The sequence below is a fragment of the Ferrovibrio sp. genome, assembly GCF_017994015.1.
Lineage (GTDB): Bacteria > Pseudomonadota > Alphaproteobacteria > Ferrovibrionales > Ferrovibrionaceae > Ferrovibrio.
Map to the genome: position 1 here is coordinate 110,852 of NZ_JAGOLP010000001.1, position 55,673 is coordinate 166,524.

The 55,673-nt window shown below is 63.6% G+C and carries 57 protein-coding genes, 2 tRNA genes and 1 riboswitch (2 of these 60 running past the window's edge); of the genes, 32 read left to right on the forward strand and 27 right to left on the reverse strand.

The features are described 5' to 3' along the window. Positions 1-1,194, forward strand: partial view of a PAS domain-containing sensor histidine kinase gene (locus KBB36_RS00580; RefSeq protein WP_290975444.1) — the 3' portion only. The gene continues 726 nt to the left of window position 1, outside the view; only the last 1,194 of its 1,920 coding nucleotides appear in the window; the start codon falls outside the window, past its left edge; it ends in the stop codon at positions 1,192-1,194. Positions 1,195-1,245: 51 nt separating this feature from the next. Here KBB36_RS00580 and rho read toward each other — a convergent pair whose 3' ends face one another. Continuing rightward, on the reverse strand, positions 1,246-2,595 hold the full coding sequence (rho, locus tag KBB36_RS00585) for a transcription termination factor Rho (protein WP_290975446.1): 1,350 nt from the start codon (positions 2,593-2,595) through the stop codon (positions 1,246-1,248). Between the two features lie 267 nt (positions 2,596-2,862). Beyond that, positions 2,863-3,462, reverse strand: coding sequence for a HupE/UreJ family protein (locus tag KBB36_RS00590; RefSeq protein WP_290975448.1), 600 nt, complete (start codon positions 3,460-3,462; stop codon positions 2,863-2,865). Positions 3,463-3,590: 128 nt separating this feature from the next. Between KBB36_RS00590 and KBB36_RS00595 the strand changes: the two genes are divergently transcribed. From KBB36_RS00595 to KBB36_RS00605, 3 genes are all read left to right on the forward strand, one after another. Continuing rightward, positions 3,591-4,028 carry a DUF2946 family protein gene (locus tag KBB36_RS00595; RefSeq protein WP_290975450.1) on the forward strand — a complete coding sequence of 146 codons (438 nt, stop codon included), beginning with the start codon at positions 3,591-3,593 and terminating at the stop codon, positions 4,026-4,028. A gap of 62 nt (positions 4,029-4,090) precedes the next feature. Next, positions 4,091-5,050 (forward strand): DUF1775 domain-containing protein, encoded by a 960-nt coding sequence (locus KBB36_RS00600; RefSeq protein WP_290975452.1) that lies wholly within the window; start codon positions 4,091-4,093, stop codon positions 5,048-5,050. 39 nt (positions 5,051-5,089) lie between these two features. Continuing rightward, positions 5,090-7,207, forward strand: coding sequence for a TonB-dependent receptor (locus tag KBB36_RS00605; RefSeq protein ID WP_290975454.1), 2,118 nt, complete (start codon positions 5,090-5,092; stop codon positions 7,205-7,207). Between the two features lie 7 nt (positions 7,208-7,214). On the opposite strand, the gene KBB36_RS00610 is transcribed toward KBB36_RS00605, so the two are convergent. After that, complete coding sequence (locus tag KBB36_RS00610; RefSeq protein ID WP_290975456.1) at positions 7,215-9,218, reverse strand: TonB-dependent receptor; 2,004 nt, start codon at positions 9,216-9,218, stop codon at positions 7,215-7,217. 75 nt (positions 9,219-9,293) lie between these two features. After that, a riboswitch (cobalamin riboswitch) is annotated at positions 9,294-9,508 on the reverse strand. Between the two features lie 83 nt (positions 9,509-9,591). On the opposite strand from KBB36_RS00610, the gene KBB36_RS00615 reads away from it, so the two are divergent. Further along, a complete protein-coding gene (locus tag KBB36_RS00615) occupies positions 9,592-11,349 on the forward strand; it encodes an ABC transporter ATP-binding protein/permease (protein ID WP_290975458.1) in 1,758 nt (585 codons plus the stop codon). Then, on the forward strand, positions 11,346-11,753 hold the full coding sequence (locus tag KBB36_RS00620; RefSeq protein ID WP_290975460.1) for a VOC family protein: 408 nt from the start codon (positions 11,346-11,348) through the stop codon (positions 11,751-11,753). The genes KBB36_RS00615 and KBB36_RS00620 overlap by 4 nt, the downstream gene beginning before the upstream one ends. Positions 11,754-11,763: 10 nt before the next feature. Here KBB36_RS00620 and htpX read toward each other — a convergent pair whose 3' ends face one another. Further along, positions 11,764-12,774, reverse strand: a complete 1,011-nt coding sequence (htpX, locus tag KBB36_RS00625; protein ID WP_290975462.1) for a zinc metalloprotease HtpX — start codon at positions 12,772-12,774, stop codon at positions 11,764-11,766. A gap of 94 nt (positions 12,775-12,868) precedes the next feature. Between htpX and KBB36_RS00630 the strand changes: the two genes are divergently transcribed. Together KBB36_RS00630 and KBB36_RS00635 are read left to right on the forward strand one after the other, a co-directional pair. Then, positions 12,869-13,057, forward strand: a complete 189-nt coding sequence (locus KBB36_RS00630) for a succinate dehydrogenase assembly factor 4 (protein WP_290975464.1) — start codon at positions 12,869-12,871, stop codon at positions 13,055-13,057. A gap of 112 nt (positions 13,058-13,169) precedes the next feature. Next, positions 13,170-14,384, forward strand: a complete 1,215-nt coding sequence (locus KBB36_RS00635) for an argininosuccinate synthase (RefSeq protein WP_290975466.1) — start codon at positions 13,170-13,172, stop codon at positions 14,382-14,384. A gap of 8 nt (positions 14,385-14,392) precedes the next feature. On the opposite strand, the gene queG is transcribed toward KBB36_RS00635, so the two are convergent. From queG to phhA, 4 genes are all read right to left on the reverse strand, one after another. Further along, positions 14,393-15,505, reverse strand: coding sequence for a tRNA epoxyqueuosine(34) reductase QueG (gene queG, locus KBB36_RS00640; RefSeq protein ID WP_290975468.1), 1,113 nt, complete (start codon positions 15,503-15,505; stop codon positions 14,393-14,395). 17 nt (positions 15,506-15,522) lie between these two features. Then, positions 15,523-15,870: a RidA family protein gene (locus KBB36_RS00645; protein WP_290975470.1), complete on the reverse strand. Its 348-nt coding sequence runs from the start codon at positions 15,868-15,870 to the stop codon at positions 15,523-15,525. A 30-nt stretch (positions 15,871-15,900) separates the two neighbouring features. Further along, positions 15,901-16,569 (reverse strand): glutathione S-transferase family protein, encoded by a 669-nt coding sequence (locus KBB36_RS00650; protein WP_290975472.1) that lies wholly within the window; start codon positions 16,567-16,569, stop codon positions 15,901-15,903. A 70-nt stretch (positions 16,570-16,639) separates the two neighbouring features. Beyond that, positions 16,640-17,398 carry a phenylalanine 4-monooxygenase gene (gene phhA, locus KBB36_RS00655; protein ID WP_290975474.1) on the reverse strand — a complete coding sequence of 253 codons (759 nt, stop codon included), beginning with the start codon at positions 17,396-17,398 and terminating at the stop codon, positions 16,640-16,642. Between the two features lie 126 nt (positions 17,399-17,524). Here phhA and KBB36_RS00660 point away from each other — a divergent pair, with 126 nt between their 5' ends. Then, complete coding sequence (locus KBB36_RS00660; protein WP_290975476.1) at positions 17,525-17,992, forward strand: Lrp/AsnC family transcriptional regulator; 468 nt, start codon at positions 17,525-17,527, stop codon at positions 17,990-17,992. A gap of 3 nt (positions 17,993-17,995) precedes the next feature. Here the strand turns inward: KBB36_RS00660 and KBB36_RS00665 are convergent, their stop codons facing one another. Beyond that, complete coding sequence (locus KBB36_RS00665; RefSeq protein ID WP_290975478.1) at positions 17,996-18,901, reverse strand: N-formylglutamate amidohydrolase; 906 nt, start codon at positions 18,899-18,901, stop codon at positions 17,996-17,998. Positions 18,902-19,078: 177 nt separating this feature from the next. Between KBB36_RS00665 and KBB36_RS00670 the strand changes: the two genes are divergently transcribed. The 6 genes from KBB36_RS00670 (at position 19,079) to KBB36_RS00695 (ending at position 26,433) form a co-directional block, all read left to right on the forward strand. Further along, positions 19,079-19,153 (forward strand) — tRNA-Val (locus KBB36_RS00670). Between the two features lie 130 nt (positions 19,154-19,283). Next, on the forward strand, positions 19,284-20,030 hold the full coding sequence (locus KBB36_RS00675; RefSeq protein ID WP_290975480.1) for a class I SAM-dependent methyltransferase: 747 nt from the start codon (positions 19,284-19,286) through the stop codon (positions 20,028-20,030). A gap of 11 nt (positions 20,031-20,041) precedes the next feature. Beyond that, positions 20,042-20,788: a class I SAM-dependent methyltransferase gene (locus KBB36_RS00680; protein WP_290975482.1), complete on the forward strand. Its 747-nt coding sequence runs from the start codon at positions 20,042-20,044 to the stop codon at positions 20,786-20,788. Between the two features lie 15 nt (positions 20,789-20,803). After that, the gene (locus tag KBB36_RS00685) at positions 20,804-21,922 is read left to right on the forward strand and encodes a hypothetical protein (RefSeq protein WP_290975484.1); all 1,119 of its coding nucleotides are present in this window, start codon (positions 20,804-20,806) and stop codon (positions 21,920-21,922) included. A gap of 131 nt (positions 21,923-22,053) precedes the next feature. Further along, positions 22,054-24,387, forward strand: a complete 2,334-nt coding sequence (locus KBB36_RS00690) for a methyl-accepting chemotaxis protein (RefSeq protein ID WP_290975486.1) — start codon at positions 22,054-22,056, stop codon at positions 24,385-24,387. Between the two features lie 36 nt (positions 24,388-24,423). Next, positions 24,424-26,433, forward strand: coding sequence for a tetratricopeptide repeat protein (locus tag KBB36_RS00695; protein WP_290975488.1), 2,010 nt, complete (start codon positions 24,424-24,426; stop codon positions 26,431-26,433). A gap of 7 nt (positions 26,434-26,440) precedes the next feature. Here the strand turns inward: KBB36_RS00695 and KBB36_RS00700 are convergent, their stop codons facing one another. Beyond that, the gene (locus tag KBB36_RS00700; RefSeq protein WP_290975490.1) at positions 26,441-27,073 is read right to left on the reverse strand and encodes an FMN-binding negative transcriptional regulator; all 633 of its coding nucleotides are present in this window, start codon (positions 27,071-27,073) and stop codon (positions 26,441-26,443) included. 115 nt (positions 27,074-27,188) lie between these two features. Continuing rightward, the gene (locus KBB36_RS00705; protein WP_290975492.1) at positions 27,189-27,734 is read right to left on the reverse strand and encodes a hypothetical protein; all 546 of its coding nucleotides are present in this window, start codon (positions 27,732-27,734) and stop codon (positions 27,189-27,191) included. A 120-nt stretch (positions 27,735-27,854) separates the two neighbouring features. Between KBB36_RS00705 and KBB36_RS00710 the strand changes: the two genes are divergently transcribed. Continuing rightward, positions 27,855-28,367 (forward strand): OsmC family protein, encoded by a 513-nt coding sequence (locus tag KBB36_RS00710; RefSeq protein WP_290975494.1) that lies wholly within the window; start codon positions 27,855-27,857, stop codon positions 28,365-28,367. Here KBB36_RS00710 and KBB36_RS00715 read toward each other — a convergent pair. The 5 genes from KBB36_RS00715 to hemC all read right to left on the reverse strand — a co-directional run bounded on the left by KBB36_RS00715 (position 28,346) and on the right by hemC (position 32,595). Beyond that, positions 28,346-28,420 (reverse strand) — tRNA-Thr (locus KBB36_RS00715). The genes KBB36_RS00710 and KBB36_RS00715 overlap by 22 nt on opposite strands. Before the next feature lie 92 nt (positions 28,421-28,512). Next, the gene (locus KBB36_RS00720; protein ID WP_290975496.1) at positions 28,513-29,838 is read right to left on the reverse strand and encodes a heme biosynthesis HemY N-terminal domain-containing protein; all 1,326 of its coding nucleotides are present in this window, start codon (positions 29,836-29,838) and stop codon (positions 28,513-28,515) included. After that, a complete protein-coding gene (locus tag KBB36_RS00725) occupies positions 29,835-30,917 on the reverse strand; it encodes a hypothetical protein (protein WP_290975498.1) in 1,083 nt (360 codons plus the stop codon). Before KBB36_RS00725 ends, KBB36_RS00720 begins: the two co-directional genes overlap by 4 nt. Then, positions 30,914-31,654 carry a uroporphyrinogen-III synthase gene (locus tag KBB36_RS00730; RefSeq protein WP_290975500.1) on the reverse strand — a complete coding sequence of 247 codons (741 nt, stop codon included), beginning with the start codon at positions 31,652-31,654 and terminating at the stop codon, positions 30,914-30,916. Before KBB36_RS00730 ends, KBB36_RS00725 begins: the two co-directional genes overlap by 4 nt. Next, entirely contained in the window at positions 31,654-32,595 is a 942-nt protein-coding gene (gene hemC, locus KBB36_RS00735; protein WP_290975502.1) for a hydroxymethylbilane synthase, read from the reverse strand. The genes KBB36_RS00730 and hemC overlap by 1 nt, the downstream gene beginning before the upstream one ends. Positions 32,596-32,612: 17 nt before the next feature. On the opposite strand from hemC, the gene tsaD reads away from it, so the two are divergent. The 4 genes from tsaD (at position 32,613) to KBB36_RS00755 (ending at position 35,591) form a co-directional block, all read left to right on the forward strand. Further along, complete coding sequence (gene tsaD / locus KBB36_RS00740) at positions 32,613-33,683, forward strand: tRNA (adenosine(37)-N6)-threonylcarbamoyltransferase complex transferase subunit TsaD (protein ID WP_290975504.1); 1,071 nt, start codon at positions 32,613-32,615, stop codon at positions 33,681-33,683. A gap of 11 nt (positions 33,684-33,694) precedes the next feature. Continuing rightward, a complete protein-coding gene (locus KBB36_RS00745) occupies positions 33,695-34,678 on the forward strand; it encodes an NAD(P)H-dependent glycerol-3-phosphate dehydrogenase (RefSeq protein WP_290975981.1) in 984 nt (327 codons plus the stop codon). A gap of 3 nt (positions 34,679-34,681) precedes the next feature. Continuing rightward, on the forward strand, positions 34,682-35,095 hold the full coding sequence (locus KBB36_RS00750; RefSeq protein ID WP_290975506.1) for an EVE domain-containing protein: 414 nt from the start codon (positions 34,682-34,684) through the stop codon (positions 35,093-35,095). A gap of 133 nt (positions 35,096-35,228) precedes the next feature. Beyond that, entirely contained in the window at positions 35,229-35,591 is a 363-nt protein-coding gene (locus tag KBB36_RS00755; protein WP_290975508.1) for a Rieske (2Fe-2S) protein, read from the forward strand. 12 nt (positions 35,592-35,603) lie between these two features. Here the strand turns inward: KBB36_RS00755 and KBB36_RS00760 are convergent, their stop codons facing one another. From KBB36_RS00760 to KBB36_RS00805, 10 genes are all read right to left on the reverse strand, one after another. Then, entirely contained in the window at positions 35,604-36,389 is a 786-nt protein-coding gene (locus KBB36_RS00760; RefSeq protein WP_290975510.1) for a heme ABC transporter ATP-binding protein, read from the reverse strand. Then, positions 36,386-37,441 carry an iron ABC transporter permease gene (locus tag KBB36_RS00765; protein WP_290975512.1) on the reverse strand — a complete coding sequence of 352 codons (1,056 nt, stop codon included), beginning with the start codon at positions 37,439-37,441 and terminating at the stop codon, positions 36,386-36,388. The genes KBB36_RS00760 and KBB36_RS00765 overlap by 4 nt, the downstream gene beginning before the upstream one ends. Beyond that, positions 37,438-38,322 carry an ABC transporter substrate-binding protein gene (locus KBB36_RS00770; protein ID WP_290975514.1) on the reverse strand — a complete coding sequence of 295 codons (885 nt, stop codon included), beginning with the start codon at positions 38,320-38,322 and terminating at the stop codon, positions 37,438-37,440. The genes KBB36_RS00765 and KBB36_RS00770 overlap by 4 nt, the downstream gene beginning before the upstream one ends. Next, complete coding sequence (locus KBB36_RS00775; RefSeq protein WP_290975516.1) at positions 38,322-39,386, reverse strand: ChuX/HutX family heme-like substrate-binding protein; 1,065 nt, start codon at positions 39,384-39,386, stop codon at positions 38,322-38,324. Before KBB36_RS00775 ends, KBB36_RS00770 begins: the two co-directional genes overlap by 1 nt. Positions 39,387-39,414: 28 nt before the next feature. Next, positions 39,415-40,386 (reverse strand): energy transducer TonB, encoded by a 972-nt coding sequence (locus KBB36_RS00780; RefSeq protein ID WP_290975518.1) that lies wholly within the window; start codon positions 40,384-40,386, stop codon positions 39,415-39,417. Positions 40,387-40,438: 52 nt separating this feature from the next. Further along, positions 40,439-42,640 carry a TonB-dependent hemoglobin/transferrin/lactoferrin family receptor gene (locus tag KBB36_RS00785; protein ID WP_290975520.1) on the reverse strand — a complete coding sequence of 734 codons (2,202 nt, stop codon included), beginning with the start codon at positions 42,638-42,640 and terminating at the stop codon, positions 40,439-40,441. A 130-nt stretch (positions 42,641-42,770) separates the two neighbouring features. Then, a complete protein-coding gene (locus KBB36_RS00790) occupies positions 42,771-42,929 on the reverse strand; it encodes a hemin uptake protein HemP (RefSeq protein WP_366933159.1) in 159 nt (52 codons plus the stop codon). Between the two features lie 183 nt (positions 42,930-43,112). After that, positions 43,113-43,664: a DUF1003 domain-containing protein gene (locus KBB36_RS00795; RefSeq protein WP_290975524.1), complete on the reverse strand. Its 552-nt coding sequence runs from the start codon at positions 43,662-43,664 to the stop codon at positions 43,113-43,115. A 26-nt stretch (positions 43,665-43,690) separates the two neighbouring features. Continuing rightward, positions 43,691-45,472, reverse strand: a complete 1,782-nt coding sequence (locus tag KBB36_RS00800) for an adenylate/guanylate cyclase domain-containing protein (RefSeq protein ID WP_290975526.1) — start codon at positions 45,470-45,472, stop codon at positions 43,691-43,693. Between the two features lie 99 nt (positions 45,473-45,571). Beyond that, a complete protein-coding gene (locus tag KBB36_RS00805; RefSeq protein ID WP_290975528.1) occupies positions 45,572-45,889 on the reverse strand; it encodes a DUF1476 domain-containing protein in 318 nt (105 codons plus the stop codon). Positions 45,890-46,080: 191 nt separating this feature from the next. Here KBB36_RS00805 and purC point away from each other — a divergent pair, with 191 nt between their 5' ends. From purC to KBB36_RS00865, 12 genes are all read left to right on the forward strand, one after another. Further along, positions 46,081-46,845, forward strand: a complete 765-nt coding sequence (gene purC, locus KBB36_RS00810) for a phosphoribosylaminoimidazolesuccinocarboxamide synthase (RefSeq protein ID WP_290975530.1) — start codon at positions 46,081-46,083, stop codon at positions 46,843-46,845. 76 nt (positions 46,846-46,921) lie between these two features. Next, positions 46,922-47,176 carry a phosphoribosylformylglycinamidine synthase subunit PurS gene (gene purS / locus KBB36_RS00815; protein WP_290975531.1) on the forward strand — a complete coding sequence of 85 codons (255 nt, stop codon included), beginning with the start codon at positions 46,922-46,924 and terminating at the stop codon, positions 47,174-47,176. Between the two features lie 4 nt (positions 47,177-47,180). Further along, positions 47,181-47,885 carry a phosphoribosylformylglycinamidine synthase subunit PurQ gene (purQ, locus tag KBB36_RS00820; RefSeq protein ID WP_290975533.1) on the forward strand — a complete coding sequence of 235 codons (705 nt, stop codon included), beginning with the start codon at positions 47,181-47,183 and terminating at the stop codon, positions 47,883-47,885. 23 nt (positions 47,886-47,908) lie between these two features. After that, on the forward strand, positions 47,909-50,068 hold the full coding sequence (purL, locus tag KBB36_RS00825) for a phosphoribosylformylglycinamidine synthase subunit PurL (protein ID WP_290975984.1): 2,160 nt from the start codon (positions 47,909-47,911) through the stop codon (positions 50,066-50,068). Between the two features lie 10 nt (positions 50,069-50,078). Then, positions 50,079-50,309: a BolA family protein gene (locus tag KBB36_RS00830; protein ID WP_290975535.1), complete on the forward strand. Its 231-nt coding sequence runs from the start codon at positions 50,079-50,081 to the stop codon at positions 50,307-50,309. Between the two features lie 33 nt (positions 50,310-50,342). After that, the gene (grxD, locus tag KBB36_RS00835; protein ID WP_290975537.1) at positions 50,343-50,681 is read left to right on the forward strand and encodes a Grx4 family monothiol glutaredoxin; all 339 of its coding nucleotides are present in this window, start codon (positions 50,343-50,345) and stop codon (positions 50,679-50,681) included. Beyond that, on the forward strand, positions 50,681-51,088 hold the full coding sequence (locus KBB36_RS00840; RefSeq protein ID WP_290975539.1) for a VOC family protein: 408 nt from the start codon (positions 50,681-50,683) through the stop codon (positions 51,086-51,088). The genes grxD and KBB36_RS00840 overlap by 1 nt, the downstream gene beginning before the upstream one ends. A 109-nt stretch (positions 51,089-51,197) precedes the next feature. Further along, positions 51,198-52,994, forward strand: coding sequence for a HAMP domain-containing sensor histidine kinase (locus KBB36_RS00845; RefSeq protein ID WP_290975541.1), 1,797 nt, complete (start codon positions 51,198-51,200; stop codon positions 52,992-52,994). A gap of 36 nt (positions 52,995-53,030) precedes the next feature. Next, complete coding sequence (locus KBB36_RS00850) at positions 53,031-53,441, forward strand: ketosteroid isomerase-related protein (RefSeq protein ID WP_290975543.1); 411 nt, start codon at positions 53,031-53,033, stop codon at positions 53,439-53,441. 4 nt (positions 53,442-53,445) lie between these two features. Further along, positions 53,446-54,042, forward strand: a complete 597-nt coding sequence (locus KBB36_RS00855; RefSeq protein WP_290975545.1) for a GNAT family N-acetyltransferase — start codon at positions 53,446-53,448, stop codon at positions 54,040-54,042. A 12-nt stretch (positions 54,043-54,054) separates the two neighbouring features. Then, a complete protein-coding gene (locus tag KBB36_RS00860; protein ID WP_290975547.1) occupies positions 54,055-54,978 on the forward strand; it encodes a carbon-nitrogen hydrolase family protein in 924 nt (307 codons plus the stop codon). Between the two features lie 48 nt (positions 54,979-55,026). Next, entirely contained in the window at positions 55,027-55,578 is a 552-nt protein-coding gene (locus KBB36_RS00865) for a protoglobin domain-containing protein (RefSeq protein WP_290975549.1), read from the forward strand. Positions 55,579-55,632: 54 nt separating this feature from the next. Here KBB36_RS00865 and rpsD read toward each other — a convergent pair whose 3' ends face one another. Beyond that, positions 55,633-55,673 carry the 3' portion of a 30S ribosomal protein S4 gene (rpsD, locus tag KBB36_RS00870; RefSeq protein WP_290975551.1) on the reverse strand. 574 nt of this gene lie beyond the right edge of the window, so 41 of the gene's 615 nt are visible here — the last part of the coding sequence; its start codon lies off the right edge, out of view; its stop codon occupies positions 55,633-55,635.

Here is a 55,673-nt window from a genome sequence, read left to right on the forward strand (position 1 = left end):
GTGATCGATGCGATCCCGTGCATGATCGTGGTGAAGGATGCCGATCTGCGCTACCTGTTCGCCAATGCCTATGCCCGCCGCCTGTTCCTGCCTGAAGGCCATGCCGCCACCAGCCTGGTGGGCATGCGTTATGCCGATATTGCGCCATCCGATCTGGCGCTGCTGACCGAGCAGGAAGACCGCGCCGTGCTGGCCGGGCAGGTGATGCCGTTCACCGAGGTGCAGCGGCGCTATCGCAGCGATGGCGCCGATCGCTGGTGGATGGCCAAAGTGGCCCTGCGCAGCAACCCGGATGGCGCGCCGGATCATCTGCTGACCGTGGCGCTGGATATCAGCGCCTTGAAACAGGCTGAGGAAACGGCCCGCCAGGCGCAGCGCGAAGTGGAATACCAGGCCACGCAATTGCAGGAACTGGCCGAACAATACCGCCTGGAATGTGAGCGCGCGGTGGAAGCCAGCCGGGCCAAATCCGATTTCCTGGCTTCGATGAGCCACGAATTGCGCACACCGCTGAATGCCGTGATCGGCTTTGCCGAGATCATGACCAGCCAGCTTTTTGGCCCCTTGGTGCCGAAATACCAGGAATGCAGCGAGGATATCCTGGCCAGTGGCCGGCACCTGCTGAGCCTGATCAACGACATCCTGGACATGGCACGTATTGAAGCCGGCCGCTATGAGCTGGATATCCGCGCCGCCGATGCGATTTCGGTGCTGGAAGCCAGCCTGCGGCTGGTGAAATTGCGGGCGCAGCATCGCGGCGTGAATCTGGAATACGACATCGCCGAGGATCTGGGTGATGTGGTGGTGGATGCCCAGGCGCTGAAACAGATTGCCATCAACCTGCTGACCAATGCGGTGAAATTCACCCATAGCGGTGGTGATGTGCGGCTGGCGGCGCTGCGGGAGGGCGAAGGCCTGAAACTATCGGTGAGCGATACCGGCATCGGCATCAAGACCGAGCATCAGAAGAAGATTTTTGAACCCTTCTGGCAAGCCGAAGGCCCGCTGGCACGGCGCCATGAAGGCAGTGGCCTTGGCCTGGCCATCACGCGGCAATTGGTGGAGCTGCACCATGGCCGCATCGAAGTGCGCTCGATCCCCGAACGCGGCACCAATGTCACTGTCTGGCTCTACCCGGCCCCCCGGGCCGCAGACCTGTCGGCAGCGGCCTTGCTCCCGCCGATACAGGACTGACAAAAAAGGGGGCGCCACCGGCACCCCCTTTTGAGATTTCTGAAGCTGAAATCAGGTATTCATCGAATCGAAGAAGTCGGCATTGGTCTTGGAATGCTTGAGCTTGTCGAGCAGGAATTCCATCGCGTCCTGACCACCCATCGGCATCAGGATGCGGCGCAGCACCCACATCTTGGCCAGAATGCCCTTGTCGACCAGCAGTTCTTCCTTGCGGGTGCCGGACTTGGTGATGTCGATGGCCGGGAAGGTGCGCTTGTCAGACAGCTTGCGATCCAGGATGATTTCCGAATTGCCGGTGCCCTTGAACTCTTCGAAGATCACTTCGTCCATGCGCGAGCCGGTATCGATCAGCGCGGTGGCGATGATGGTGAGCGAGCCGCCCTCCTCGATATTACGCGCAGCACCGAAGAACCGCTTCGGACGCTGCAAGGCATTGGCATCCACACCGCCGGTCAGCACCTTGCCGGACGACGGCACCACGGTGTTATAGGCGCGCGCCAGGCGGGTGATGCTATCCAGCAGGATCACCACATCGCGCTTGTGCTCCACCAGGCGCTTGGCCTTTTCCAGCACCATTTCGGTAACCTGCACATGGCGCGAGGCCGGCTCGTCGAAGGTGGAGGAAATCACCTCGCCCTTCACCGTGCGCTGCATGTCGGTGACTTCCTCGGGCCGCTCGTCGATCAGGAGCACGATGAGGTAGACTTCCGGGTGATTGGCGCTGATGGCATGCGCGATATTCTGCAACAGCATGGTCTTGCCGGTGCGCGGCGGCGCCACGATCAGGGCGCGCTGGCCTTTGCCCTGCGGCGAGATCAGGTCGATAACGCGCGAGGAAATATCCTTCTTCGGTGCCGACGTGATCAGCTTCTCGCGCTTGCTCGATTCACCACGGGTCTTGATCGTCGGCGTCTTGGCCACCGCCGGCGCCGGCTCGGCTTCCTCGCTCGGCGGCAATTCCATCTTCAGCCGCTCATTCGGGTAGAGCGGCGTCAGATTGTCGAAATGCACCTTGTGGCGGGTGTTTTCCGGATCTTCGTAATTGATCGTGTTGACCTTGAGCAGCGCAAAATAGCGCTCGCCATCCTTCGGCGCCCGGATGGTGCCTTCGATGGTGTCGCCGGTGCGCAGGCCGAAGCGGCGAATCTGATTCGGGCTGACATAAATGTCATCCGGGCCGGCGAGGTAATTAGCCTGAGCCGAACGCAGGAAGCCAAAGCCATCCTGCAACACTTCCAGCACACCTTCGCCGGTGATTTCCAGGTCGCGATCGGCGAGCTGCTTGAGGATGGCGAACATCATGTCCTGCTTGCGCAGGGTGGAAGCGTTCTCGATCTCCAGCTCCTCGGCGAAAGCGAGCAGATCGGTGGGCGATTTGGTCTTGAGTTCTTGCAGATTCATGGCGGATTCGCGGAGCCTTGGATTTTTTGACCAGGAAAAGACATTTTGGTCGGGAGATTTGGGCGCCGCGGGAATGCAGGGAAACACGGCTGCCGGGTGGAAGAATGACCTGTAGGCTGCGGCAGGGACCGGCGCTAGGGCAGAAAGCACAAAGGCAGGAAACGCGGCGCATGGCCTGGACCGACCCGCAGAAACGGGGCCGATGCGGGGGAAATAGCAATGGTGGCCGCGCTTGTCAAGCGCGGCGCACTAAAGTGATACGCGAATTCAACCAGCGAGGTTGAGCGCCAGGAAGGCAATACCGGTCAGGCCGGCAACGGCACCGGCCAGGCGGCGCGCCAGCAGCGGCTGGGCCGGATCAAACTTGCGCCAGACCAAAGCGGCGCCGGCACAGAGCGCAAACTGGATCAGCGCCAGGCCAACCAGATAGCTCAGCAGCGGCGTGGTTTCGGCGCCGACAATGCTTTCGCCAAAGGCATAACCATGGAACAGGCCGGCCACCGCCAGCAAGGCGGCAAAGCCGGCATCGCCCAGTGGCACCGCCCGCAGCAGCAGCAGGCCGAGCGCCAGCACCGACAGCGCCACTGCGATCTCGCCGCCCGGCAGGTCAATGCCCTGGATATGCAGCAGCGTGCCAGCCAGCGAAGCCAGGATGAAAGCCAGCGGCAGCAGCAGGAAACGCTGACGGGGCGCGGCGAGCAGGCCGGCAGCAAGCAGGAAGACGAGGTGATCGAGGCCGATGATCGGATGGCCCAGGCCGGAGAGGAAGCCGGCAGCCAAGCTGTTGGGCAATTGCCCATCCATGGCGTGATGCGCGAAAGCAGGCATAGCAAAAAACAGCGTGGGCAAGGCCAGCAAGGCGCGCATGGATTTTCTCCGTCTATATGGTGCGGCAAGGCTAGCCGCTCCCGGCAGCCGCGTCAAACGCTAGCGCTGTATACACTGCGACTTCCTGTCGCTTGTGCCGCTGCGCTGAAAGTTGTTACTTCTGCGCCATGCTGCCGCTATCCAGCCGTGCCATCCAGACCCCGCACCATCGCCTGATGGCGTGGCTGGGCCTGCTGGCCTTGCTGTTCCATAGCCTGCTGCCGCTAACCTATCACAGCCTGCAACAGCGCAATGCGGCCAATGCCGGTTTTGACAGTATTGTAATCTGTACCGCCTATGGCATGCGCACGATCCAGATCGGCGCCGACGGCCAGCCGCTGGCGGCGGATGAAACCCCGGATCAGGACGGCAAGGGCCAGCCGGCGGCGCGTTATTGCCCGATCTGTCTCGGCGCGCAGCAGGGCTTTGCCATCCTGCCGGCAATGCCGCTGCTGGCGATGCCGGTGATGCTGGAAATCCTGCGTCATTCGGTCTGGTCGGCCGCACCGCCGCCGGAATTAACCCAACAACGGCCGCATGCGCGCGGCCCACCCGCCAGCCTCTGAACCTGCTTTCGCTGCGCCGCCTGTCTACCGGCGCATCTGCTTCGTTTCAGAGGATTCTCACCATGACATTCAAGTTCCATGGCGGCGCCAGCGCCGCTTTCCTGTCTGCCCTGCTGCTGAGCCACACGGCCGCCGCCCATGTGGTGGCCGATCCGGCCGAGGGCGCTGCCGGCAGCTATTTCCGCACGGCTCTGCGGGTTGGCCATGGCTGTGGCACTTCGCCCACCACGGCGCTGAAGGTTTTGCTGCCCGATGGCCTCACCACGGTACGGCCACAGGCCAAGCCGGGCTGGCAGATCGAGATCGAAAATACCAAACTGGCGCAGCCGGTGGATGCCGGCCATGGCCGCAAGACCGATACCGTGACCAGCGCCATCACCTGGCGTGGCGGTAACCTGCCAAACGAGCAGTTTGATGAATTCGGCCTCAGCCTGAAACTGCCGGAACAGGCCGGCAAGCCGCTCTGGCTGAAAGTGATCCAGACTTGCGCCAGCGGCGAGTTGCGCTGGGAGCAGATCCCGGCCGCCGACCAGGATGCCCATGCGCTGGAGCGCCCGGCGGCATTGATCCGGGTTGCCGGCGGCAAGGCCGACAGCAAGGCCGCGGCCAGCATCGGCATGATGCGGATTGAACAGCCCTTCGCCCGCGCCACCCCGGCCAAGATTGGCGGCGCCTTCATGACCCTGGTGAATACCGGTGCCGGCAGCGACAAACTGCTGAAAGCCGCCTCGCCGGTGGCCGAAAGCGTGGAGCTGCATACGCATATCAAGGAAGGCGATGTGATGCGCATGCGCGCCGTGCCCGGCATCGAGATTGCCGGCAATGGCCGCACCGCGCTGGAGCCGGGCAGCTATCATGTGATGCTGATCGGGCTGAAACAGCCGCTGAAAGAAGGCAGCAGCTTCCCGCTGACGCTGACTTTTGAACAGGCCGGCAGCGTGACGCTGGAGGTGCCGGTGGTGAAAGCCGGCGGCAGTCCGGAAGCTGGCAGCCATGCCGGCCACGGCGGCCATAAACACTAAATAAAACCAAAAAAATCTTTTTCCAGGGGAATTCACGCCTTGAATCCGTCCTCTATCCGCGCGCGCGTCGAAAAGACGTTGCCGCGCCTCGCCCTTGCCTTGTTTGCTTCCGCCAGCCTGCTGGCCCTGTTCAGCGGCGCGGCACGCAGCCAGACCACGCTGCCCGCCGTGACCGTGCAGGGCCAGGCCGAATCTGACAGCCTGACCACACCGAATGAAACCGAGGCCCGCCGCAGCCTGGAGAAAATTCCCGGCGCGGTGGGTTTTGTCAGCGAAGCGGAAATCCGCGACGGCCGCAGCGCCACGGTGAAAGACCTGCTAGATTATGTGCCCGGCGTGTTTGCACAGCCGAAATACGGCCAGGAAGATGCCCGCCTCTCGGTGCGTGGCTCCGGCCTGTCGCGCAACTTCCATCTGCGCGGCATGCGCCTGCTGCTGGATGGCGTGCCGATCAATCAGGCCGATGGCGCCGGCGATTTTCAGGAAATCGACCCGCTGGCTTTGCGTTATATCGAAGTCTACAAGGGCGCCAATGCGCTGCAATTTGGCGCTGCCGGCCTGGGCGGTGCGGTCAATTATGTTTCCCCCACCGGGCGTAGCAATCCGGGTTTCCTGACCCGCCTGGAAGTCGGCTCGTTTGAAACCCTGCGCACGCAGCTTGCCGCCGGCCAGGCCGAGGGCGCTTTTGACTATTATGTCTCCGGCAGCTACGGCCATGCTGAAGGCTACCGCGATCATACCGATCAGGATTATGCGCGCCTGAACGGCAATGTCGGCTATCGCTTTGGCGATGGCGCCGAGACGCGCTTTTACCTGAGCGCCAACAGCATCAACCAGAAAATCACCGGCAGCCTGACCCGCAACGCTGTTTTCGCCACACCGGAATCGACGGTGGAAGGCAATTTCGGCCACAACCGCAACAACACCAAGCGCGACATCAATTCCCTGCGTGTTGCCAACAAGACCACCTGGCTGACCGATAACGGCGATTTCACCCTGGGGGTTTATTACGCCAACAAGGAATTGTTCCATCCGGTGATCTTCAGCCCGTTCTTCGGCATCGTGATCGAGAATGAGGAAAACAATTACGGCGCTTATGCGCGTTACACCCAGAGCGGGCTGCTCTTTGGCAACCGCAACGACCTGGTGCTGGGGGCGCATTATTTTGGTGGCGTGAACCGCGCCCGCACCTTCAACAATGTGGGTGGCTCACGCGGCGCGCTGGCAAGCGATGCCGACCAGATTTCCGCCAATGCGGAAATCTATGCCGAGAATGCGCATTATGTGGCGCCCACACTGGCTCTGGTGACCGGCGCGCAGGGTAGTTTTTCGGAACGAAATCTGGAGGATAAATTCCTCTCCGATGGCGACAATTCCGGCAGCCGCAATTTCTATGCGGTGAACCCCAAGCTGGGCCTGCGCTGGGATGTGACGCCGGGCATTCAGGTTTTCAGCAATCTCAGCCTGGCCAAGGAAGCCCCGCCCTTCTCGGAGCTTGATCCGGCCAGTTCCGGCGCGGGCCTGTTTCCGCTCAAGGCGCAGAAATCCACCACGCTGGAAATCGGCACGCGCGGCAAAAACGGCGATTGGGGCTGGGATGCGGCGCTCTATCGTTCCTGGCTGCGCGATGAAATCCAGCAGGTGCTGATCGGCACCAGCGACGAGGCGCGCAACCTGGACAAGACAATCCATCAAGGCCTGGAACTGGGCGGCGACTGGGTGGCTTTGCGTAATGCCGTGGCGCAGGGCGACAATGTGACCACGCGGCTGGCCTACACCTTCAGCGACTTCCATTTCGACAATGACGCCACTTTCCGCGACAATAAAATCCCCGGTGCGCTACGGCATTATCTACGGGCGGAACTGCGTTATGCCAGTGGCGCCGGCTGGTATGTGGCGCCGAATCTGGAATGGGTGCCGGAGGCCTATCATGTTGACAATGCCAACACCACCAAAACGGCGGCTTACGCATTGCTGGGCATGAAGGCCGGTTATGATTACGGCAACGGCCTGAAATTTTTCCTCGATGGCCGCAACCTGCTCGACAAGACCTACATCTCCAATGTCAGCGTCATCTCAACCGCCGCCAACGGATCGCTGCTCTACAATCCGGGCGACGGCCGCGCCGTCTATGCCGGCGTGGAATGGCGTTTCTGATTAGAGACTAAAAATCCAGCCCGAGCCGTGCCATCGCGGTGCGGCCGGGCTGGGGATAGTAATTATAGCTGCCATAGGTGGTGGCGCTGGCGACACTGTAATCATAATAGGTCCGATCCAGCAGATTCTGCACCGCCAGCGACCAGCGCAGGCGATTATCAAACGCGCCGCTCAAGCGCAGATCCAGCAGCACATGGCCAGGAATTTGCGGCTGGAAATTGCGCTCGTCATTCTCCATGCGGCGCGCACTGAAAAAACGCGCATCCATATCCAGCAGCACCAGCTTGGGCAGGATATCCCACGAGAAACCGATATTGCTGGTCCATGTCGATACCAGCGGCACCCGCTTGCCGGCATTGGCGCCCTTGCGGAATTCGGCATCAATATAGCCCGCACCAGCGCGCAGCTTCAGTTCCGGCAGTAGCTGATAATCGCCACTGGCCTCAATGCCACGCCGCTCGGTCGGGTCGAGATTGCGATTGGTGAAATTCACCGCATTGAACGCCAGTTCGTTTTCCAGCCGCATGACATAGGCGCTGAGGCGATAGCCGGCGGCACCAGCCTTGCCCTGGAAGCCCAGTTCCACGTCCTGCGAGGTCTGGGTTTGCAGCCGGAAATTGGTTGGGCTGCCCATGCCGATACGTTCATCCAGGGTTGGGAAGCGGAAGCTGCGCCCGGTGCGGCCAAACACTTCAAAGGCCGGCGCGAACCGATGTTCGAAGCCAAGATGATAGGCATAGTCGGTGGCTTCGTCATCAAACGGTGCGCCTTGCGAGCCGAAACCGCCGCCCGGCGCGGTGGCATCATAACGATCCCGCGCCGAAACCTCGGTGCGCTGCAAACGCAGGCCAGCGGAAAGGTCGGTGGCGGCGGTCACCGCCAGCGTGGATTGGCCATACAGCGCCAGGCTCTGCTGCTCGGCATCGTAGCGATGGATCGGCCGGTTGCCGGCGCGTTCCTGACGATCGGATTCGTAATCCGCATTATAGAGATCAAGGCCGAGGATCGAATTGAGGCCAAGCTCAAACGGGCGGTTTTGCAGCGTCAGGCGTGGCGTGAAGGAATAGGTGGTGAGTTCGGTATCAACATAGGATGGGAAACCGGACTGATCAAAATAGGCATCCTGCGATTTGCGCCGTACGCCGGCATCCAGCACCAGATCGGCATGGTTGCCGATCAGCCAAGTGCCGCCGATGGTCAGATTCTGGCCCTGCTTGTTGGCATAATCATAGGGATTGGTGGCACCCCGGGGATGCTGGCCGGCCAGCCGCGAGCGGCGCTCGCCGGGCAGGCCAAGCTGCTGGTCGTCGAGCGAAAAATTCATATAGAGATCGCCGAAATCCAGCCGGCGGCGAATTTCGCCATTGGCATTGCGCTGCAACAGCTTGTTATTCTGGCGGTAGCCGTCGCTATTGGCAAAGCTGCCATAGGCGCTGAGTTCAAAGCCATCGATGCTCTGCCGCGCCGAAGCGGCGGCTTCGCGCTGGCCCAATGAACCGATGCCGGCATCCAGGCTGTAGCCCGGCCGCGCCGCGCCCGAGGTGACGATATTGATCACGCCGCCCATGGCGCCATCGCCATACAGCACGGCGCCGCTATTGCCGCGCATCAGTTCGATCCGCTCGATGCCGGCCTTGGGCAAGGCGGCAAAATCGATGCCGGCCAGATCAAGATCATTGAGCCGGCGGCCATTCACCAGCACCAGCGTGTTGGCCGAAGCCGTGGCGCCGAAGCCGCGCATATCGACTGTGGTGCCGGCGCCGCCAACCCCGCCATAGAGGCTGCGCAACTGGATGCCGGATTGGCGGCCAAGCACGTCCTGGATCGTCTCGCCCGGGCTGCGCTGGATTTCTTCATAGCCGATCACACTGGTGGCAACGCCGGTGATGCCGTCGCCAAGCCGGCTGGCGGTGACCAGCACCGGCGGCAATTCAGCATATTGCTGCGCCAGCGCCATATTTGGCGCCAGGAGGGACAGAGTGAAACAAAGTGAATAACGGTAGGTCGGCATCGCGGGCTCCTTGAGCCTGAGGGTGACAGATCTGCCACCGCTGCGTATGCCGCTCCGTATGGTGCTCCCGCCCATCGGTTGGGTGACTGTGCCGGCAGGTCTCCTGGCTCGCGAATCACCGTCCCTTGCGCCAGCCTTCCCGGTTGCCCAGTGACTTTAATTGCGCGGACTCATCGCTCACAGTTGCGGGATCAGCCCCGGATTGACCATCCAACAGATGGCCTACCGTGTTCCCTCTTGCCTCCACGCTGACCAAAGATCAGCGCAGAACCGACAGCGCCGCGATCATACGCGGGAATGTGATCGGGTCAATCCACTGACGCCGATACGAAAACCCGCCATAATCCGGCAGGTTTTCCGTTCAGAGGCAGGCATGGACAAGCTCAAGGCGTTCTTCCGCGATTTCTGGCATATCGCCAAGCCCTACTGGACCCAATCGGATGAAAAGCTGGTGGCCTATGGCCTGCTGGCAGCGGTGGTGGCGCTGAATCTGGCCTCGGTCGGCCTCAATGTCTGGTTCAATTTCTGGTACAATAATTTCTATAATTCGATCCAGGAAAAGGATTTTGAGGCCTTCAAAAACCTGCTGCTGCAATTCAGCCTGGTGGCGGCAGCCTTCATCTTTGTGGCGGTGTATCAGCTTTATCTTGGCCAGATGCTGCAATTGCGCTGGCGCCGCTGGCTCACCGAAAAATGGCTCGGGGAATGGCTGCATGGGCAGCGCTTCTACCATATGCAGCTCTTTGGCCTTGGCACCGACAATCCGGATCAGCGCCTGGCCGAAGACCTCAAATTGTTCACCGGCTACTCACTGAATATCAGCCTCGGCCTGTTGAGCGCCGTGGTGACGCTGTTTTCCTTCCTGCATATCCTTTGGGAATTGTCGGGCGATCTGGCCTTTGCACTCGGCGGCCTGGATATCCGCATCCCGGGCTACATGGTGTGGGTGGCATTGGTCTATGCCATCCTGGGCACCTGGCTCACCAACCGGATCGGCCGGCCGCTGGTGGGGCTGAATTTCCACCAGCAAAGGTTTGAGGCTGATTTCCGCTTCCATCTGATCCGGCTGCGCGAAAATGCCGAAGGCGTGGCGATGCAGCGTGGCGCCCTGGTGGAACAGCATGATCTGCTGGGCCGTTTCAGCCATGTGGTGGGCAATTATCTCAAGATCATGGCCAAGCAGAAACAACTGACCTGGTTCACCGCCGGCTATGGTCAGGTGGCGGTGGTGTTTCCGTTCATTGTTGGCGCGCCGCGCTATTTCCAGGGCAGCTTGGCGCTGGGCGGCCTGATGCAAACAGTATCGGCCTTTGGCCAGGTGCAGAGCGCGCTGAGCTATCTGATCAGCGCCTATGTCGATATCGCCGAATGGCGTGCCGTGGTCAGCCGCCTGACCGGCTTCCAGGCCGGCATCACCGAAGCCGCCAGGTTGGCCGCCAGCAGCGGCATCCAGATCAAGGATGACGCAGCAGGCATCAGCGTGCCGGCCCTGACCCTGGCGCGGCCCGATCTTGCCGGCCAGGCAGGTACGGCACTGGCGCGGATCGAGGATTTCCATCTCAAGCCTGCCGAGCATGTGCTGCTGCAAGGCGGCTCGGGCAATGGCAAGAGCACGCTATTGCGCGCCCTGGCCGGGCTGTGGCCGTTCGGCACGGGCGTGATACACCGCCCGGCCGCCGAACAATGCCTGTTCCTGCCGCAGCGGCCCTATCTGCCGGTGGGTACGCTGCGCGCCGCCCTGGCCTATCCCGTGCCGGCAGAAAAATTTGACGATGCCGCCTTGCGTGCTGCGCTGGCAGCACTCGACCTCAATGCGCTGGGCGACCGGCTGGACCAGGAAGCCAATTGGGCGCAATTACTTTCCGGCGGCGAGCAGCAACGTGTGCAACTGGCCCGCGCTCTGCTGCACAAACCGGCCTGGCTGTTCCTGGATGAAGCCACCGCCGCACTGGATCCGGCCAGCGAAGCCCGCGCCCTGGCAGCATTGGCGGCTGCCCTGCCACAGACCGGCATTTTCAGCATCGGGCATCATGCCGGGCTGGAGCAGCATCAGCGCGTGCTGCGCCTGGAGCATGACGCCGCCAACCAACCGGCCAGGCTGTTGGCCGCAGAGCTACGGAGCCCAGCATGACCACACCGCCATCAATCTTTCCGTTTCTGCGTTACCGCGATGCCACCGCCGCCATGGCCTGGCTGCAATTGGCCTTCGGCTTTCGCGTGGCGCTGCAAGTGCCGGGCGCCAATGGCGGCATTGCCCATGCAGAATTGCAACTGGGCCATGGCATGGTGATGCTGGGCGACCAGTCGAATGACGCGCTGGGCCTGGCCTTGCCGCAAGCCGGCCCGGGCAACCAGGGCATCTATATCGTGGTGCCGGATGTGGATGCGCTGTATGCCCGCGCCAAGGCGGCAGGGGCGCAGATTGTGATCGACCTGCATGACACGGATTATGGGTCGCGGGATTTTTCCTGCCGCGACCCGGAAGGCCAGCTCTGGAGCATCGGCAGCTACCAGCCGCCGATGCTGCCGGATTAACGGCCCCGCCTTAACGGCCCCAGGGACTGTTGCGCCGCCGGCCGCTGCTGCTCGGCACGGAACCGCCGCCGCTGGCACCCGATTTGCCGCTGGAGCGGCTGGCGCCCCAGCCCGATGCAGGCCGGGGCGCGGCAGCCGGTTGTGCACGGGCCGGTGCCGGCTGGGCAAAACCGCCGCGATAGGCCAGTTCACGCAAGGCCGCCACGCGGTTTTCGGTGCTCGGATGGGTCGAGAACAGATTGTCCATACGCTGGCCGTTCAGCGGATTGACGATGAACAGATGCGCCGTGGCCGGGTTGCCCTCGGCCTGGTGGTTGGTGATGCGCTCGGCGCCATGGGTGATACGCTCCAGCGCCGTGGCCAGGCCTTCCGGATTGCCGGAGATTTCCGCGCCCATGCGGTCGGCGGCATATTCGCGGCTGCGGCTGATCGCCATCTGCACCAGGCTGGCCGCCAGCGGCGCCAGGATCATCAGTGCGATGCTGCCGATGATGCCGAGGCCGCCGCGATTTTCGCCATCACGGTTGCCGCCGAAGAACATGGCGAAATTGGCCAGCATGCCGATGGCGCCGGCCAAAGTGGCGGTGATGGTCATGATCAGCGTGTCGCGGTTTTTCACATGCGCCAGTTCATGCGCCATCACGCCGGCAATTTCCTCGCGGCTCAGCATGTTGAGCAGGCCGGTGGTGGCGGCCACGGCGGCGTTTTCCGGGTTGCGGCCGGTGGCAAAGGCATTGGGCTGATCGTTGTCGATGATATAGACGCGCGGCATCGGCAACTGGGCGCGCTGCGCCAGTTCGGCCACCAGGGCATAGAAATTCGGCGCTTCGTTGGGACCAACCTCGCGCGCGCCATACATCGACAGCACCATCTTGTCGCTGTTCCAATAGGCAAACAGGTTCATGGCACAGGCAATGGCAAAGGCAATCAGCATGCCGGCCTGGCCGCCGATCAGAAAACCGACACCAACGAACAGGCCGGTCATCGCCGCCAGCAGGATCGCCGTTTTGGTGTAGTTCATGGTTGCTCAAATCCTCTCAAATGCCGACTGCTTGGCAGCACGGCTTGCAGCGATATATGTAGGGATCAGGATTGCCGCCGCAAGGGACAGCAGAATGACCACGGAACAGCCCAGCACCAGCCCGAAAAACCTGGCGCCAGACAAGCCAGGCGACAAGCCAAAAATGCCGGAAAAGCCGGCCATCATCCAGCAACAGCCGCCCGGCGAGGTGGATGGCCCGAAAGGCCTGGAACCGACCCGCTATGGCGACTGGGAGCGCAAGGGCATCACCAGCGATTTTTAGGGTCAAGCCGCCCTCGAATGGCTTGCCAGGCCAGGGCGCCCCCCTTGCACCGGCAGGCGCGATGCCTATACTCGCGCCCGATTTTCAGCCTTTTCCCTGGGAGTTTGGCGCGATGGCTTCGAAGAGCGGCGTGAAGAAGGTGGTGCTGGCCTATTCCGGCGGCCTGGATACTTCAGTGATCCTGAAATGGTTGCAGGAAACATATGGTTGCGAGGTGGTGACCTTCACCGCCGATCTGGGCCAGGGCGAGGAACTGGAGCCGGCACGCAAGAAAGCCGAGATGTTCGGCGTGAAGCAGATCTATATCGAGGATCTGCGCGAGACTTTCGTGAAGGATTATGTCTTCCCGATGTTTCGCGCCAACGCGCTGTATGAAGGCCTCTACCTGCTTGGCACATCCATCGCCCGGCCGCTGATCGCCAAGCGCCAGATCGAGATTGCCCGCGAAGTGGGTGCCGATGCGGTGTGCCACGGCGCCACCGGCAAGGGCAACGACCAGGTGCGCTTTGAACTGAGCTATTACGCCCTGCAACCCGGTATCAAGGTGATCGCGCCATGGCGCGAATGGCAGCTCACCTCGCGCACTGCGCTGATCGATTTTGCCGAGAAGCACCAGATTCCGATTGCCAAGGACAAGCGCGGCGAGGCGCCGTTCTCGGTCGATGCCAACCTGCTGCATATCTCGGCGGAAGGCAAAGTGCTGGAAGACCCCTGGGTGGAAGCGCCGGATTTTGTCTATTCGCGCAGTGTCGATCCGGAAAAGGCGCCGGATACGCCGGAATATGTTGAGATCGACTTCCTCAAGGGCGACCCCATCGCCGTGAACGGCCAGGCGCTCAGCCCGGCGGCCCTGCTGACCAAGCTCAATGAGCTGGGCGGCAAGCATGGCATCGGCCGGCTCGACCTGCTGGAAAACCGCTTTGTCGGCATGAAAAGCCGCGGCATCTACGAAACCCCGGGCGGCACGATTCTCTATCAGGCACATCGCGGCATCGAGCAGGCGACGCTGGATCGAGGCGCCATGCATCTCAAGGACGAGATCATGCCGCGCTATGCCGAGCTGATTTATAACGGCTTCTGGTTTGCGCCCGAGCGCGAAATGCTGCAAGCGCTGATCGACAAGAGCCAGGAGAATGTCGAAGGCACTGTGCGGCTCAAGCTCTACAAGGGCAGCGTCAACGTGGTCGGCCGCAAATCGCCGAAGTCGCTCTACTCGCTGGCCCATGTCACCTTCGAGGAAGACTCGGTCTATGACCAGAAGGACGCCGCCGGCTTCATCAAGCTGAACGCACTCCGCCTGCGCCTGCTCAACCGCCAGAAGGGCTGAGTTTCAGCTCAATTCAATTCCGCTAGCACCGCCGCGTCGGGTTCCCCGGCGCGGCGTTTTGCTGCGAAGGCGGCAAATTCCGCCGCCGGCATAAGCTGCTTCAGCGCCCAGGCGGCATGGGCACGCACCGGCATGGCGGCATCCTCGGCCAGATCGAGCAAAACCGGGATGGCGGCCGGATCGGCGCTGTTGCCCAAAGCCAGGCAGAGATTGCGGATGAAGCGGTCACGCCCGATGCGCTTGATCGCCGTGGTGGCGAAAAAATCCCGGAAGCCGGCATCATCGAGCCGCGCCAGATCAAGCAGGCGCGGCGCCTTGAGCTCGACACGCGCCTGGATTTCCAGATCACGCGCCTGGGCGGCGAATTTGTTCCACGGGCAGGCGGCCAGGCAATCATCGCAGCCATAGAGCCGGTTGCCCATGGCGGCGCGGAATTCCAGCGGGATGACGCCATCATATTCGATGGTGAGATACGAGATGCAGCGCCGCGCATCCAGTTGATAAGGTGCCGGGAAGGCTTGGGTCGGGCAGATATCCAGGCAGGCCTGGCAGGAGCCGCAATGATCAATCTCGGGCGCATCCGGCGGCAAATCCGCTGCGGTGAGAATGGCGCCGAGGAACAGCCAGGAGCCGAACTGGCGCGATACCAGATTGGTGTGTTTGCCCTGCCAGCCGAGACCGGCGACCTGCGCCAGCGGCTTTTCCATCAACGGCGCGGTATCAACAAACACTTTCAGCGCCTGGCCGGTTTCACGTTGCAGCCAGCCAGCCAGCGCCTTCAGTTTCTTCTTCACCACCAGATGATAATCGCGGCCCTGGGCATAAACCGAGATGGCGGCCTGCCGGCGCTGTTGCAAGGTGGCGAGCGGATCGTGGTCCGGGCCGTAATTCAGCCCGAGTGCGATCAGGCTGCGCGCTTCCGGCCACAATATCGCCGGATGGCGCCGGCGCGGCGCCCGCTCGCCTTCGGCCAGCCAGCTCATTTCGCCATGGCGGCCCAGTTCAACAAATTGATCAAGCCGCTGCCCGGCTTCCGGGCCGATATCGGCAATGGCGGCAATGCCGACCGCATCGAAGCCCTCGGCTTCGGCACGGGCGCGGATGCGGTCGGCGATGCTCACATTCCCAGGGTCCGACTCTAGATGGCCGCGATAACGGCGATCTCGACCTTGTAGACCGGCGCCGCAAGCTTGGCTTCCACGGTGGCGCGGGCCGGCGTGTGGCCCTGCGGCACCCAGGCATCCCAGGCGGCATTCATGGCGGCGAAATCGGCAATATCCGGCAGGTAGATGGTGGCCGAAAGAATCTTGGTCTTGTCGCTGCCGGCAGCGGCCAGCAGTTTGTCGATCTGCTCCAGGATCACCTTGGTCTGCGCCGTGGTGTCGCCGCTGGTATCGCCCGCCACCTGGCCGGCGAGATAGACCGTGTTGCCATGCACCACGGCCTGCGACATGCGCGGGCCAACTTCGATGCGACGGATGCTCATGGGCTGTTCCTTTTTCTTGTGCTTTACGGGTCAGAAATCGAGATCGGCATAATGCCGTGGCGGCGGCAGGCCGGGAATATGATCGGCCAGCAGCGGCCGGAAGCTGGGCCGCGACTTCACCCGCACATACCAATCCTTGGCCCCGGCATGGTCGTCCCACGGCACATCGCCAAGATAATCCAGGCAGCTCAGATGCGCCGCCGCGGTGATGTCGGCCAGGCTGAAATCATCGCCGGCGAGCCAGTTGCGGCGCTCGGCCAGGTAGCCGATGTAATTCAGGTGGTGTTTCAGATTCTGATGCGCCAGGCGGATATTGGTGCTGTCGGGCTGGCCACCGCCCATGAATCGTCGCAGCACTTTCTCAAAAATCAGCGCATCCGACACTTCACGGCTGAATTTGAGATCGAACCAGCTGACCAGACGGCGCGTTTCGGCGCGGCCGGGCGGATCGAAGCCGATCAGCATCTTGTTGGGATAGACTTCGTCCAGATATTCGCAGATCGCCAGGCTTTCCACCAGCGGGCGGCCATCATGCTCCACCAGCACCGGCACCAGGCCGGCCGGGTTAAGGGCGAGGAATTCGTCACGCCGCTCCCAGGCCTTTTCCAGGACCAGTTCGCAATCCAGTCCCTTTTCCTTCAACAGGATGCGGACCTTGCGGCAATAGGGCGAGAGCCAGAAATGATACAGCTTGCGCATGGCGGCGCAGGGTAGCAAATGCCGCCGCGATGCAAAAGATTCGCGGGCCTATGAAAATTACACCCGCCGCCTAAAGCCTGTCCTCCGGGTCGTATTCCGGCAGCCCGGCCAGTTCGGCATAGAGCGCGGTGAAATCCGGCGCGGTGGCCGCAAAAAGCTGCTCGAAGCTGGAAATGACAAAATAGGTGCTCTGGAAGCGGTCGATATGATAGCGCGTGCGCAGGATGCGCTTGAGATCAAATGGCCGCCGCATTGGCAACGGTGCATCCAGACTATGCAGCACTTCGCCCTTGGATGACAGGATGCCGGCGCCATGGATACGCGGCCCGTCACCCTGGTCGATCAGGCCGAATTCCACCGTATACCAGTAGAGCCGGGCAATCATGTCGAGCGCGCCAAGCCGCTCGGCCTTCAGCCCGCCTTCGCCATAAGCCTGCATGTAATTGGCGAAAACCGGATGGCTGAGCAACGGCACATGGCCGAACAGGTCATGAAACAGGTCGGGTTCCTGCAAATAATCCAGCTTGGCCCAGGGCCTGAGCCACCAGGTGACCGGAAAACGCCGCGCCGCCAGGTAGCGGAAGAAGCTGCCGTCATCCAAGAAACCATCCACTGGCGCCAGGCGCCAGCCGGTGATCGCCTCAAGCTGGTCTGACACCTGCTCCAGATCCGGCACCCGGTCGGGCGAAAAATCCAGCCGTTTCAGACCGGCGAGGAATTCCGGGCAGGCACGCCTCTGCACCAGGCGGCTCTGGCGCTCAAACAGATGGCGCCACACGGCGCGGTTTTCGTCATCCTGCTGTGTCTTGCGATCCAGTATTGCCAGCATGGTGTTCTCCCGTCTTGCCCGGACAGGATACGGCGGCAGGAGTGCTATTTCCGTGCGTAAAGGCTGATTTTGACTGAAAATATGCAATTATATTGCAATTTCACACATAATTCGCATCATACTGGCATGATAGAGCTTGATCCCGCCGATTTGCGCCTGCTGGCAGCGCTGCAACGCCAGGGCCGCGCCAGCAACATCCTGCTGGCCGAGGCGGTGGCGGCCAGCCCGAGCCAGGTCGGCCGCCGGCTGGCGCGGCTGGAGGAAGCCGGCGTGATCGAAGGCTATGCCGCCCTGCTCAGGCCCGAAGCAGTTGGCCTCAGCGTGATGGCGATTACCCTGGTATCCCTGGAGCGCCATGCCGAGGAGATTGTGCAGGGTTTCCAGACGCTGGTGCACCAGGCACCGGAAATCCTTGATTGTTATTCAATCACCGGCGAAGCGGATTTTATGCTGCGCATTGTGGCCGCCGATCTGGGGCAATTTGCTGATTTTATCAGCCGGCGGCTGCTGCGCGTGCCGGGCATGCGCAGTGTGCGGTCCAGCATTGTGCTGCAACGGATCAAACACACCACCGCCCTGCCCCTGCCGGGCTGAGTTTCAGCTATTGAGGAAATCCGGCACAGCCGAACCGGCCAGCAATTCGATCAGCCCGGTCATGGCGGCCCGCACGCGCTCAAAACCCGGGCCATGCTGGATCAATGTTTCATCCATGTAGAGATCGCGGTTGATCTCGATCTGCAAGGTGTGGAAGCCGGCCTCGCGCCGGGTGTAATGCTGCGTGATATAGCCGCCGGCATAGGGCTTGTTGCGCGCTACCTGAAAGCCACGCTCGGCCAGATAGGTTTCCACGCGCTGCACCAGCCGTTCCGGGCAGGATACGCCATGAAAATCGCCCAGCACCATATCGGCACGGCGCTGGCCATGATCCGGCATGTTGGCGCCGCCCACGCTGGGCATGGAATGGCAATCCAGCAGCAGCGCCACCCCGGCCGCCTCATGTGCGGCATCCAGCAACTGGCGCAAAGCGGCATGATAGGGCCGCCACAGGGTTTCGATACGCCGCTCTGCCTCGGCGAATGGCAGCTTGTGGCGGTAAATCTCCTGGCCGCCCGATACCACCTTGGCGATGGTGCCTAGGCCGGCGCTGATCTTGCTCGACTTGGTGGTGACATGATCCGGCAGCGCCTCGGCAAACATCGCCGGGTCCAGCTCGTAAGCCTCGCGGTTGGGATCGCAATAGGCGCGCGGGAACAGGGCTTCCAGCAGCGGCGCCCCCAGGCCCGGAGCGGCCGCCACCAATTCATGCACAAAGGCATCCTCGGAACGCCGCAGGGTGAGCGGATCAAGCTGGCTGGCGGCACGGAATTCCGCCGGATATTCAGCGCCGCTATGGGGCGAGGAAACCACCAGGCCACCGCGCGGGCCGGTCGGCAGGGTCAGCCGGATCGGCGGATCAACCGGGGCGGTGTAGGCAGAATTGGGCAACGCGGCGGCAGCAGACATGCAACAGGCTTTCAGGCTCGAAGGCAGGGCCGGCAGAACAGGGGCCGGGACAGAAGGACCGGTTGATTATGGTCCAGGCTTGAGACGCTTGCCAACCGCCGCCGCAGCCGATAAAAGCAGCGCAGCTTTCCGCCAAATGGCTTTTTCGGCCAAAGGCGACAGGCAGCAGCGTGGCACGGGCGGTTAGCTCAGCGGTAGAGCACTACCTTGACATGGTAGGGGTCACAAGTTCGATCCTTGTACCGCCCACCACGCGGCGCTGCCCCAGCGAAGATTTTCCCAATGGCAATATTTGGCGGCCTGGATTCTATCTACCCGGGTGGATAGCAATCTGCACGCGAAGTACTTGCCAGTTGCTGCGCGGCGCGTAAGAGTAGCCGCAATGGACTTTCCGAATTATCTCAGCGGCGTGTTCTTCGCCATCAAGGATGAGCAGGTGTTTGGCCAGGGTATGCGCCAGGCACTGCAACAGGTGCGCCATGGCGGCATCTTTGCCGGTGACAACCTTGTCACCATGTCCAAGAATCTCGGCTTCCTGCAAGATGAGAAATTCATGGCGGCGGTGCGCAAGCATGCCACGTCTGACACCGAGCGCGGCCTGGTCTGGCGCCAGGCGGTGGTGGCCTGGGCAGCGCGCGAGGGCCTGCGGCGCGAGGGCGATTTTGTTGAATGCGCCTGCTACAAGGGCACCACGGCGCGCATCATCTGCGATTACGTTGATTTCGGCAAACTGGACAAACGCTATTACCTCTATGACCTGTTCGAGCATGATCCGGCGATGCCGCATCACGCCATGACCGAGCATAGCAAGGAGCTGTTTGGCAAAACCCAGGCAAGGTTTGCCGATCTGCCCAATGTGACCGTGACCCAGGGCGCGGTACCGGCGGTGCTGCACGACGTGGCGCCTGAGAAAATCGCCTTCCTGCATATCGACCTGAACAATGCCGCTGCCGAAATCGGCGCGCTGGATTTGCTGTTTGACCGCATGAGCCCCGGCGCCATTCTGCTGCTGGATGATTATGGCTGGATTTTTTATCACGAGCAGAAAAAAGCCGAAGACCCGTGGTTTGCCAAACGCGGTTATCAGGTGCTGGAATTGCCCACCGGCCAGGGCCTGGTGATCAAGTAGCGGCATAGCGGATGGATTTCCGGAATTATCGCGGCACGGTGTTTTTCGCCATCAAGGACAAGGACAACTTTGCGCGCGGCATGAACCACATGCTGGCCGAAGTGGTGGCCGGCGGCATCTTCACCGGCGACAACATGATCAGCCTGTCGAAGAATATGGGCTTCCTCGACGATGTTGAATTCATGGCTGCCGTGTCACGCAATGTCAGCAGCAATGTTGAGCGCAGCACAATCTGGCGCCAGGCGGTGGTGGCCTGGGCGGCGCGCGAAGGCTTAAGGCGCGAAGGCGATTTTGTTGAATGCGCCTGTTACAAAGGCACCACGGCGCGGATTGTTTGCGACTACCTGGATTTTGGCAAACTGGATAAGCATTATTACCTCTATGACCTGTTCGAGCATGATCCGGCAATGCCGCATCACGCCATGACCGAGCATAGCAAGGAACTCTATGCCACCACCCAGGCGCGCTTTACCGATCTGCCGAATGTGACCGTGACCCAGGGCGCGGTGCCAGCGGTGCTCCACAGCGTGGCGCCGGAAAAAATCGCCTTCATGCATATCGACCTGAACAATGCCGATGCCGAAATCGGCGCGCTGGATTTGCTGTTTGACCGCATGAGTCCCGGCGCCATTCTTGTGCTCGACGATTTTGGCTGGGTCTACTACCATGCTCAACATAAGGCGGAGACGACCTGGTTTGCCAAACGCGGCTACCGGGTGCTGGAACTGCCCACCGGCCAAGGCCTGGTAATCAAATAGTGGAGTGACCCAGGCATGGCGATTGCAGATCGTTCGCTGTTGGCCTTGTTGCGCTGCGGTTCGGCGCGGGTGTTTGACCTGCAAGGCCGCAGCCGTGATCTGGCCAAGCGCCCCGGCCTGCCGGCACCGAAACCCTTCTTCAACAATCGCAACGCCAACCGGCTGCTGATCCTGAAATACGCCCCGCCAGCGCATGAGCGGGTGGCCTTGCGCAGCGAACGTGCGGTGCAGACCAAGCTGTATCTGCCGTTCAACGACCAGAATATCGAAGAAGGCGGCAAGACCATCCTGCTCTCCGATACCCGGCTGGAGCAGGCGCTGGAAGAACAACTGGCGCTATCGCCGCGCCATGATGCCGCCGCCTTCCGCCATGATCGCCCGATCCTCGATACCCTGGATGGCCTGCCTTCGCTGGATCCGTTCCTGATGCGCGACCGCATGGATATCGACGGGCATAATATCGACAGCGCCTATTTCGCCTTCGCCGAGGGTGAACTGGAACGGATCAAAGGCTTTGTGCGCGACAAGATGAACAAGGTGGCCACCTTCGCCATGCAGGACAAGGTGAATACCGCCGACGGCCAGGAAGCGGTGGAGCGGCTGACGCAAAAGCTGTGGGAAGCCAATGATGCCGCTGCCCTGGCGCCAGTGATTCGCGCCTTCCGCATCAATCCGGCCAATGCGCCGGAAATTGTTTATGGCTGGAAGGGCACGATCTATTACGATTACGAATACAGCCGCCAGCGCAGCGCCTGGGAAACCATGCTGGAATGGCTGAGCCATGGCGCACGGCCGCGCGAAGGCGCTGTGGGCGCCGCCGCCCGCGACCTGGATGAATTGCGCGTTGCTGCCCGCAATGCGCTGCTGGTGCATTGGGCGCGCGCCACCGAAAAGCTGAACCGCTACCGTTTCTGCTTCGATGAATTATTTCTGCACAAAAAAGATGCGGCGCCCTTTGTTGATTTCCTGCGCGATTCAAAACGCACCTTCTGGGAATTGGGCGACAGCCTGTCGCGCCTGAGCCACAGCCATGCCGTGTGGGATCGCGGCACCAATCGCTTTCCCTTGCGGCGCCTGCCCGCCCCGGCCTTGGCCGACCTGCTGGATATGATCTATCAGGTCAATGCCGATTAGGCAGGTGAATGCCGATTAGGCCGCGCCTGATCTTGCCTGCATGCCGCCTGTGGCGCGATAGTTGCTGAAAGCAATCAGTTCGGCGCTGCCTGGCAGACAGGCCCGGCGCCGCGAGCCAAGGGGTATTCATCATGCGCTTCGGCATCCGCCAGAAGTTATTCATCGCCATTGGCGCCATTGCCGGCCTGACGCTGGTTTCCAGCCTGGTGGCGTGGATTTTTTTCACCCAGTTGCGCGGCACGCTCAACTTGATGGCCGAACGCAGCATTCCGGCGATGAATGCCGCGCTCAGCCTGGCGGCGCAAAGCGCCGAACTGGCAGCCGCCGCGCCCGTGCTGGCCTATGCCGCCAGCCAGAATGAACGCCAGAGTGCCGGCAGCACATTATCCGGCCGGGTGATGCAGCTTGATCGCCTGCTGGCTGAGGTGAATGCCTCGGATGCCAGCGATGCCGTGAAGCAGGCGCTGGAGCGCGATGTCAGCAAACTTTCGGCCACCATCCTGGCGATTGACGAAGCGGTGAATGGCCGCCTCAAGCTGACCGTGGAACGCGCCGCCCTGACCAAACAACTGACCGAGCAGCATACCAGCTTCCTCGCCCTGTCACGTCCCGCCGTGGATCAGTCGGTGATGGATATGACGATGGAATTTGAACTGGCCAGCCGTGGCAAGCCGGAGCAGATCCCCGACAAGATCCAGGAAATCATGGATGGCCAGCTCAACGCCGCCCGCGCCATGATGGAACTGGTGGCCAAGGTCAATCAGGCCGTCGGCATGCTGGCCGTGGCCTCGCAGGCCGGCGCAGCCGAGGAGATCGAGCTGATCGCCAGCGAATTTGTCAATGTTTCAGCCGAGGCGGCGCGCGCGGTGGAAACCGCTTTGGTTGGGCGCGAGACTTCGGAAGAGGCCAAGACCGTCGCCGCCATTCTGGCGTTGGGCCGTGGCGAGAACAGCCTGTTCAAGCTGCGCGGCCGCGAATTGGCGGCGCTGGACAAAGCCGTGCTGGCCCTGGCCGAGGCGCGCAAGGCGGCCGAAACCTTGCGCGACAGTGTGGAGCAGCTGGTGCAGGCGGCGCGCGACGGCGCTGATAGCGCCAGCCGGCGCTCGCTGGGCGCCATCACCCTGGCGCAATCAGTGCAGGGCATGCTGGCGCTGGGTTCGTTGCTGGCGGCGGCATTGATCGCCTGGCTGTTTGTTGGCCGCCGCGTGGTTGATCCGATCACCAGCACCACCGCCGTGATGGGCCGGCTGGCGGCGCGCGACTGGGCCACGCCGGTGGCCGGCATCGAGCGCAGCGATGAAATCGGCGCCATGGCCCGTGCCGTGCAGGTCTTCAAGGAACAGGGCCAGGAAGCGGATCGTTTGCAAAGCCGGATTGAGGCCGACCGGCAGCGCTATGAAGCCGAGCGGCGCGAACAGGAGGCTTTGCTGCGCCAGGCAGTGGGCGAGATTGTGGCCGCAGCGGCAGCCGGCAATCTGGAGCGACGCATCGATATTGCCGCGCTGGACGGCGTGATGCGCGACCTGGGCGGCGGCGTCAACGACCTGCTCGCCACCCTGGCCCGGGTGCTGCACGATCTTGACACCGCGCTGCATGCGCTGGCCGATGGTGACCTGACGCGGCGCATTGATGGCAGTTATGACGGCGTGTTCGGCCAATTGGCCGGCAACGCCAACCAGGTGGCCGAGCGGCTGGCCGGCACGCTGCGGCAACTCAACGAAACCGCCGGCAATGTGCGCGATGCAGCGCAGGAGATTTCTGTAGGCGCGCATGATCTGGCGCAGCGCACCGAGGCACAGAGTGCCAGCCTGCAACGCACGGCAGCGGCGATGGAGCAGGTTACCGCCACGGTGCGGCAGAATGCCGATAATGCCCGCGCTGCCAACCAGCAGGTGGCGGCGGCACGCGACACCGCCGATCAGGGCGGCCAGGTGACGCGCGAGGCGGTGGCGGCGATGGGCGGCATTGAGGATAGCGCCAGGCGGATTTCCGATATTGTGACGCTGATTGATGAAATTGCCTTTCAGACCAACCTGCTGGCGCTGAATGCCTCGGTCGAGGCGGCGCGTGCGGGTGAGGCCGGCAAGGGTTTTGCCGTGGTGGCACAGGAAGTGCGTGGCCTGGCGCAGCGTTCTGCCGATGCGTCAAAGGACATCAAGGCGCTGATCTCCGAATCGAATAACCAGGTGCGGCGCGGCGTTGGCCTGGTGAACCAGACCGGTCAGGCGCTGGATGGCATTGTGGCGGCGGTGAAGAAGGTGGCCGATCTGGTCTCCGATATTGTCACCGCCAGCCAGGAGCAGACCAGCGGCCTGGATGCGATCAACGACCAGGTGGCGCAGATGGACGAGATGACCCAGCGCAACGGCGCCCTGGTGGAGGAAACCACCGCTTCCACCCAGGCGCTGGCCGATCAGGCCAAGGAACTCGCCCGGCTGGTAGGATATTTCCGCGTTACGCGGTAAATAATGGGGCCAGAAGCTGGGACAGGTGGGGAAAGCATGAGTGAGACGGCGCAGGTGCAGGCGGATGACGCCAAGATCGCAGCCTTCAAGGCGGCCCTGGCCATGCACCAGGCCGGCAAGCTGGCCGAGGCGGAGGCCGCCTATCGCGACATCCTGCAACGCTGGCCCGGCCATGTCGAAAGTTTCCACCATGTCGCCATCATCGCCTTGCAGCGTAATGATCTGGAACAGGCCGAAACCCTGCTGCGCCGGCTGACCCAGGCGGTGCCGCAGATGGCGCCGGCCTGGAGCAATCTGGGCGTGGTGCTGCTGCGCCAGGGCCGCGCCGAGGAAGCCGCCGCAGCGCAGCGCGAAGCGCTTAAAATCCAGCCGGATTTTGCCGGCGCGATGAAGAATCTGGGCAATGCGCTGCGCGAACTGGGCGACATGGCCGGCGCCGAAGCAGAATTCCGCCGCGCCATCGATCTGGTGCCGGATGCCGATGGCTACAACAATCTGGCGCTGGCCTTGCAGACCCGCGATGCCATGGGTGCCATTGCCGCCCTGCGCCAGGCGGTGACGCTTGATCCGCGCCACCACAAGGCCCTGTCCAGCCTGGCCAACATGCTGCGCCTGCAAGGCCGCATCGAGGAAGCGCGCCAGGTCTGGGATCAGGCCATCGCGGTGCGGCCCGATATCGGCCTGCAATTGATGCGCGGGCTGACCGTGAACCCGATCATCCGTTCGCGTGAGGATATCGAGCAGAGCCGCCAGGGCCTGCTGGCCAACATATCGGCCTTGTGCCTGGCCGGGCTGAATCACCCGGCGATTGATACCGAGGTATTCTCCACCAATTTCTTCATGGCCTATCACGGCCGCAACAACCGCGACCTGCACAGCCGCATCGCGGCGCTTTATGCCGCGATCTGCCCGAGCCTGACATGGACCGCGCCGCATTGCCAGCGCAAGCGCCCGGCCGGTGGCCGGATCAAAGTGGGTTTCCTGTCGCAGTTCATGCGCCGGCATAGTATCGGCCGCACCACGCGCGGCCTGATCGCTGAACTGGATGAAAGCCGCTTTGAAAGTGTGGCGCTGTTTGTGCCGCCCTTCATCGACGATGAAATATCACGCTTCATCCGTGATGCCGCCGATCACCATATCATGCTGCCGAAGAAGCTCGACGAAGCCCGGCGCCAGATTGCCGCGCTGGAACTGGATGTGCTGTTCTACCAGGATATCGGCATGGAGCCGTATTCGTATTTCCTGGCCTTCTCGCGCCTGGCGCCGGTGCAATGTGTCTCCTTCGGCCATCCCGACACAACCGGGATTCCGAACATGGATTATTTCATCTCCAATGATCTGTTCGAAGTACCGGAGGCGGATGCGCATTACAGCGAAAAGCTGTTCCGGCTGCATGATCTCGGCACCCTGGCCTATTACTACAAGCCCGACACACCCGATCCGATCAAGCCGCGCAGCGCCTTGCCGGTGCCGCAACAGGGCCGCTTCTATCTCTGCCCGCAGCATCTGTTCAAACTGCATCCGGATTTTGACGATATCGTGGCCGGCATCCTGGAGCGCGACCCGGAAGCGCATGTCGGCTTCATCGCCCAGGGCGCGCCCTATTGGAGCGAGTTGATCCTGCAACGGCTGACCCAGCGGCTCGGCCCCAAGCTGATCCGCCGCGTCGCGTTCATCCCGTCGCAGGAAGGGCCGGATTTCCTCAGCCTGCTGCGCGCCGCCGATGTGGTGCTGGATACGGTGCATTTCAACGGCATGAACACCTCGCTGGAAGCGTTGTCGCAGAATGCCGTGGTGGTGACGCTGCCGTCCGACCAGCAGCGCGGCCGCCATACCCAGGCGATGTATCGCAAGATGGGCATCACCGACACCATCGCCGCCGATGCCGCGCAGTATGTCGAGATTGCCGTGCGCGTGGCCAATGATGCCGCCTGGCGCAGCGCGTTGCAGGCCCGTATCGCGGCCAGCAATCATGTGCTGTTTGAGGATATCCGCGTGGTGCGTGAATTCGAGCGCTTTTTCAGCAGCGCCGTGGCGGCACTCTGAAACCGCCCTACTCGCTAGGCAACGTGGCGCGCATGGCGGCAGCCAGGCTGCGATCCTCGGCGCGGCCGGAAGCTTCCAATGCGGCAATCACGCCGTCGCGGTCGGCACGCGGCCGGTTCTGGCTCAGTTTGAACTTGCCCTGCAAATCGGCAATCTTGATCTCGATGCCGACCACACCGCGCACCATGCCGTCAATGAACCTTTCGGGCTGGCCGGCCACCGACCAGGCGGCAGGGTCCTCATAAAGCCGCGCCAGGCGATCCACCAGTGCCGTCAGTTCCGCCGGCTCATGCAGCAGCCGGGCCGGCCCATGGGCATGCACCGCGCTGTAATTCCAGGTCGGCACTGCCGGCTGGGTGGCATACCAGCGTGGCGAGACATAACCATGCGGCCCCTGAAAAATCGCCAGCGCCGGCCGGGTTTCAAGCAACCGCCAGATCGGATTGGCGCGCGCCACATGCGCCAGCAAGGTGCCCTTGTCACCACGCCCGCGCTCCAGCATGAACGGGATATGGCTGACCTGCACGTCATCGCCATCGCTGGCAATCAGCAGACCAAAATCATTGGCGACAATCAGATCATGCATCGCCGCCAGGCTGGGCGCGGCAAAATGCGCGGGCGTATAGAGCGATGACGGCATGGCGGGGCTTCCATGGAAAAACAACAGGCGGCGGCATGTAATCAAGCCGCAGGCCGCCTGCCAAGCGCGGAATTGTCAGCCGACAATACGCCGGAATGCCCTGGGCCAAGCCAGTTCAGCGGCGCGGCGGCTCCAGTTTCAGCGCCTTGCCATCCTTGTCGATCATATACACCGCATTCGGTTCGACGACCTGCACTGCATCCACCACAATGCGGAAACCGAAGAAATTGCCCGGCACGCTGAATTGCAAAGCCTGCGCCACATCCGGCCGCGCCACCGTCATGCGGCTGCGCGCCATGATCTTGCCGGGCGCCAGGAACACCACTTCCACCGCTGCGGTCTTGGCTACGGTATCGGCAGCCCAGCCGTTCAACACCACCTTGTCGCCCTCGCGCGCCACGGAATCGAAACTGCCGCGCAGGGCCGTGGATGTGTCCACCCGCTTGCCGGCCGGATCAAGCAGGCACATGGCGCAGATATCCCAGGCCGTGGTTGGCGCCGGCTGCACCAGATCGGCCAGCGGCGGCGGCTTGTCATTGCCGCCGCCAAAACCCAGCCGGGGCATCTTGCCGCCACAACCCGCCAGCAACAGCCCGGCGCCCAGCAGCAGCGGCAGCGCAAGGCGCGACGACAACTTTCCAGCGTGATGCGAAGCGGCCACGGGCAACATCCTTTTCTGGTTATTCACACCGGTCATTCAAGCAAAAGCTGTGAGGCACAGGCAAGCGCCCGGCCGGCAAATCGGCTAAACTGTCATACCGAATCCTGATGGAAGCAGCGCATGACCACCTATAGCGCCCATATCGACTGGCAGCGCCAGGGCGAAGCCTTCACCGACAACCGCTATAGTCGGGTGCATCGGTGGCAATTTGATGGCGGCTTGACCGTGCCGGCCTCGCCTTCGCCGTTTTCGGTGCGGCCACCCTTTTCCGATCCGGCCAATATCGACCCCGAGGAAGCCTTTGTGGCGGCGGCGGCCAGTTGCCACATGCTGTGTTTCCTCTATCTCGCCGCCCGCGATGGTTATGTGGTGGACAGCTACCAGGATGCCGCCGAAGGTGTGCTGGAAGCCCCCGAGTCAGCCTCAGGGCCAGGCGGCCCGCGCTGGATCACCCGCATCACCCTGCGCCCGCATGTGGTGTTCAGCGGCGACAAAAGCCCCACGGATGCCAGTCTGGCCGACCTGCATGCCCGCGCGCATCATGATTGTTTCATCGCCCATTCGATGCGGGGCGAGGTGGTGACCGAAGGTAGCTGGGAATACCGGGAGAATGGTGCCGGCGGAGGGAATTGAACCCCCGACCTCGACTTTACGAAAGTCTTGCTCTACCCCTGAGCTACGCCGGCACGGCGCTTGCCTGGGACTAATAAGCCCAGGGCGGGCGGAAAATACGGGCAGCGGCGGCGCTTGGCAAGCGTTGCCGGGCAAAGAACAAATCTCAGGCCTTAGGCGCCGCAAGCAGGATTGGCGGTGCGCCGCTCGGCGGCAGGCCGGGCAGCAAGGACGCCGGACGGATGCTGTCGAAGCCGCCACAGGGCGCGCAGCGCATCGCCCAGGCGGCATGGCCGGCGCCGCAGGCTTCGCAGCGCCAGGCTTCCGGCCGGCCGGCGGCAATGCTGCGCCAGCGATCCGCCGCCGCCTCGTCGCCTTCGCTTTCCGCCGCCAGCCGGGCGCGCAACGGCGCGGACCAGGCATCTTCGGGCGGAAACGGCGCCAGTTTCTGCCGCGCCAGACCATAATCCCGCGCCGCCAGCGCCGCCTCGGCCAGCAAAAGCCGGCTGGCCGGCGCTTCCGGATTGGCATTGGTCAGTGCCTGGGCACGCTGCAAGGCCACAGCCGGTTCGCGCCCTGCCGCCTGTTCCAGTTCCAGCCATAATTGCGCCAAAGCCGGGCTGGCCTGCTGTGGCCACAGGGCGCGCAAAACTTCCTGCGCCTGCTGGCGCGCCGGCATGGTATCGGCGGCGCGCGCCAGCAAGGCGCTGCGGCCAGGATGATCGGGCAGCAATTTGGCCAGTTTCTCGGCCTTGCGGCGGGCTTCCAGCGGCGCACCGGTGGCCGCCGCCTCGGCGGCATCGGCCAGATCAAGCTTGGCGCGCAGCAAGGCCGCCGCCGGCTTGGTCACCGCCTTGCGCGCCACCGCCAGTTCCAGCCGCTCACGCGCCGCCGGCCAATTGCCGGCTTCCAGCAGCAGGCGCAATTCCGCTTCCGCCGCCACCGGCGAAGCCGGGCGCAGGGCCGAGGCACGGCGCGCCAGGAGCAGCGCCTGATCACGATCACCACGCTGGCGCGCATCGGCCAGCAGGCCGCGCAGGCCGAGGAAAGCCGTGGCCGGATCGGCCGCCAGCGCCGTGAAAGCCGTGCGGCCCTGTTCCGCATCGCCGCGTAATTGCGCGGTATGGGCTTCAAGCAGGCGGGCCAGGGTCTGGTCTTCCAGATAGCCCGCTGCCTTTTTCGCCAGTTTGGCGGCGCGTTCGGGCTCGCCGGCCGCCACCGCCACCATGCCGGCGGCAAACGCCGCCTGGCCACGCGCCTGGCGTTTCAACTGGCGGCGCTGCGGCAGCGCAGCGGCCCAGGCCAGCACCCAGCTCAGCATAAACAGCCCCAAGCCGAGCAAGGCCAGCAGCCCCAGCGCCAGCGGCGCCGGCGCGGTGATCTCATACCCCAGCCAGGTGAAACGCAGACTGCCGGGCTGATCGGCGATCCAGGCGGCAAGGCCCGCCAGGGCCATCAGCGGCAGCAGATACAGCAGCCGGCGCAGGATCATGGCGCCGCCGCCGCAAAATGCTCACGCAAAGCCTGCTGCATCTTCTCCATTGCCGCATCCAGCTTGAGCCGCGCTTCGGCGCCGCTGCGCCAGGCGGCCAGGCTCGGCCCGGCATTCAGCCCGTTCAAAGCCGCCACTGCGCCAGTCAGATCAGCGCGTTGCAGCAGGGTTTCGGCCTGAGCCAATTGGTCGCCCGGTTCGGCAGCGCTGCCGCCAACCCGGCGGATCGTCACCAGCCCGGCCAGTTTATCCAGCGCGCGCTGCCACCAGGGCGGCGGCGCCGCGCCATCGGCCGGCGGCAGGCTGGCCGCTTCACGCTGCTGCGCCTCGGCAACGGCCACAAAATTGCCGGCCAGCGCGGTTTCAGTCGGCGCACCGCTGGCGGCCAGCGCCTGAACAGCATCAAAGGCATTACGCAGCGGCGCCGCCTGACCCAGCAGGCCCACCACCGCATTGGCCTCGGCGGCAAAACCGCTGCCGCGTGCCGCCTTGTCGCGCAAAGCCTGCCAGGCCAGCAGCAAAGCCACCGGCTGGCGCAGATCGGCGGCACGGGCGCGGGCCAAGTCGGCCAGTTTCTGATCAAACTGGCTCTGCCCGGTCAGCGCCGCTTCGGCCAGGCGCAAAGCTTCATTGCTGGCCTTGCGGCCATCGGCGGCCTGGGCCTGCACGGCTTCCTCCAAACCCTTGAGGCGTTCCGCCAGGGCCGGATCGGTGCCACTGGGCGCGGCCGGCAATTGCTGCAACCGCTCCAGGCTGGCCGACAACGCTGCCAGCCGGCGTTCCAGTTCCTGCACCTGGCGCGCCAGGTCGGCGCCACCGGCATCCGGCTGCGCAGCGGATAGCGGCGCGGTATTGACGATGGCCGGCTTGCCCGGGTTTGTAGCCGGGCTTGTGGCCGGCAATGTGTAAAAATGATAGCCGGCGGCAATGGCAACACAGCCAGCGGCCGCGATCACGATGATCAGCAGCCAGCGACCCAGCCGCGCCAGCGCGCCGGGCGGCTTCGGCAACGGTTCGGCCTCGGCATCAATGATCGTGCTGTCCGGCGGGGTCTTCTCTGGGCGCGGGCTGTCGGTCATGCAAATTCCTCATCGAGCGCGGCCAGCAAGGCGGCCTCGCTGGGCTCTGCCGCGATACATAGCCGCCGCCAGGGCAGCCCGGCCAGCCTTTCGGCCACCGCTGCACTGAGGCAGAAAGCCGCTGCCTGGCTTAAAGCAGCAGCGAATCCGGGCGTAGCCAGGGTAGCAAAGCCAGAGGCGGTGCGGGGAGAGAAAAACAACACACCACCATAAGACGATTTGGAGAGATTTTCCGCTACTTCAGGCGGAAACTGGCCAATTGGCACAGCGCGATACAAGGTTTCGCGCCGCACCGTGAAGCCATCGGCTTCCAGCATCGCCTTGAGATCGCCGGCCAGGGTTTCACCGGCAGCATGAAATAACGGCCCGGCCTGGCGCGGCGCCAGCCGGCGCACCAGGTCAGCCAGGCTGAACACATCGCCGCCGGCCGCCTGCACCTGGACAAAACCGGCCTGCCGCGCCGCCCGCGCACTGGCCTCGCCCACGGCATAAACCGGCAGGTCGCGCCGCGCCGTGGCCGCCGCCAGGGCGCGCAGGCCATTGGCCGAGGTGATCAGCAATCCGGCGACATCCTGCAAGGCCAGATCAGCGGCCAGCGGCAGCGGCTGGATCGCCAGCATCGGCGCGCTATCCACGCTGAAACCCAGACGCTGCAAATCCTGGCGCAGCCGGGCCGCATCGGCTTCCGGCCGGGTCAGCAGCAGGCGGGCGCGGACGGGTATTGTCGCGCCAGGCATCAATCAGCTTTGAAAAAATCAGGTCCGGCGCGGCTTTTCAGCTCGGCCCCGGCATCACGGCCCAGAGCCACGCCGTCCGCCCCGCGCCGTTCGGTTTCCAGCAACTGGCTGCCATCCGGCCGCGCCACGGCGCCGCGCAGCCACAGCGCGCCATCGGCGCCGATCTCGGCCAGGGCGGCAATCGGCGTGCGGCAGGAACCATCCAGCACCATCAGCAGGGCGCGTTCGGCTTCCACCCGGCGCCTGGTGGGCGCATCATCCAGCTTGGCGAGAAAATCCAGCACGGCGGTATCATCGGCGCGGCATTCAATGCCGATGGCGCCCTGCGCCACGGCCGGCAGCATCTGTTCCGGCTGCAACACGCTCATGCCTTCGGGCAGCATGTTCAGCCGGCGCAGGCCGGCCAGGGCCAGGAAGGTGGCCGCCACCTGGCCCTCGGCCAGCTTGGCCAGCCGGGTCTGCACATTGCCGCGAAAGGTCACCACCGCCAGATCCGGCCGCCGGGCCAGCAGGAAAGCCTTGCGGCGGAGTGATGACGTACCCACCACCGCACCCTGCGGCAGATCGGCAAAGGCCATCGGCCGGGCCGCCAGCAGCACATCGCGCGGGTCTTCGCGCGGCAGATAGGCCGCCATGATCAGGCCGGGCGGCAATTGGGTGGGCATGTCCTTCATCGAATGCACCGCCAGATCAATGCTGCCATCGAGCAGGGCTTCCTCAATTTCCTTGGTGAACAGCCCCTTGCCGCCGGCTTCCGCCAGGGCGCGATCCTGGATGCGGTCGCCGCTGGTCTTGATCACGCGGATGGCGATATCGGCTTCGGCCAGGCCGGGATGCGCCGCCAGCAGGCGGTTGCGGGTTTCATGCGCCTGCGCCAGGGCCAGCGGCGAGCCGCGCGTGCCGATGGTCAGCCGGGCCTTGCCTTGATGCGGAACCGCCATGATGTTAACTCAAGCTCATGTTAATTCTCGGGATCGAAACCAGCTGCGACGAAACCGCCTGCGCGCTGGTGCGCCAGGCTGCCGATCCGGCCGCCCGCATCCTCTCTCATAGCCTGTTCTCGCAGGTGAGGGAACATGCGCCCTATGGCGGCGTGGTGCCGGAAATCGCCAGCCGCGCCCATATCGAGCATCTTGACCTGCTGATCGACGAGGCCTTGCAGGCCGCCGGTGTGGAACTGGCCGATGTGGATGCCATCGCCGCCACGGCCGGGCCGGGCCTGATTGGCGGCGTGATGGTGGGTTTGCTGACCGCCAAGGCGCTGGCCTATGCCGCCAACAAGCCGCTGATCGCGGTGAACCATCTGGAAGGCCATGCGCTGTCGGCGCGGCTGGCGGCGGATACGCCGTTTCCCTATCTGCTGCTGCTGGTTTCCGGCGGCCATTGCCAGTTTCTGGCAGTGGAGGAAGTGGGGCAATACCGCCGGCTCGGCACCACCATCGACGATGCCGTGGGCGAGGCTTTCGACAAGACCGCCAAATTGCTCGGCCTGGGCTATCCCGGCGGCCCGGCGGTGGAACGGCTGGCGCGCCAGGGTTCGGCCACGCGCTTTGCCCTGCCACGTCCGCTGAAGGGCAAGCCGGGCTGCGATTTCAGCTTTTCCGGGCTGAAAACCGCCGTGCGCCAGGCTTTGGAAAGCCTGGGGCCGACGCCGGGTGAACAGGACAAGGCTGATCTGGCCGCCAGTTTTCAGGCCGCCGTGCTGGATGTGATCCTGGATCGCACCCGCCATGCCATCCAGGCTTTTGCCGCCCTGTATGGCAGTGCCGGCCGGCATCTGGTGGTGGCTGGCGGCGTGGCCGCCAACAGCGCGCTGCGCGACAGCCTGCGATATCTGGCCGAAGCCAATGCGATGCAGTTCAGCGTGCCGCCGCCGCGGCTCTGCACCGATAACGGCGCGATGATTGCCTGGGTTGGGCTGGAACGGCTGCAACGTGGCCTGACCGACAGCCTGGATGTGGCCGCGCGCGCGCGCTGGCCGCTGGACCCCACAGCCGAAGCCAAACCCTATGCCGGAGCCAAGGCATGAGCGGGGTGGGCATGAGCGACGCTTTGAGCCGCATCGGCATTGTCGGCGCCGGCGCCTGGGGCACTGCCCTGGCTGCCCTGGCGGCGGAAAAAGGCCCGGCTTTGCTGTGGGCGCGCGATGCCGCCCTGGCCGACCGCATCAATGCCACGCAGCAGAATGAGGCTTATCTGCCCGGCATCAGCCTGCCGCCAGCCCTGCGCGCCACCGGCGACCTGGCCGGTCTGCTGGATTGCGACGCCCTGCTGCTGGCCATGCCGGCGCAGCATGCCCGGCATTTCGCCGCCGTGCTGGGCGGCGCCAAGCCGCTGGTGCTGACCTGCAAGGGCATTGAGATCGAAACCGGCAAGCTGCTGGCCGAGGCGGTGGCGGAAGCCGCGCCCGGCGCCCGGCTGGCGGTGCTGACCGGGCCGACCTTTGCCGCCGAAGTGGCGCGTGGCCTGCCCACCGCAGCCACCCTGGCCAGCACCGATGCCGCGCTGGCGCAAGCCCTGGCCGAACGGCTGGGGCGGCCGACTTTCCGGCTTTACACCAGCGACGATATGGCCGGCAGCCAGATTGGCGGCGCGGTGAAGAATGTGCTGGCGATTGCCTGCGGCATCGTGATCGGGCGCCGGCTGGGCGACAATGCCCGCGCCGCGCTGATCACCCGCGGCCTGGCCGAGATGGCGCGGCTGGGCCAGCGCCTGGGCGCGCGGCCGGAAACCCTGATGGGCCTTTCGGGCCTGGGCGACCTGGTGCTGACCTGCTCCGGCCCGCAATCGCGCAACCTGTCGCTCGGCATCGCCCTGGGCGAAGGCCAGGAGCTGGCCGATTATCTGGCTGGCCGGCGCAGCGTGGCCGAAGGCATGTACACCGCCGAGGCGCTGCACCGGCTGTGCGCCCGGCTCGGGCTGGAGATGCCGATTGCCGCCGCCGTTTACGCCATCCTGCATGACAAGGCCGAGATCGACGCCACCATCGCCGGCCTGCTGGCGCGACCGCTAAAGATGGAGTGAGGGATGAATTACTGGCTGATGAAATCCGAACCTTCCGCCTGGGGCTGGGACGACCAGGTGAAGAAGGGCGTGGAAAGCTGGAATGGTGTGCGCAACTACCAGGCCGCCAACAACATGAAGGCGATGCGGCTGGGCGACCGCTGCTTTTTCTACCATTCGGTGGATGAGAAACGCATTGTCGGCATCGTTACCGTGGCGCGGGAATATTATCCCGATCCGACCGATGAGAGCGGCCGTTTCGGCATGGTGGATGTGCAAACCCTGATGCCGGTGAAAAACCCGGTGACGCTGGCGCAGATCAAGGACGAGCCGCGCCTGGCGCATCTGCCGCTGATCAAACAGTCGCGGCTTTCGGTGATGCCGATCGACAAGGAAAGCTGGAAGCTGCTCTGCGCCATGGCCGGCGTGAAGGCATGAACACCGGCGCTGCGCCGGCATCCCGGCATGCTTCATCCACCATCGTCATGCGCGGGCTTGACCCGCGCATCTTGCCAGTGCTTGCAGACCCCCGGGTCAAGCCCGGGGGTGACGCGGCTTTTTTGGTGCAGCCGTGAACCGCCCGGCGCCCGGCACGCGGCTGCTTGAATTCGCCACGCTGGAGGAGCCGGGCGCGCAGGAATTCAGCTTCGGTGAAGGCCGCGAACGCTATCTGCTGTTTGTGCTGCGCTGGCAGGGCCATGTGCTGGCCTATGAGAATGTCTGCCCGCATGCCCGCACGACGCTGAACTGGCGCCCGGGCGCGTTTTTCTCGCTCGACAAGAGCGCATTGCTTTGCGCCACCCATGGCGCCAAATTCGACGCCCTGACCGGGCAGTGTTTCCTTGGCCCCTGCAAGGGCAAGGCATTGACCCGCTTTCCAGTGCGGCTGGATGAAACCGGCTGGGTGGTGGTGGCCGAGGCGGAAACCGCCTGAAGCCGCCACACTTCAAGCGGCGAGCGGCCCCTTGATCACCAGATGGCCATCATAAAGCGCCGCATCCACGGCAAAGGCAGCGGCGAGATTTTCCGGCGTCAGCGCCTTGAGCGGCGTATCCAGCGCCAGCAGCCGGCCGGATTGCAGCACCGCCACGCGATCGGCATAGGCATAGGCCAGCGGCAGATCGTGCAGCACGGTGGCCACCGCCACGCCCTGCCCGGCCAGTTGCCGCGCCAGCCGCAGCACGCCATGGGCATGTGACAGATCAAGGCTTGCGGTGGGTTCATCCAGCATCAGGATCGGCGCCGGCCCGGCCTGGCCTGCCGCCAGCAGATCAAGCTGCGCCACGGCACGGGCAAGCTGCACCCGCTGCTGCTCGCCGCCCGACAACGTGGCGTAACCGCGCCTGAGCAGATGCTGGATATCCGCCGCAGCAATCGCATGGCGGATCGCGGCCTGGTTCTGCGCCCGATCATAATGCCGCTCAAACGGCGCCCGGCCCAAAGCCACCACCTGTTCCACCGGCAGCGAAAAGCCGAGCCGCGCCGCCTGCGGCATCACCGCGCGGCGCCGCGCCAGCGCCAGCGGCGTCCAGGCATTGAGCGCGACGCCATCAAGCAAAACATGGCCGGTGCTGGGCGCCAGATCGCCGGCCATCGCCGCCATCAGGGTGGATTTGCCGGCGCCATTGGGGCCGACAATGGCCAGCACCTCGCCCAGGCGCAATTGCAGGCTGGCATTGACCAGCACAGCCTGGCCGCGCCGCTTCACGGTCACCTGATCAAGCGTGATCACAGCGCGATCTCCTTGCGCAGCCGCAGCAGCAAAGCCAGGAAAAACGGCGCGCCGATCAGCGCCGTGAGCAGGCCAACCGGCAATTCGGCGGGCGCCGCGACCACCCGCGCCACGGTATCAGCCAGGATCAACAATGTGGCGCCGCCGATGCCGGCATAAGGCAGCAGCAGGCGGTGGCCGGGGCCGAAACTGAGCCGCACCAGATGCGGCACGATCAGGCCGATGAAACCGATGATGCCGCTGAATGCCACAGCGCCGCCAACCGCCAGGGCAACGGCGAAACAGGCGACGCGCTTGACCCGTTCGACCGGAAAGCCGAGATGCGCCGCCTCGCGCTCGCCGAGATTAAACGCATCCAAGGCGCGAGCCAGCCAGGGCGCCAGCAGCAGCGGCAGCAAGGCAAAGGGCAGCAGCACAAACAGCTTGCCCCAGCTGGCGCCGCCAACACTGCCCAGCAGCCAGAAGGTGATGTCGCGTAATTGCCGGTCATCCGACATGAAGCTCATCATGCCGATACCGGCCATGCTGATGGCATTCAGCGCAATGCCGGCCAGCAGCAGCATGGCGATGGCGGTGCGGCCTTCCACCACTGACAGGCGATGCACCAGGAAGGTGACAATCAGGCCGCCGGCAAAAGCCAGGCTGGGCAGCATCACCGGCTGCCAGGCGGCGGGATAGAGCAGCCCGGCAAACACTATGGCGCTGGCCGCGCTCAGGCCGGCGCCGCCAGTAACGCCGACCAGACTGGGATCGGCCATCGGGTTGCGGAACAGCCCCTGCATCAGCGCCCCGGCAATGCCCAGCGCCGCGCCGATCAGGCCGGCCATCAGGCTGCGCGGCAGGCGCAATTGCCACACAATGGCATCGGTGCGTGCATCCGGCGCCTGCAACAGAAGTGCTTGCAGCACGTCCAGCGCTTTCAGCGGCACCGGGCCGATCAACAGGCTGAGCAGCAAGGCGGCCGGCAGCAACAGGCCGAGCAGCAGCCCGGCCGACCAGCGCGGCAGGCCAAAGCCGCGCCGCGCCGGCACGATGGCGGCAAGATCGCTCATGATGCAAAACGCGGCAGGTCGGCGCCCGGATGCAGGGCGGCAGCCAGATCGCGCCCGGCCCGCGCCACACGCGGCCCGAGGCCCAGCAGATAGAGCATTTCCAGCGTCACCACGCGCTTTTCGCTGATGGCACGCAAAGCCTGCATTTGCGGCAGGCTGCGCAGGCCGGCCAGGCCGCCAACCGCTTCCAAGCTCTGATCCGAGATCAGGATCACATCCGGATCGGCGGCCATGGCCGCTTCGGCCGAAACCGGCTTGTAGCCATTGCTGCCGATAATGGCATTGCGGCCGCCGGCAAAGCGGATCATGGTTTCGGCGGCAGTAGCGCCGCCGCCAGCCAGCAGGCGGCCATCGGTGATGCTCATCAGGAACAGCACACGCGGCTGGCGCTCCAGCTTGGCCACGGCGGCGCCAAGCGCATCGATTTCGGCCTGCAACAAGGCAGCCTGCTTCTCGCCTTCCGTCTTGCGGCCGATTGCTTCAGCCACCAGGCGCATCTTCTGCGGCACATGCTCCACCGCCAGGGTTTCCGGGATCACCACCATCGGCAGCCGCACATGGCGCAACTTGTCCACAATGCTGGGTGGCCCGGCCTGATCGCTGAGCAGCAGCAAGGATGGGTCAAGCGACAGGATGCCCTCGGCGCTCAATTGCCGGAAATAACCGATCTTCGGCAGCTTGAAAGTGGCATCCGGGTACAGGCTGGTGGTATCGACGCCAACCAGATCGGCTTCGGCGCCGAGCCGATAGACCATCTCGGTGATGGCACCGCCGGCCACCACCAGCCGCTGCGGCACCTTGGCCAAAGTTGGTGTGGGCCGCAGCAAGGCCGGCAGAGCAAAAGCCGCCGCACCGGCAGCCAGGAAATCACGCCGCCGCATCACGCCGCCGCCTTCTCGACCAGCGATTCGGCCAGATTGCGCCAGCCATCAAGCTCGGGCTGGCCCGGCTTGCGCTTGCCGAAGAACGACACGATCAACTCGCCCTGGGCGTCAAACAATTCCAGCGAGGTGATAGTGCCATCCACGCTCGGCTTGCGCACCAGCCAGGTGGAGGCAATGGCATCTTCGCGCAGATGCAGATTGAAGCTGGGATCGAGCACGTTGAACCACGGCCCGGTCGGCACCAGCTTCTGCACCAGGCCGGTATGAATCTGGATCATGCCGTGATTGCCGACAAAGACCATGATCGGCAAGGCGCTGGCGGCAGCCTGATGCAGCATGGCGCGGGCGGCATCATTGCCGATACGCTGGGCAAAACGCGAACCGGCGAGGCGGAAGGCCTGTTCACGCGCCACCTTGTGTTTACGCAACAGGCCAAAGAAATCATGCGTATCCTGCAAATTGGTCCAGCCTTCACGCAGGCCGGCCAGATCAATTTCGGCATCCGGCTGCGGCGCGGCAGGCATTGGCGCGGCCTGAGCCGTGAAAGCGGGCGCCTGATCCTCGGCGCGGAATTGCGCCACCAGGGCCATGAAGGCGGCGCGGTCGGTGGCCTCGGTGGCGTAAATCTTGTGCACCGCCTGGCCCTGAGCATCAAAGAATTGCAGCGACAGGCGGGCGCCAGCCTGGGTTGCTTCGGCCACGGCGAAACCATGCGCCCAGGGGCCGAAGAAGATGCGCAGGTCGATATCCTCGCCAACGATCAGGCCAACATGGCCCTGCATGCCGAGTTTGCCGTAAACGCCATGCCGCTCATGCACCACCGCATCGTTGCGGGTCAGCGCCATCACCGAACCGAGGCCGCCAACCGCCGCAATGATCTCGGGCCACGGCCCTTTCAGCCGTTCAACGCCGCCGGCCTCAAGACCCGTACCAAGCCGGGTGGCGAGCAGAGCCGCTTCGGAAGTGTTAAGGCGGCGGGCGGCATCGCGGATGCGCAGGTTCGGCTCGGCCTGGCGCAGGGCGGCCCAATCGAGGGCAACCTGGTTATTGGTGGTGGACATGATGGGGCTCTCCTGACTGTTCATGACATCAACGCAATTCAAAACGCACCGGGATTTCGACCCAGGCCAGCACCGGGCGGCCACCGAAGCGCGCCGCCTCAAAAGCCCAGCCGCGCACCGCGGCCAGGGCAGCTTGATCGAGCATCTGGTAACCCGAGGAACGCCACAGCCGCACTTCGCGTGAGCTGCCATCGGGATCAATCAGCGCCCGCACCACCGAAACCCCCTCCTGCTCCAGCGCGCGCGAACGCGGCGGATAGGCCGGCGGTGTGGGCGGGCGGCGGAAACGTGCCTGATGCAGCACCGGTGGCTCAGACATTGGCGGCTCGGCCTGCTGTGGCGCGGCAGCCAGGGCCGGTGCTGGTAACGGTGTGGTTGCCGGCACGGGCGCCGGTTCGGCAACCGGGCTGACTATTGCCGTTTCAGCAGGCACCGCCGCCGGCTCAGGCTGACTGGGCATAGTTTCAGCGGGCTTGATTTCAGCAGGCGCCGGCTTTGGCTGCGCCGGTTTGGCGGCAATGGGTTTGGCAACCACCTGCTTCGGCTTGGCTGGCGGCTTCGGTTTGGCTGGCCGTACCGCTTCTTCCGCCAATGCCTGCCGGGTGAGGATCGGCGGTGGTTCATTCGCAGGTTCAATAACGGCCGGCTCGGTCATGGCCGGTTCAGGCAGCATAGGCTCAGGCGGCATAGGCTCAGGCGGCGGCGCCATGTGCTGCGCGGCGGCGAGTGCAGGCACGGGTGTCGGAACCACCTCAGGCACCGGCATGGCGGCAAATTGCACCATCACTGCCGGCATCACCACAGGCGCAGTCACCGGCTTGGGCAGATTGATATAGACAACAGCAAGCAGCACCAGGCCATGCAGGGCCAGCGAACCGAGCCAGGAGCGCGATGGCAGCGCCGCTGGCGCCGAACGCGCAGCAACAAACCCGCCCTCCGATAGCGCCAGGGCACCATCGGAGGGCGAGGTAAAGTGCCGCGGGTTCGGTGGGAAAAGCATCCGCGCGGCACTCCGGCTCAGATCGGCATTGTTGCGGCCAGCTTCATGGCGCCTACCAGGTCATGGTGACATTGATCGCGGCGGTGCGGCCGGCCTGGTAATAATCGCCGGGCACGGTGGCCGAAGGCGTCAGGCCCTGCACATCCGAGAAATTGACATAGGTCTCGTCGAGAATGTTGTAGATGCCGGCGCGCACCGTGACCCAGGCAACCGGGCTGACATAACCCGAGACATCCAGCGTGGTGTAAGCCTTGGTCTTGTACTGGTTCGCCGCCGTCACACGATCATGCTTGAACATATGCTTGGCATCGAACCGCGCGCCCCAGATGCCATCATCGGAATCGTAACCAAGGCCGGCAAAGAAGGTGAGCGGCGCCACTGAATTGATCGGCACATGGCTGGCCTTGTCTTCGCCACGGGCATAGGCCACGGCGCCATTGACCGACCATTCCGGCTTGAAGCGCCATTCGCCGCGCGCCTCGGCGCCGTAGATTTCCACCTTGCTGATATTCTGCGCCTGGTATTGCCCCGTCACGCCCACCGCCGGCTCCACCAGCGTGCGCATATCGATGAAATCCTTGTAGCGATTGTAGAAGCTGGTGAGCTGATAGCTGGAACCATCGCGGTATTTGCCGCGGGTGCCGATTTCGATGCCGTTGCTGGTTTCCGGTTTCAGGTTCGGATTGGGGATGAATTCATAGGAAATCGGCCCAACCGTGTTGCGAAAGCCGGTATTGGCATCATCATAAGGCGGGGCGCGGAAACCCCGCGCATATTGCGCAAAGACCGAATAGGTCTTGTTGAATTCATAGACCAGGCCGAGCTTGGGCGAGGCGGCGTATTCGGTGATCTCGCGCGGTTCCTGCACCGATGGATTGTTGCGATAGACCGCATCCGGCTGCGGGTCCATGTTGTAGTAATCCAGCCGCAAGCCGGGGATCACGCTGAGGCCGCCGCTCTTGATCTCGTCCTGCACAAAGGCGCCGGCCTGGATGGTGCGTGTATCGGGGAAATAGCGGCTCGGGGTTCGCGCGCCATCGGCCGTGATATTGCTGATCAGCGCGCCGGTGGCGGCGTTGATGCGGGCATATTCACGCAGGCGCTCGGTCTGGGTGCGCGAGAAGGACAAGCCATAGGTGAGCGAATTGGCAAGGCCGAACCAGTCGGCGCTGCTGCTGAACTGGGTGTCCAGGCCGGCAATGGTCTGGTCGTTGGTCTGGGAATAATTGTGATACTGCACCGGCGTGCCGGTACGCAGCTGGCTGCGGTAATCGGTGCGCTGGAATTCGGTGTAGAAAATTTTCCAGTCCAGCTTGTCGATGAAGCTGATCGGATCGGTATGGGTGTGGCCAAGCGACAGGCGCCAGCGCTGCATCTCGTCATCACCATCCGAGGAGCGGATGGTGGTGCTCAATTCGTTGTTGAGCTGGGTTTTGAAATTGCGGTCGAAGAATTCGCCGGTCAGCACCAGGCGGTCGCTTTCGCCATCCCACACCATCTTGCCGAGGAAATTATTGCCGGTGGAATCCTGCGGGTTCTTGCGCGTCGCCTTGGAATCAAATTCTTCACCGGCGCGATGGGTGTAGATCGCCAGGGCGGAGAATTCCTCGGCGCGCACCGCCACGGTGCTGGTCTGCGAGAAACTGCTGTCTGTGGTGTCGTAGCCAAGCTTGAGCGAACCGAATTCGGTGCGGTCGCCGGTCAGATAATCCAGCGGGTCCTTGGTGACATAACTCACCACACCGCCAAGCGCATCCGAGCCATAACTGGCCGAGGCCGGGCCGCGCAACACCTCGATCCGCTTCAGGCTGTCGGTATCCACCATGTCGCGCGAATAGGGCGTGAAGCCGCCACCGCGCAGCAGAACACCGCCGGGCAGGTCGGGCAGCCGGGTGCCGTCAACCTGCATCAGGATACGGTTATCCTGGATGCCACGGATGTTGAACGAGCCGGCACCGGCGCGGCGCGGGTCGTTGAGCACGGTGACGCCCGGCTCGTCGCGCATCAGGTCCTGCATACGATGCAGGTTCTGCTTGTCGATCTTGTCGGCGTCGATCACCGTCACGGTGCCGCTGGCGCTGCCCACCGGGCGCTCGATGCGGTCGGAAACCGAGGTGATGGTATCCAGCACGGTCGGCACGGCGGCTGGCTCGGGGGCCGTCTCGGCGGCCTGCTGAGCATGGGCCAGACTGATCGGCGAAACGGAAGCCAGCAGGGCCAGCGAAAACAAGCGCAAACGGATCGACGACGGCACGATCTACCTCCGGTAAGTCCGCCAGCCGGCGGGAAAAAGAAAGACTATTTCGGCTGGCTGGCTACCGGAGGGGCGCGGCATGAAACCGCCCGCCCCAAGGTGGCTGGCTGACTGGTCGCGAAACTGCGGGTTATTTGGTGAGGATGAGCTTGCCGTTGGCGGTCAGCCGCAGACGGTAATCCGCACCTTCATGCTCGATGATGACTTCGCGCGTGGCGGCAAACAGCCGGCGCGCGTCCAGTCTCGGCAACGAATCGGCCCGGCTGGCCGGGTCGGCGCGTGAAACCATGTCTTTTTGGCTTGAAACAGCATTTTCCGGCTGCATGCCGGGCTGTTTCGCCTCGCTTGAAGCGTTCATCTCTACCATAACCCCAGGTGGCATGCCGGATTCCGGCCGGCCACATCGGTCAGTATAAGCAGAATCATTCGCAGTGCAAGTAAGAATAACTCGCATTATTAAATTGAACGCGAATCAGGCTGAACCCTCGATCCTGCGCTCCAGCCGCTCCGCCAGGCCGGCCACTGCCCGGGTCAGCGCCAGCAATTCCTGTTCGCGCAGCAGATCGATCTTCTGGTGCAGCAATTCAATTTCCAATTCGGCCTTCACATTGACCTGATAATCCTGCTCGGCGCGGCGGCGATCCACTTCCGACAGCCGATTCTGGCTCATCATGATGATCGGCGCCGTGTAGGCAGCCTGAAACGACAGCAGCAGGTTCAGCAGGATGAAGGGATACGGGTCCCAAGCGCCGCCCCCGCCTTCAGTCCTGGTGCCGAACCAGACATTGCCGGCGATCCAGCCGAGCAGCAAAACCGTCTGAGTAAGCACAAAAGGCCACGAGCCGACCCGGCCGGCCACGGCATCGGCCAGTTGCGCACCCAGCCCGCGCGGCGGCGCCAGATCAGCCTCTTGCTGCTTGAGCTGGGCTGGGGGCTGCGCCTGGCGCCGGGCGCGGCGCTGACGGCGCAATTCCTGCAACCATTGCTGTTCGGTATGGTCCAATTCATGGCGATGCTTGGTCATGCGGCGCTCCTGGCGGATTGCGGAAATCAGGCGGCTGGCGGCAACAAGCGGCTCAGGCGATCCAGCACATAAACCTGCAAGGACTCGCTCTTGCCGCGCAGATGCACGGTTTCGGCCTGCCAGCCGGATGCCTGTAGCGCAGCCGGGGCCAGATCGGCGCGGCGCGTCACTTCTTCGGAAACCACCAGTTCGGCGCTGAAATCCTTGGTTGCGGCTTCCAGCCGGCTGGCAGTGTTCACCGCGTCGCCCACGGCGGTCAGGCCGATGGCGCGGCCATGGCCCATCTCGCCAACAATGACGCGGCCACAATGGATGCCGATGCCGATGCGCAGCATGTCGCTGCCCGGCGCCGGCGCTTCAGCCAGCCCACCGCTGCCGCCACTGCCTTGGGCCAGGCTGGCGCGCAAAGCCTCGTTCAGCCGCGCCAGCGCCTGGCCCATCGCGGCAGCGGCGGCCAGCGCCTGGCGGCACCCCTCGGCCGGCGTGGTATCCAGGCCGAATAACGCCATCACGCCATCGCCGATGAACTTGTCGAGCCGGCCGCCCTGCTGCTCAACGGCCTCACCCATCGCCTTGAAATACTGGTTGAGCACGAACACCACATCATAGGGCAGCCGCGATTCGGCAAAATGGGTGAAACCACGTAGGTCGCAGAACAGGATGGAAATGCGGCGCTCGCTGCCTTGCGCCATGGCCTGGCCCAGCCCGGCACTGCCATAGCTGGCGCGCGGCGTGGCGCCGCCGGGCAGCAAGGGCAGCACGGTCAGGTCTGCCACCGGCTTGATCTGGCAGGCCAGCCGCACCCCAGGCGGGGCGCCGATCCGGGCCAGCACGGCAGCCTCGCTCTCGGCCGGCGGCGGCAATTCGGCCAGGCCGGGACCGTTGAGCCGCACCCGGCAGGTGGAGCAGCGGCCCTGGCCGCCGCATACCCCGGCATGCGGATAGCCGATGGCGCGGCTGGCTTCCAATATACTGAGCAGGCCGGCGCGGTCGCGCCATTGCCGGCCATCGGGATAACTGAGGCTGACCATGCCGCGCCGGCTTTGCAGCAGGCCCCAGAGCAGCCGGCCCACCAGCGCCGCCAGCAGCAAACCGGCCAGGGCCAGCTGCACCGTCTCGGCGATGGCGCCCAGTTCCTGCGCTGCGGCATTGCCGGGCCAGTTCAAACCGGCATTAAAACCAGCCACCCAATCGGCATCGCGCAGCATGAAACGCACCGCGCGGCCCATCGACAGATAGCCCAGCATGGCGCAGGCCGGCAGCAGCAGGGCAGCAGCAAACAGCAGCGGCCATAGCCGCTCAAAAGCCGGTTTCAGCCGCAACCAGTAATACACGCCGATGCAGCCATGGCCCCAGGCGATCAGGATCAGCAGATTCTGCTGCAATCCGCCCAGCGGCCCCTGCACAAACAGCGCATTCAGCACATAGGCATAATTGTCATTCAGGCCATGCAGCGAAAACATGCCGCGGGTGCCGAGCACATGCACAATGCCGAGCGGCGGCACCAGCAGGCCGAGCAGCAATTGCGCCCAGGCCTGCCAGGGCAGGCCGCGGTAATGGCCGCGCCGCAACCAGTTGTAGAGCGCCAGCAAAGGATGCAGCAGCAGCGCGCCATAGAGCAGAAACGTGCCGGGCGGACTGCGCCAGAAGGCCTTGAACCAGACCGCAAATGCCTCGGCGGCATCCAGTGCGATCAGGCCAAGCGCGTGATTGAGCAGATGCGTGAACAGAAAGCTGAACAGCACCAGGCCACTGAACAGCTTCAGCCGCCCATAGGCCCCTTCCAGCTTCCAAGCCGCCTTGCTCATGGCCAAAGCGTAGAGACTGGCCCTGGCGGTGGCAAGGTGCAGCTTTTGGCGGCGCCAGCGATCCACAACGCCGCCAAAAGTTACTTATAATTTAAATACTTAACCCATAATCTGCTTGCGCGCCTCGTCGGCCAGTTCGCTCAGCCTGGCGCGCACGCGGTGTTCCGACAGGTCAACCTGCTTGGCGGCCAGATCGGCCAGCACCTTGCGGATCACGTCCTCGTCGCCGGCTTCCTCAAAATCCGCCGCCACCACGTCCTTGGCATAAGCCTCGGCCGCATCGCCGCTCAGGCCGATATGCTCCGCCACCCAGAGGCCGAGCAGCTTGTTGCGCCGCGCAGTGACCTTGAAGGCGGTCTCCTGGTCATGGGCGTGCTTCTTCTCGAAGGCGTCCTTGCGGTCGTCAAAAGTGGTCATGTGGCGGGCTCTCCGTCGCTCTCGGGGTTGGCAGTTATATAGGGGTTCCCCCCGGACACCTGCAAGGGCCGGATCAGCCTCAGGATGGCGGGGCCGATTCTCTTGGCCCCGGTGCATTGCAGCGGGGCCGCAATGGCGCTATCAATCCGGCTCAAACCATCCCCTTTTCCAAGCAACCTTACGGGTGTTCCATGACCCGCCGCAGACAGGTCTACGAGGGCAAGGCCAAGGTCCTGTTCGAGGGACCGGAGCCCGGCACTCTGGTGCAGTATTTCAAGGATGATGCGACCGCCTTCAACAACAAGAAGAAGGGGACCATCACCGGCAAGGGCGTGCTCAACAACCGCATCTCGGAATATCTGATGACGCGGCTGGGCGAGGTCGGTATCCCGACGCATTTCCTGCGCCGCCTCAACATGCGCGAGCAGTTGATCAAGGAAGTTGAGATCGTGCCGCTGGAAGTGGTGGTGCGTAACGTCGCCGCCGGTTCGCTGGCGACCCGGCTTGGTGTGGCCGAAGGCACCACTTTGCCGCGCTCGATCGTCGAATTCTATTACAAGAATGACGAACTCGGCGATCCGATGGTGTCGGAAGAGCATATCACCTGCTTTGGCTGGGCCAGCCCGCAGGAGATCGACGAGATGATGCATCTCGCGCTCCGCATCAACGATTTCCTCACCGGCCTGTTCCTCGGCATCGGCATCCGCCTGGTGGATTTCAAGCTGGAATTCGGCCGCTGGTGGCAGGGCGACGACATGCGCATCATCCTGGCCGACGAGATCAGCCCGGACAGTGCCCGGCTGTGGGACCTCAAGACCAACGAGAAGATGGACAAGGACCGCTTCCGCCGCGATCTCGGCAATGTGGCCGAGGCCTATCAGGAAGTGGCGCGCCGCCTGGGCATCCTGCCGGAAGGCGGGCCGCGCGACATCAAGGGTCCCGAGACCATGCAGTAACCGGCGCCGCAAGCGCCGTGGCATCAGCGGCGGCCCCAACACGGCCGCCGCAGCTTTTTGCGAAGGATCAAAGCCGATGAAAGCCCGCGTTCACGTCAGCCTCAAAAATGGTGTGCTCGATCCGCAAGGGCGCGCCATCGGCCAGGCACTGCACAGCCTGGGTTTTTCGGCTGTGACCGAGGTGCGCCAGGGCAAGCTGATCGAACTGGATATCGGCCAGCCGCTGGCCGGCAAGCCGAAACCCGAGATCGAGGCCGCCGTGCGCGAAATGGCGCAGAAACTGCTGGCCAACACCGTGATCGAGAATTTCTCGGTCGAACTGATCGGGTAAGGCCATGAAAGCCGCCGTTGTCGTTTTCCCCGGGTCCAATCGCGACCGCGACATGATTTTGGCGCTGACCAAGGCAGCCGGCGGCAAGCCGCCGTTGCAGGTCTGGCATGGCGACGCGGATTTCCCCGAGGTGGACCTGATCGCCCTGCCGGGCGGCTTTTCCTATGGCGACTATCTGCGTTGCGGCGCCATGGCGGCGCATTCGCCGGTGATGCGCGAAGTGAAGCGCCGCGCCGAACGCGGCACCCGGGTGCTGGCGGTATGTAACGGTTTCCAGATTGCCTGCGAGGCCGGTTTGCTGCCGGGTGTGCTGATGAGCAATGCCGGGCTGAAATTCATCTGCCGCGACGTGTATCTGCGCGTCGAGACTTCGAACAGCGTGTTCACCGGGCATTACCAGCGCGGCCAGACCATCCGCGTGCCGGTGGCGCATCATGACGGCAACTACACCGCCGATGCCGATACGGTGAAACGCCTGGCCGACGAGGACCGCATCGCCTTCCGCTATGCCGATGCCCTGGGCAATGTGGCGCCGGCAACCAACCTGAATGGCTCGGTGGACAATATCGCCGGCATCTTCAACAAGGAACGTAATGTGCTGGGCCTGATGCCACATCCGGAGAATGCCACCGATATGGTATGCGGCGGCATGGATGGCTTTGGCCTGTTCCAGAGCCTGGCCGAAAGTCTGACGGGGGCGGCGTCGTGAGCAAGAGCTATCCCAAGGACCTGATGGGCCTGAAGCCCGACGAATATGATCGCGTGCTGGAGATCATGGGCCGCGAGCCAAACCAGGTTGAACTCGGCATCTTCTCGGTGATGTGGTCGGAGCATTGCTCCTACAAATCCTCGAAAAAATGGCTCAAGACGCTGCCGACCAAGGCGCCGTGGGTGATCTGCGGCCCGGGTGAGAATGCCGGCGTGATCGATATCGGCGATGGCGAGGCCGCCATCTTCAAGATGGAAAGCCATAACCACCCGTCCTTCATCGAACCTTACCAGGGCGCGGCGACCGGCGTGGGCGGCATCCTGCGTGACGTGTTCACCATGGGCGCGCGGCCGATTGCCAATCTGAACGCGCTGCGTTTCGGCGCCCCGGAGCATCCCAAAACCCGCCATCTGGTTTCCGGCGTGGTGCATGGCATCGGGGGCTATGGCAATTGCGTCGGCGTGCCCACTGTGGCCGGCGAGGTGAATTTCCACCCCAGCTATAACGGCAACATCCTGGTCAACGCGATGACCGTGGGCCTGGCCAAGCAGGACAAGATTTTCTATTCGGCGGCGGCCGGCCTGGGCAATCCGGTGGTTTATGTCGGCTCCAAGACCGGGCGCGACGGCATCCACGGCGCCACCATGGCTTCAGCGGAATTCACCGACGATTCGGAAGAAAAACGCCCCACCGTGCAGGTTGGCGACCCGTTCACCGAAAAGCTGCTGATCGAAGCCTGCCTCGAATTGATGGCAACCGACGCCATCGTGGCGATCCAGGATATGGGCGCTGCCGGCCTCACATCGTCCAGTTTCGAGATGGCCTCCAAGGGCGGCATGGGGATCAATGTTGATCTCGACCGCGTGCCGGCGCGCGAGAGCGGCATGACGCCGTTTGAATTCATGCTCTCCGAATCCCAGGAGCGTATGCTGATCATCCTCAAGCCCGGCAGCGAGCCGCAGGCTGAGGCGATCTTCCGCAAATGGGAGCTGGATTTCGCCGTGATCGGCCATCTGACCGATACCGGCCGCATGGTTTTGCGCTTCAACGGCGAGGTGGTGGGCGACCTGCCGATTGACCCCTTGGCGCAGGCATCACCCGAATATGACCGGCCATGGGTGCCGACTCCGAAGCGCGCGCCGCTTGGTCCGTTGCAGCATCCGCACAGCCTGACCCAAGCCCTGCTCAAAATCATCGGTTCGCCCGATATGGCCAGCCGGCGCTGGATCTGGGAGCAGTATGACCATCTGGTGCGTGGCGACACGGCGCAGATCCCAGGCGGCGATGCCGCCGTGGTTCGGGTGGAAAATCACCCGAAAAAGGCGCTGGCGATGAGCGTGGATTGTACGCCGCGCTATGTCTTTGCCGATCCGGTGGAAGGCGGCAAGCAGGCGGTGGCCGAAACCTGGCGCAACATCACCGCCGTGGGCGCCCGGCCGCTGGCCATCACCGACAACATGAATTTCGGCAATCCGGAACGGCCCGACATCATGGGGCAGTTTGTCGGCGCCGTGCAGGGCATCCGCGAAGCCTGTCTGGCGCTGGATTACCCGGTGGTTTCCGGCAATGTGTCGCTCTACAACGAAACCAACGGCAAGGGCATCCTGCCCACCCCGGCGATTGGCGGCGTGGGTGTGCTGGATGACGTGGCGACCATGGCCACCCTGGCCTTCAAGCTGCCCGGCGAGGCGATCATTCTGCTGGGGGATATGCAGGGCCATCTCGGCCAGTCGATCTACCTGCGCGAAATCCTTGGCCAGGAGGAAGGCCCGCCGCCTGCGGTGGATCTGGCAGCCGAGCGCCGCAATGGCGATTTTGTGCGCAGCCAGATCACCGCCGGCACGGTTTCGGCGGTGCATGACCTGTCCGATGGCGGCCTGCTGGTGGCTGTGGCGGAAATGGGCATGGCTTCCGGCATCGGCGCCAGCATCACACTGCCCGCCGGAATTGAAGCTTTTGCCGCCGGTTTCGGCGAGGATCAGGCGCGCTATCTGGTCACCTGCCCGGTGGCCGGGGCTGAAAGCCTGCTGGCGACGGCCAGGGCGGCCGGCGTGCCGGCACAGCGTATCGGCATCACCGGTGCTGCGGAATTGACTATCCAGGGCCACGGCGCCATATCCTTGGCCGAGTTACGCCAGGCCCATGAGGGCTGGCTGCCCGGCTATATGGACAGCAAGGCTTAGGAGCGAAGACATGGCGATGGATGCCAGCGAGATCGAGCGCATGATCAAGGAGGCGTTGCCCGACGCCGAGGTGCGTATCGACGACCTGCGCGGCGATGGCGATCATTATGCCGCCACCGTCACTTCCGCCGCTTTTGCCGGCCTGAGCCGGGTGAAGCAGCATCAGCTTGTCTACGCGGCGCTGAAAGGCCGCATGGGCGGCCAGCTGCATGCCCTGGCGCTGACCACACAAACGCCGTAATCCCGGCCCGATCCAGCAAAGAGGACTGCCCCGATGACCGACGCCACAGTTGCTGACCGTATCAAGCAGGATATCACCGATAACGAGATCGTGCTTTTCATGAAAGGCACCCCGGTTTTCCCGCAATGCGGCTTCTCGGCCGTGGTGGTGCAGGTGCTGTCGCATCTCGGCGTCAAGTTCAAGGGCATCGATGTGCTGTCCGACCCCTCGATCCGCCAGGGCATCAAGGAATTTTCCGACTGGCCGACCATCCCGCAGCTTTATGTGAAGGGTGAATTTGTCGGTGGCTGCGACATCGTGCGCGAGATGTACCAGTCTGGCGAATTGCAGCAATTGCTCGCCGACAAGGGCATCGCCGTCCAGAACGCCTGATGCTGCCATACAGCCTGCGCGGCATTGATCATATCGTGCTGCGCAGTGCCGATCCGGCGCGCCTGATCCGCTTCTATTGCGATATTGTGGGATGCAGCCTTGAGCATGAGCAACCCAGGCTGGGCCTGACGCATCTGCGCGCCGGCGGGCAGCTGATCGATATCGTGGATGCCAATGGGCCGCTGCACAAACCCGGCGATGCCCCGGTGAGCCAGCCCGGCCGCAACCTGGACCATCTTTGCCTGCGCATCGCGCCGTTTGACGAGGCCGCCATCCGCGCCCATCTGGCCCGGGCCGGAATCACACCGGAGCCGGCCCAGAACCGCTTCGGCAATGAAGGCGAAGGCCCGTCGCTGTATTTCCCCGACCCCGACGGCAATATCGTCGAATTCAAGGGCGGGGCCTGAGGCCAAGCTTTTTGCCGTCAATCCGGCCCCGGCGCCAGAACCAATTGAGCTACTGACTTGCCTGGCAGGGTCTGTCAGTATCGGCGCGGGACGTAATTGCCGGATCACCATGGACAGCTATCTCCCGCTAGGTCAGGTCATTGCCAATGTTGCCGCGCCGCTGATCGTGGCGCTACTTTGTCTTTATGCGCATCATCGCCGCATTGGTGGCGCGGACCTGTTGCTGTGGGCCTGGGCTCATCTCGCTCTCGCCGCAACCTTTCTTTTTGCCCATCAAGCCCCAGGCAGCAGCCCGACCGATCCTGCCGCCGAATGGTTGGCGGCGATCTTTTTCAACTCCACTTCAAGCTGGCTGCTGCTGTTTGGCGTATTGGCGATGGAATATCCAAAGGTGACGCTGTGGCGGGCGCTGCCGGCGGCGCTGGTCTTTGCCAGCCTCACCTTGACCCTCAATCTGATCGACCCAGAGGTCTACTTGCGCTGGGGATTGCTGCTCAATCCATCGGTCAATCTGGCAGCCGGCCTGCTGCTGCTACGGCGCTGGTATTCAGCAGTCTATGTACTGGCCGGCCTGGTGCTCGTGCTGCGTTCCGCCAACGGCTTTCTGTTTTCGTATGCTTTACGCGAAACCGGCATTCTGAGCCTGCCAATGCATACGATAACGCTTTCGATCTTTTTCAATTTTCTCGCCGGGCTCAGCCTGCTGGCCATAGCAGTAGAAAATGCCTGGCAGCAACTCGGCCAGGCGCTGGCTGAGGCCCGCGACGCACGCCAGGAAGCCGATGCCATCCTCGACCTGGCACCGGCATCGATCTTGCGCAAGGACCGTGACCTGCGGGTGATCCGTGGTAATCGCTTTGCCTGGGATTTGGCGCAGCGCTTCCAGACCAATAGCTTGGACCCATCCGGTTCAGCCACTGGACTGCGCAGCCGCGATGTGATGCCAGCGACGGCGGCGGCGGCAATGGAGCAAATGGATCGCCGCCTGATCTCGCAACCTGATATTTCGCCGCTGGAATGCGAGATCGTCGTGCCATTGGGCGACGGCACGGAAGCAACGCTGCTGGTTCGCAAAACCGCCATCACTGACGCCAACGGGCAAGGTGACGGCACCATGACAGTGGCGCTGGACATCACCCATCTCAAGCAGGTGGAGACGCGCCTGCGCCAGCAGATCGCCGTGGCGGAACAGGCCAACAAGGCAAAAAGCGATTTTCTTGCCAATATGAGTCATGAATTGCGCACCCCACTGAATGGCATCCAGGGTTTTGCCGACATGCTGGCGGCCGGCTATATGGGCGAACTCAATCCGCGCCAGCAGGATTATGTCGGCAATATCCAGAATTCCGCCCGGCATATGCTGGCCCTGGTATCGAAGCTGCTCGATCTTTCCAGCCTGGATGCTGGCCGCCCGGAACTGCATTTCGCCAGCGCCGATCTGGGTGAAATTATCGCCGCGGCAGCAACGGCGGCACAACCGCTGGCGTCTAAGCGCGGGCTGACGCTGGAATGGCACAGCCGACCGGCGACCATCCAGTGCGATGACGCGGCATTACGGCAGGTGATCGGCAACCTGATCGACAATGCGATCAAATTCAACCTCCCCTCCGGCTGGATAAAGATCGAGCAGATCGAGATTGATGGCCGCCCCGGCGTGCGGATTGCCGATGGCGGCCATGGCATGACACCGGCACAGCTTGCAGCAGCCGGCGACCCTTTCTTGCGCGCCAATCCCCATCAGGCCCGATTTGGCGGCGGCAGCGGCCTCAATCTGGCGATTGGTCGCAGTCTGATTGAATTGCACGGGGGTGAATTGCGGGTTGATAGCAGCCCCGGCAGTGGCACGGTGGTCACACTGGTGCTGGCCGCGCCGCAGCCCTTGGCAGCGCCAGCAACGCCGGCATAAACTCCGCGCCCAAGAAAAACCTGCCGGAGTTCCCCCATGACCGCGGCCAGCACCAAGGCTCTGATCGAGGCATATTATGCCGCCTTCAACGCCTGGGATATCGAACGCTTCATCGGGCTTTTGACCGACGATGTGGCGCATGACATCAACCAGGGTGGCCGCGAGACCGGCCGCGACGCCTTCCGCGCTTTCCTGGCGCGCATGGACCGCTGCTATGCCGAGCAGATTGTGGAGATCAGCATCATGGTGAACGAGGATGGCAGCCGCGCTGCCGCCGAATTCATCGTACTCGGCACTTACAAGGCCACCGATGACGGCCTGCCGGCAGCCAGCGGCCAGACCTATCGCCTGCCGGCCGGCGCGTTTTTTGAAATCCGCGACGGCAAGGTCGCCCGCATCTCGAATTACTACAATCTACAGGACTGGCTGCGCCAGGTCGGCGCCTGAAGCGATGGCGGTGATCCGCATTGAGCGCCTGAACGGCGCCGGGCTGCTTGAGCGGCTGGATGATCTGGCCCGGCTGCGCATCACGGTATTTCATGACTGGCCCTATCTCTATGCCGGCTCGCTGGATTACGAGCGCCAGTATCTGCAGCGCTATGCTGCCGCCAGCACCGGCACCATCGTGGTGGCGCTGGATGGCGAGCAGGTGGTGGGCGCCGCCACCGCACTGGCGCTGGAAGAAGAAGCCGACTATGTGCAGGCGCCATTCCTGGCCGCCAGCATTGATCTGGCGCCGATCTTCTATTTCGGCGAATCGGTGCTGCTGAAGCAGTATCGCGGCCATGGCATCGGCGTGGAATTTTTTAACCAGCGCGAGGCGGCGGCGCGGCAATTTGGTAAACGCTATTGCTGCTTCTGCGGCGTGCAGCGGCCCGACAATCATCCACTGAAACCGGCCGATTACGTGCCGCTGGATGGCTTCTGGGGCAAACGCGGCTATGCCAGGCGCCCCGATCTGGTGGCTGGCTTCAGCTGGACCGATATCGGCGAGACGACCCAGAGCACCAAGCCGATGGTCTACTGGATGCGTGACCTCGCCGCGTGATAGTGAGTGCGTATGACCATGCTCCGCATTGCCTGCGCACAATATCCGATCCATGCCTTTGCCGATCCCGCCCAATGGGCCGGCAAGGTTTCCGCCTGGGTGGAGGAAGCCGCCCAGGCCGGCGCGCGCTTGCTGCTGTTTCCCGAATATGGCGCCATGGAACTGGCTTCCCTGCTCAGCCCCAACCTGCAAAATGACCTGGGCGGCCAGATTGCCGCCTTGCAGGAATTGCTCCCGGCTTTTCTGGCGCGCTACGCCGGGCTGGCACAGCGCCACGGCGTCAGCATCGTCGCCCCCAGCATCCCGGTGTTGCAGCCTGGCGGCTATGTCAACCGCGCCCATGTTTTTGCCCCGGATGGCGGCATGGCCTGGCAGGACAAGCGCCAGATGACGCGCTTTGAGCGCGAGGAATGGATCATCCAGGGCGGCGCCGAGCTGCGCCTGTTTGATACCGGGCTGGGCTGCCGCTTTGGCCTGGCGATCTGCTATGACGTGGAATTCCCGCTCATCGCCCGGGCGCTGGCCGAAGCCGGTGCCGATCTGGTGCTGGCGCCATCCTGCACCGACACCCTGGCCGGGATGCACCGGGTGCATGTCGGCGCCCGCGCCCGCGCGCTTGAAAGCCAGATTTATGTGGCCGTGGCGCAGACTGTGGGCGAGGCGCAATGGTCGCCGGCAGTGGATGTGAATCACGGTTTTGCCGCCATTTATGCCACGCCGGATCGTGGTTTCCCCGATGACGGCATTCTGGCACAGGGCGCCCTGAACCAGCCCGGCTGGGTTTATGCCGATCTGAATTGCGCGCTGCTGAGCCAGGCCCGCAGCAATGCCCAGGTTTTTACCCGGCGCGACTGGGCCGGCCAGCATCTGCCAAGCCTGGATGTTGGCCTGGCGGATTTTGCCCCGCCGCCAAAAACATTGCGTGACGGCTGCTGAGCGCTATATTCCGATGCTGGATATAATCGGAATGGTAGCAAGGCGAGAATGACCCTTGATAGCGGCATGAATTGGGAAACCCGCTGGGGTCCCGAAGTGCAGATGCTGGCGGCAAAGATTGATCTCAACCAGCGCCTGCTACGCTTTGGCATCACCCCGGTAACGCGCGACAATCTGCGCCATGTGTTGCCTATCCTGAGCCAGCATCTGGTGGGCATCACCAGCCGCTTCTACGAATTCATGCGCCGTTTTCCCGAGGCCCAGCGGGTTTTTGACCGCCATGACACGGATCGGCTGCGCAAGCGGCAGCAGGATCATTGGTATGGCCTGCTGGCTTGCGAGTTTGATCAGGCCTATCTGCTTAATGCGCTTGGCGTTGGCCATGCCCATTACCATGCCAAGGTGCCGCCCTCGCTCTACATGGCCGGCTACAATTTTGTGGTTACCGACCTGCTGCGGCTGGTGGCGGTGGAATTCAAGGGCGGCGATATCGCCGCTGCCAGCGCCTCGATCAGCCGCGTGGTGATGCTGGACATGTCGCTGGCGCTGACCGCCTTCATGCTCGACAGCCTGATCAGCGCAGGCCCCGGCCAGGATTAAAAGAAAAAGCCCGCCTTTGCGGGCGGGCTTTTCCAATCAGACTGACAGAGCCGATTAGCGCGAGTAGAACTCGACCACCAGATTCGGTTCCATCT

Coding starts and splice junctions, on each gene's coding strand:
- KBB36_RS00675 (WP_290975480.1), top strand. CDS start 19,284: ATGGACTTTCCGAATTATCTCAGCGGCGTGTTCTTCGCCATCAAGGAT.
- KBB36_RS00645 (WP_290975470.1), bottom strand. CDS start 15,870: ATGAGCATCCGTCGCATCGAAGTTGGCCCGCGCATGTCGCAGGCCGTG.
- KBB36_RS00700 (WP_290975490.1), bottom strand. CDS start 27,073: ATGCCGTCATCGCTCTATACGCCCGCGCATTTTGCCGCGCCCAGCCTG.
- htpX (WP_290975462.1), bottom strand. CDS start 12,774: ATGAACTACACCAAAACGGCGATCCTGCTGGCGGCGATGACCGGCCTG.
- KBB36_RS00765 (WP_290975512.1), bottom strand. CDS start 37,441: ATGAGCGATCTTGCCGCCATCGTGCCGGCGCGGCGCGGCTTTGGCCTG.
- KBB36_RS00790 (WP_366933159.1), bottom strand. CDS start 42,929: ATGGTTTCACGCGCCGACCCGGCCAGCCGGGCCGATTCGTTGCCGAGA.
- KBB36_RS00830 (WP_290975535.1), top strand. CDS start 50,079: ATGGCGATGGATGCCAGCGAGATCGAGCGCATGATCAAGGAGGCGTTG.
- KBB36_RS00800 (WP_290975526.1), bottom strand. CDS start 45,472: ATGAGCAAGGCGGCTTGGAAGCTGGAAGGGGCCTATGGGCGGCTGAAG.
- KBB36_RS00665 (WP_290975478.1), bottom strand. CDS start 18,901: ATGTCTGCTGCCGCCGCGTTGCCCAATTCTGCCTACACCGCCCCGGTT.
- purL (WP_290975984.1), top strand. CDS start 47,909: ATGGGCCTGAAGCCCGACGAATATGATCGCGTGCTGGAGATCATGGGC.
- KBB36_RS00745 (WP_290975981.1), top strand. CDS start 33,695: ATGAGCGACGCTTTGAGCCGCATCGGCATTGTCGGCGCCGGCGCCTGG.
- KBB36_RS00845 (WP_290975541.1), top strand. CDS start 51,198: ATGGACAGCTATCTCCCGCTAGGTCAGGTCATTGCCAATGTTGCCGCG.
- KBB36_RS00610 (WP_290975456.1), bottom strand. CDS start 9,218: ATGCCGACCTACCGTTATTCACTTTGTTTCACTCTGTCCCTCCTGGCG.
- KBB36_RS00865 (WP_290975549.1), top strand. CDS start 55,027: ATGACCCTTGATAGCGGCATGAATTGGGAAACCCGCTGGGGTCCCGAA.
- KBB36_RS00795 (WP_290975524.1), bottom strand. CDS start 43,664: ATGACCAAGCATCGCCATGAATTGGACCATACCGAACAGCAATGGTTG.
- KBB36_RS00680 (WP_290975482.1), top strand. CDS start 20,042: ATGGATTTCCGGAATTATCGCGGCACGGTGTTTTTCGCCATCAAGGAC.
- KBB36_RS00770 (WP_290975514.1), bottom strand. CDS start 38,322: ATGCGGCGGCGTGATTTCCTGGCTGCCGGTGCGGCGGCTTTTGCTCTG.
- KBB36_RS00615 (WP_290975458.1), top strand. CDS start 9,592: ATGGACAAGCTCAAGGCGTTCTTCCGCGATTTCTGGCATATCGCCAAG.
- KBB36_RS00595 (WP_290975450.1), top strand. CDS start 3,591: ATGCTGCCGCTATCCAGCCGTGCCATCCAGACCCCGCACCATCGCCTG.
- KBB36_RS00780 (WP_290975518.1), bottom strand. CDS start 40,386: ATGCTTTTCCCACCGAACCCGCGGCACTTTACCTCGCCCTCCGATGGT.
- KBB36_RS00590 (WP_290975448.1), bottom strand. CDS start 3,462: ATGCGCGCCTTGCTGGCCTTGCCCACGCTGTTTTTTGCTATGCCTGCT.
- KBB36_RS00635 (WP_290975466.1), top strand. CDS start 13,170: ATGGCTTCGAAGAGCGGCGTGAAGAAGGTGGTGCTGGCCTATTCCGGC.
- tsaD (WP_290975504.1), top strand. CDS start 32,613: ATGTTAATTCTCGGGATCGAAACCAGCTGCGACGAAACCGCCTGCGCG.
- KBB36_RS00620 (WP_290975460.1), top strand. CDS start 11,346: ATGACCACACCGCCATCAATCTTTCCGTTTCTGCGTTACCGCGATGCC.
- KBB36_RS00690 (WP_290975486.1), top strand. CDS start 22,054: ATGCGCTTCGGCATCCGCCAGAAGTTATTCATCGCCATTGGCGCCATT.
- hemC (WP_290975502.1), bottom strand. CDS start 32,595: ATGGCGGTTCCGCATCAAGGCAAGGCCCGGCTGACCATCGGCACGCGC.
- rho (WP_290975446.1), bottom strand. CDS start 2,595: ATGAATCTGCAAGAACTCAAGACCAAATCGCCCACCGATCTGCTCGCT.
- KBB36_RS00805 (WP_290975528.1), bottom strand. CDS start 45,889: ATGACCACTTTTGACGACCGCAAGGACGCCTTCGAGAAGAAGCACGCC.
- grxD (WP_290975537.1), top strand. CDS start 50,343: ATGACCGACGCCACAGTTGCTGACCGTATCAAGCAGGATATCACCGAT.
- KBB36_RS00860 (WP_290975547.1), top strand. CDS start 54,055: ATGACCATGCTCCGCATTGCCTGCGCACAATATCCGATCCATGCCTTT.
- KBB36_RS00695 (WP_290975488.1), top strand. CDS start 24,424: ATGAGTGAGACGGCGCAGGTGCAGGCGGATGACGCCAAGATCGCAGCC.
- KBB36_RS00730 (WP_290975500.1), bottom strand. CDS start 31,654: ATGCCTGGCGCGACAATACCCGTCCGCGCCCGCCTGCTGCTGACCCGG.
- KBB36_RS00630 (WP_290975464.1), top strand. CDS start 12,869: ATGACCACGGAACAGCCCAGCACCAGCCCGAAAAACCTGGCGCCAGAC.
- purS (WP_290975531.1), top strand. CDS start 46,922: ATGAAAGCCCGCGTTCACGTCAGCCTCAAAAATGGTGTGCTCGATCCG.
- KBB36_RS00850 (WP_290975543.1), top strand. CDS start 53,031: ATGACCGCGGCCAGCACCAAGGCTCTGATCGAGGCATATTATGCCGCC.
- KBB36_RS00725 (WP_290975498.1), bottom strand. CDS start 30,917: ATGACCGACAGCCCGCGCCCAGAGAAGACCCCGCCGGACAGCACGATC.
- KBB36_RS00710 (WP_290975494.1), top strand. CDS start 27,855: ATGACCACCTATAGCGCCCATATCGACTGGCAGCGCCAGGGCGAAGCC.
- KBB36_RS00855 (WP_290975545.1), top strand. CDS start 53,446: ATGGCGGTGATCCGCATTGAGCGCCTGAACGGCGCCGGGCTGCTTGAG.
- phhA (WP_290975474.1), bottom strand. CDS start 17,398: ATGCTGGCAATACTGGATCGCAAGACACAGCAGGATGACGAAAACCGC.
- KBB36_RS00685 (WP_290975484.1), top strand. CDS start 20,804: ATGGCGATTGCAGATCGTTCGCTGTTGGCCTTGTTGCGCTGCGGTTCG.
- KBB36_RS00650 (WP_290975472.1), bottom strand. CDS start 16,569: ATGCGCAAGCTGTATCATTTCTGGCTCTCGCCCTATTGCCGCAAGGTC.
- KBB36_RS00775 (WP_290975516.1), bottom strand. CDS start 39,386: ATGTCCACCACCAATAACCAGGTTGCCCTCGATTGGGCCGCCCTGCGC.
- KBB36_RS00660 (WP_290975476.1), top strand. CDS start 17,525: ATGATAGAGCTTGATCCCGCCGATTTGCGCCTGCTGGCAGCGCTGCAA.
- purQ (WP_290975533.1), top strand. CDS start 47,181: ATGAAAGCCGCCGTTGTCGTTTTCCCCGGGTCCAATCGCGACCGCGAC.
- KBB36_RS00720 (WP_290975496.1), bottom strand. CDS start 29,838: ATGATCCTGCGCCGGCTGCTGTATCTGCTGCCGCTGATGGCCCTGGCG.
- KBB36_RS00600 (WP_290975452.1), top strand. CDS start 4,091: ATGACATTCAAGTTCCATGGCGGCGCCAGCGCCGCTTTCCTGTCTGCC.
- KBB36_RS00840 (WP_290975539.1), top strand. CDS start 50,681: ATGCTGCCATACAGCCTGCGCGGCATTGATCATATCGTGCTGCGCAGT.
- KBB36_RS00750 (WP_290975506.1), top strand. CDS start 34,682: ATGAATTACTGGCTGATGAAATCCGAACCTTCCGCCTGGGGCTGGGAC.
- purC (WP_290975530.1), top strand. CDS start 46,081: ATGACCCGCCGCAGACAGGTCTACGAGGGCAAGGCCAAGGTCCTGTTC.